This is a genomic window from Streptomyces cacaoi, from assembly GCF_006539165.1.
Lineage (GTDB): Bacteria > Actinomycetota > Actinomycetes > Streptomycetales > Streptomycetaceae > Streptomyces > Streptomyces cacaoi.
The window spans coordinates 1-57,671 of the sequence record NZ_BJMM01000029.1; the positions used below are offsets into that span (position 1 = coordinate 1).

Genomic DNA, 57,671 nt, shown 5'->3' on the forward strand with positions numbered 1-57,671 from the left:
GGCCGGACGGCAGTGCGCGCCGTCCGGCCGCCGCGCCGTGTGCTGTGCCGCCTGCTGTGCCGTGTGCTGGCCCCGGTTGCCCCGCGCCGCCCGCTTCCCGCGCGCAGGCGCCCGGGAAGCGGCGGGCAGGCCACCACGAAGCGGCCCGCCCCCGCGGAGGGGCGCCTACAGAAAGGCCCCGGACGGGATGTACGGCGACGGCGGCCGCATCCCGCGCACACAGACGAACCCCTCGGCACGCAGCGCGAGTCCCGCGTCGAGCCCGACGTCCACGGCCCACTGCTGTGCGGCCGTGACGTCCTGGATCTCGGCGGTGACGCCCTCGTCCAGGCCGAGCAGCGCGGCCGTCAGCACCCGGGTGGCGAGCCGGCGCGAGGTGGCGGCGAGCGTCTCGACGGTGCCGTCCTCGCGGAAGTAGCAGTAGCCGCTGCCGGCCAGGTCGTCCGCGACGACCAGCCGGCAGCGGCGCATCAGGAACGCGTGGTCGGGGCCGTGCGCCCCGCCGCGCAGCCGCCGGTCGACGGAGTCGAGCAGATCGCGGTCGCGCGGCGTCCCCGCGACGACGGGGCCGTCCGGCGCGGGCAGCCGCGCGCGGTCGACGACGCCGCGCATCCGGATCGTCGGGTGCAGCTCGAAGCCCGCCCGCCGGTAGGAGCGCGCGGCGGCCGGGTGCCGCGAGCAGCAGATGAGGCCGCGCAGACAGCCCCGGCCGTACTCCAGCGTCCGCTGGAGCAGCGCGCCGCCCACGCCCTTGCCCTGGGCGCCGGGCAGCACGACGAGCAGCGCCAGCCCCCAGGTGCCCTCGCGGATGTGCGACTGGGCGGCCCCGACGGCGTTGCCCGGCCCGTCCTCGGCGATCCAGCTCCCGGCCGGGTCGGTGCCCGCCAGGTGCCGGAACTTCTCCCGGAACCGGGCCGCGCGCTCGGCGGAGGGCGGGCCCTGCGGCGGCTCGCCCTTGAGCGTGTGCGAGTCGCCGAACGAGGCCGTCGCCAGCGCGTGCACGGTCTCCGCGTCTTCTTCGGTGTCCCTGGCGGGTCGCAGCAGCATCCGCGCAGGCTACGGCAGCGCCAGCATCCGCTCCAGGGCGATTTCGGCGTAGCGGGCGGTCTCCGCGTCGACCTCGATGCGGTTGACGACCTTGCCGTCGACGAGGGACTCCAGGGCCCACACCAGATGCGGCAGATCGATCCGGTTCATGGTCGAGCAGAAGCAGACCGTCCGGTCCAGGAAGACGATCTCCTTGTCCTCGGCGGCGAACCGGTCGGCCAGCCGGCGCACCAGGTTCAGCTCGGTGCCGATCGCCCACTTCGAACCGGCAGGGGCCGCCTCCAGCGCCTTGATGATGTACTCCGTCGAGCCCACCTGGTCGGCCGCCGCGACGACGTCGTACCGGCACTCGGGGTGGACGAGCACGGTGACGCCGGGGATCCGCTCGCGCACCTCCCGCACGGAGTCCAGCGAGAACCGCCCGTGCACGGAGCAGTGCCCGCGCCAAAGGATCATCCGGGCGTCGCGCAGCTGCCCGGCCGTGAGCCCGCCGCCCGGCTTGTGCGGGTTGTAGACGACGCAGTCCTCCCGGCTCAGGCCGAGTTCGCGTACGGCGGTGTTGCGCCCCAGGTGCTGGTCGGGCAGGAACAGCACCTTCTCGCCCTGCTGGAAGGCCCACTCCAGCGCGCGCCGGGCGTTGGAGGAGGTGCAGATGGTGCCGCCGTGCCGGCCGGTGAACGCCTTGATGTCGGCCGAGGAGTTCATGTACGAGACGGGCACCGTCGTCTCCGCGATCCCGGCCTCGGTGAGCACGTCCCAGCACTCGGCGACCTGTTCGGCGGCCGCCATGTCGGCCATGGAGCAGCCGGCGGCCAGATCCGGCAGGACGACCTGCTGGCTGTCGGCGGTGAGGATGTCGGCGGACTCGGCCATGAAGTGCACGCCGCAGAAGACGATGTACTCCGCACCGGGCCGGGCCGCCGCCTCCCGGGCGAGCTTGAAGGAGTCCCCGGTCACGTCGGCGAACTCGATGACCTCGTCGCGCTGGTAGTGGTGCCCCAGCACGAAGACGCGCTCGCCCAGCTTCTCCTTGGCGGCGCGGGCGCGGGCGACGAGGCCGGGGTCGGAGGGAGCGGGCAGATCGCCGGGGCACTCGACTCCGCGTTCGCTCCGGGGGTCGGCCTCGCGGCCGAGCAGAAGCAGCGCGAGCGGGGTCGGCTGCACATCCAGCGGCTGGGCGGTACTCACGGGACCAACCCTTTCTGTAGCGGTAGCGAGGGCGGGTGCGCGGAGATTCCGGGCTCCCTTCTCGTCTAACTGACGCTATGTATCATACCGGCTTCACGTCACCTTGACGATGCCCATTGCGTCGATGTGACGCATTCCCAGCCGCTGAAGCGGTGTGCGAGCATGAAGTAGCCACTCCTGGAATGAATCCGGGAAGCCGTCGGTTGTCGCTGACGGCAAGAGAGCAATCCGTACGAACCCGGGAGAGAAGCAGATGTCCGTTTCGGACGAGACCGCTGTGAGCGAGGGCATCATCCTGTCCGACGCCGCCACCGCGAAGGTCAAGAGCCTGCTGGAGCAGGAGGGCCGCGACGACCTGGCGCTGCGCGTCGCCGTCCAGCCGGGCGGCTGCTCGGGCCTGCGGTACCAGCTCTTCTTCGACGAGCGCTCGCTCGACGGCGATGTGGTCAAGGACTTCGACGGCGTCAAGGTCGTCACCGACCGGATGAGCGCCCCCTACCTCGGCGGCGCCTCCATCGACTTCGTCGACACCATCGAGAAGCAGGGCTTCACGATCGACAACCCGAACGCCACCGGCTCCTGTGCCTGCGGCGACTCCTTCAACTGACCCGGGTGCGCCCGGTCCTGCCGCGTACGGGCGGCGGGAGCGTCAGAGCATGACGAGGGCGGCGGACTCCCCCCCCCCACGGGAGCCCGCCGCCCTCGTCTCGTTCCCGTCCTCCCCGGCCCGCGGCGCGGGCCGGGCGTCTCACTTGCGCGGCAGCCGGTCACCGTCGCGCTGGTCGACGACCTTGCGGCCGCCCAGCGCCTTCTCCAGCTCCACCTTCGCGGTCTGCCGCTTCGCGATCTTCACACAGACCCGGCCGCCGTCCTTGTCCTTCGGCTCGGCCGTGACCCGCACCTTCACCGAGGAGCCGGACTCGTCGGCCTTCGCGTGGTACGTCGAGCACACCCCGCCCCAGAAGTGCAGCGTGAGCGTGCGCCCGTCCGCCGAGTACGCCTCGACCGCCTGCGGCCCGGACTGCCGGCCCCCGGCGCCCACATCGCCCTTCGGCGGCGCACCGGGCGCCGAGTGGCCGGGCGGCTGCGAACCGGGCTGCTCCCCGGGTGCCGTGCCCGAGCCGTCGCCCCGGGGCGCGGCCAGGAACTTCGGCTCCACCGCGGGATGTGTCACCTGGGAGTCCCCACCGCCGCCCGGCCGCTGCACCTGGTAGATCCAGGCCGGCACCAGCACCGGCTTGCCCTTCGAACGCTCCAGCGACAGCCCGAACGTGGCGTCGCTCACCTCCGCCGGGCCGGTGCGGCCGTCGCCGTCGCCGCGGCTCCCGTCACCGCCCTTGCCGTCGCTCCCCGGGTCCGGCTCCGCGGTCGCTTTGTCGACCTTCGCGGCCGTGTCCCCGGCAGCCGGGCCACCGGCCGTCTGCGGTGCCGGGCCGCCGCCCCCGTCCACGCGCATGCCACCGCCCTGCGACCGGCTCGCCGTGTTCAGCCGGTCCAGCGTCGCGCTCGCGCTCAGCACCGGATACGCGGCACCCTTCGCCGTCTCGCTCCAACTGCCCTGCGCCCGCGTGATGTTCCCGTCCGGGCCGACGACGAAGCTGCTGTCCCAGCCGTGCGTGGGCAGCCCCGCCACCTTCGGTGTGACCGTGACCGTGCGGGTGCCGCCGACCGTCGCTCCGGCCTTCAGCCCGGCGTCCTTCATGCCCAGCGTCTCCAGGACGGGACGCACCGCGTCCTTCGCCTTCCCGGCGGAGACCGGCTCGCCGTCCGGCGCCGGATCGCCCCCGTCCCCGGCCGTCAGCGGCACATCCGTACCGTCGACGTACGCCCACGCGCCGCCGGCCGAGCCGCGGTCGGCGGTCAGCCTCGGGCTCTTGTCCGACCCGCCGGAGACCGACCAGCGCCCCTTCTCCTTGCGCACGGCGCCCTCCACCTTCAGGGCCTTCGCCAGCCGCGCCACCTCGTCCTTGCGCACGTCGTGCCCCACCCGGTGCACCGCGGCCCGCTCCGGCCCGTCCGGCAGCGAGCCGGTGGCCCGGTAGCGGCGCGGGCCCTCCGCGTCGCCGGGGGCGCTCGCGCTGCCGTCACCGGCGCGGGCGGCGGCGCCGTCCAGGGTCAGCTTCGGGGGCCGGCTGCCGGAGCCCGCGCCGTCGTCGTCCGACGAGCCCGTCGCGGCCCAGTACGCACCGCCGCCGCCCGCCACCAGGACGGCGGCCGCCACGGCGACGACGGGCAGCTGACGCCGGCCGCGCCGGGGCACGGGCCGGTCCTCGGAATCGGGGGACTGGTCTGTACTCACCGGATACTCCTTCGGCTCCGCGTCCAAGAGGTCCATCCCCCACGGGGGGAACGGCAGTTGGACGGTGCGGGCAAGCGGGCGGTTCCCTTCCGTTCCGCAACAGGGTCCGGGCGCCGCCGCCGGCCCCGGCCCCGCTGCCGTCCGGGGCGCCGGACGACCGGACCGCGGACTCGTGTTCGCTACCGAAAAGCCTGGTTTTTCTTGCGGGAACCCCGTGCGAGCCCCGGCGACCTGCCCCGGAAAGCCCTGGAATGCGACGGTTCCGTCCTGTTCGGGTCCGCGCCCCCAGCGGGTAGCGTTACTGGGGCCTCGCCCGTTCGCAGTTGCGGACGGGCGGTATCCCGTTGTCTCTCAGGAGCAGATTTCGTCGTGCGTATCGCAGTGAGCGGTTCCATCGCAAACGACCACCTGATGACCTTCCCGGGGCGCTTCTCCGACCAGCTGGTCGCCGACCAGCTGCACACGGTCTCGCTCTCCTTCCTCGTCGACACCCTCGACATCCGCCGCGGCGGCGTCGGGGCGAACATCGCGTTCGGCATGGGTCAGCTCGGAGCCCGGCCGATCCTGGTCGGCGCGGCAGGGGAGGACTTCGAGGAGTACCGCGTCTGGCTCGAACGCCACGGCGTGGACACGGAGTCGGTCCGCATCTCCGAACACCTGCACACCGCCCGCTTCACCTGCACAACGGACGCGGACCACAACCAGATCGGCTCCTTCTACACGGGTGCCATGAGCGAGGCGCGGCTCATCGAGATCCAGCACGTCGTCGACCGCGTCGGCCCGCTGGACCTGCTGGTGATCAGCGCCGACGACCCCGAGGGGATGATCCGCCACACCGAGGAGTGCCGCACCCGCGGCATCCCCTTCGCGGCGGACTACTCGCAGCAGATCGCACGCATGGACGGCGAGGGCATCCGCGAGCTGACCGAGGGCGCCACCTACCTGTTCTCGAACGAGTACGAGAAGGAGCTCATCGAGAGCAAGACCGGCTGGAGCGACGAGGAGGTCCTCCAGAAGGTCGGCACCCGCGTCACCACGCTCGGCAAGCGCGGCGCCCGGATCGACCGCGCCGGCCACGACCCCATCCACGTCGACTGCCCGGAGGAGCGCACCAAGGCCGAACCGACCGGCGTCGGCGACGCCTTCCGCGCCGGCTTCCTCTCCGGCCTCAGCTGGGGCGTCGGCCTGGAGCGCGCCGCGCAGACCGGCTGCATGCTGGCGACCCTCGTCATCGAGACCGTCGGCACCCAGGAGTACGAGCTGGCCCGGGTTCATTTCCTGGAGCGCTTCACCAAGGCGTACGGCCACGACGCCGCCGCCGAGATCCGCCCCCACCTGCCCTGACCCGCGGCGAGCGTTCCGGTGCCGGGCGGACGAGGCTCCGCCCGGCACCCGGCCCCTCAGGCCCCGGCCACCCGGCGCACCCGGTAGGACTCCCCGTCCCTGCCCTCGAACGTGTTTCCGGTCATCTCGCACCAGGCGGGAATGTCCAGCGCGGCGGCCTCGTCGTCCGCCAGCACCGTGACGACACCGCCCTCCGGCAGCCGCCCGACCACCTTCGCCAGCTCGATCACCGGCACCGGGCACCGCTTGCCCCGCGCGTCCACGGTCACCTCGCCCCCGGCCGCGCCGCCCGTGCCGCCCCCGCCGCCGAGGGTCATCCCGCCGCCCGCTGCGCCCCCGGCGTCCGCCCGCACCCCGGGCACCCGGCCGCGCACCGAGGCGACCGCCTCCGGCAGCCGCTGGAGGAACCGCTCGACGTCCGCCTCCTCGGTCCCCGGCGGCAGCGACACCCGCACATTGCCCTCGGACAGGACACCCATCGCACGCAGCACATGGCTCGGCGTCAGCGTGCTGGACGTGCACGACGACCCGGACGAGACGGAGAACCCGGCCGCGTCCAGCGCGTGCAGCAGCGCCTCCCCGTCGACATAGAGACAGGAGAAGGTCACCAGATGCGGCAGCCGCCGCTCCGGATCACCCACCACCTCGGCGTCCGGCACCAGCTCCGGCACCCGCGCCCGGATCAGCGCCGTCAGCTCCCGCAGCCGCGCCGTCTCGGCGTCGGCCTCGGCCCGTACGGCCCGCAGCGAGGCGGCGGCCGCCACGATGCCCGGAATGTTCTCGAAGCCCGGAGCCCGGCCCGACTCCCGCTCGTCCACCGGCCCCTGCGGCGCGAACCGTGTCCCCTTCCGGACCACGAGCAGCCCCACGCCACCCGGCCCGCCCCATTTGTGCGCACTCCCGGCCAGCAGCGACCAGCTGCCCGGCACCGGCCCCCACGGCAGCGACTGCGCCGCGTCCACCAGCAGCGGAACCCCGGCCTCCGCACACGCGTCCGCCACCTCCTCGACGGGCTGGACGGTGCCCACCTCGTGATTGGCCGACTGCAAACAGGCCAGCCCGGCCGCACCACCTGCGGCGGCCCCGGCGCCCTCGGCGCCCCCGGTGGCCCCGGCGCCCCCGGCACCCGTGCTCCCCGCCCCCACCGCCTCGGCGAACTCCCGCGGATCGACCCGCCCGGCCCGGTCCACGCCCACCTGCCGGACGGACCCGCCGATCCGCTCGTGCGCCTCCGCCGCGTGCAGCACGGCCGAGTGTTCGACGGCCGCGACGACCAGCCGGCGGCCCACCCGGCGCCGCCCCGCCAGCGCCCCCGCCACCCCGGAGTGCAGCGCATGGGTACCCGAAGGAGTGAAGTGCAGCTCGTCGGGCCGGCAGCCCACCGCCTCGGCGGCGCTCTCCCGCGCGGCGTCCAGCAGCATCCGCGCGCGGCGCCCCTCCCGGTGCGGCCGGCCCGGATCGGCCCACCCCTCGTCCAGCGCGGCCAGCAACGCCTGCCGTGCGACGGGATGGAGAGGCAGAGAAGAAGCGGCATCGAAGTAGGACACGCCGGAACGCTACCCGCGCGGCCCCCCGGGAGCGCCCCGACGGGCCACCCGAAGCGCCCCGCGGAGGCATCCGCCGGGGCGTCAGATGCGCGATGCCGAGGCGCACTCCACCCCAATGGGGTGCGACGCGGCGCGTTACGCCCCCTCCCCGCGCGACCCCAAATGGCGTCGGCTAGGGTTTGGTCCGCATAAACATCCAAACCCCTGCCCGCGCCAGGGCCGGCGCCCGACCACGTAAGAGGGCCGCGCCCGAACCGACGCGGGCGAGACTCTCGGGAAGGCGCTACGTGAGTCCCAACGGCTCCGACCGCTCGTCGCGGCGCCCGATGCGGCGGAAGCTGCAGCAGGCGCTGGCCGCGGGCCTGGTCCTGGCGACCGCGACCGGTTGCACATCAAAGGACTTCCCCCGCCTCGGAATGCCCACCCCGGTAACGGACGAGGCGCCGCGGATCCTCTCCCTGTGGCAGGGCTCCTGGGTGGCCGCCCTCGCCGTGGGCGTGTTGGTCTGGGGCCTGATCATCTGGAGCGTCATCTTCCACCGGCGCTCCAGGACCAAGATCGAGGTCCCGCGGCAGACCCGGTACAACATGCCCATCGAGGCGCTCTACACGGTCGTCCCCATCATCATCATCGCGGTGCTGTTCTACTTCACCGCGCGGGACGAGACCAAGCTCATGGCGACCTCGAAGAAGCCCACCCATGTCGTCAACGTCGTCGGTTACCAGTGGAGCTGGGGCTTCAACTACATCGAGGACGTCGACGGCGACCCCAAGACCGACGCCAAGTCCACCGGCACCCAGGGCAATCTCTCGGCCATCCCCGACCGGATGGCGAAGGGCTTCCCCGAGGGCGCCGAGGGCGTGCACGAGGTCGGTACCCCCGGTGAGCGGAATCCGCAGAACAACAACCCGGGCCCGACCCTGTGGCTGCCGAAGGGCGAGAAGGTCCAGTTCATCCTGACCTCTCGTGACGTCATCCACTCGTTCTGGGTTCTGCCGTTCCTGATGAAGCAGGACGTCATCCCGGGCCATGTCAACCGCTTCGAGGTGACCCCCAACAAGGAGGGCACCTTCAGGGGCAAGTGTGCCGAGCTGTGCGGCGTCGACCACTCCCGGATGCTCTTCAACGTGAAGGTCGTCTCCCCGGAGCGCTACCAGAAGCACCTGGAGGACCTGGCGAAGAAGGACCAGACCGGCTACATCCCGGCGGGTACCGCCTCTACGGGCGGCGCCAAGAATGCGGAGACGAATAACCCGTGAGCATCCTCAACGAACCCCAGGGTGCCGCCGCCACGGCCGAGGCAGCAGCACCGCCTGAACGCCGAAAGCAACCAGGCAACGTCGTGGTCAAGTGGCTGACGACCACCGACCACAAGACGATCGGCACCCTCTACCTGGTCACGTCGTTCGTGTTCTTCTGCATCGGCGGCGTCATGGCGCTCTTCATGCGCGCCGAACTGGCCCGTCCCGGCACGCAGATCATGTCGAACGAGCAGTTCAACCAGGCGTTCACCATGCACGGCACGATCATGCTGCTGATGTTCGCCACCCCGCTCTTCAGCGGGTTCGCGAACTGGATCATGCCGCTCCAGATCGGCGCCCCCGACGTGGCGTTCCCCCGGCTGAACATGCTGGCGTACTGGCTGTACCTCTTCGGCTCGGTCATCGCCGTCGGAGGCTTCCTCACCCCGCAGGGCGCCGCCGACTTCGGCTGGTTCGCCTACTCGCCGCTGTCGGACGCCGTCCGCTCGCCGGGCGTCGGCGCCGACCTGTGGATCATGGGTCTGGCCCTCTCGGGCTTCGGTACCATCCTCGGCTCGGTCAACTTCATCACCACCATCATCTGCATGCGCGCCCCCGGCATGACGATGTTCCGGATGCCGATCTTCACCTGGAACGTGCTGCTGACCGGTGTGCTGGTCCTGCTGGCCTTCCCGGTGCTCGCCGCCGCGCTGTTCGCCCTGGAGGCGGACCGTAAATTCGGGGCGCATGTATTCGACGCGGCCAATGGCGGCGCGTTGCTCTGGCAGCATTTGTTCTGGTTCTTCGGGCATCCAGAGGTCTACATCATCGCGTTGCCGTTCTTCGGCATCGTTTCCGAGGTCATCCCGGTCTTCAGCCGCAAGCCGATGTTCGGTTACATCGGTCTGATCGGCGCCACGATTTCCATCGCGGGTCTGTCGGTGACGGTCTGGGCGCACCACATGTACGTCACAGGCGGCGTGTTGTTGCCCTTCTTCTCCTTCATGACATTCCTGATCGCGGTGCCGACAGGTGTGAAGTTCTTCAACTGGATCGGCACGATGTGGAAGGGCTCGTTGTCGTTCGAGACACCGATGCTCTGGACGGTCGGGTTCCTGATCACCTTCCTCTTCGGTGGTCTCACCGGCGTCATCCTGGCCTCGCCGCCGATGGACTTCCACGTCTCCGATTCGTACTTCGTCGTGGCGCACTTCCACTACGTGGTCTTCGGCACCGTCGTGTTCGCGATGTTCGCCGGATTCCATTTCTGGTGGCCCAAGTTCACCGGCAAGATGCTCGACGAGCGCCTCGGCAAGATCACCTTCTGGACGCTGTTCGTCGGCTTCCACGGCACGTTCCTCGTCCAGCACTGGCTGGGTGCCGAGGGCATGCCGCGCCGGTACGCCGACTACCTGGCGGCCGACGGGTTCACCGCGCTGAACACCATCTCGACGATCAGCTCGTTCCTGCTGGGTCTGTCTCTCCTGCCGTTCTTCTACAACGTCTGGAAGACCCACAAGTACGGCAAGAAGATCGAGGTGGACGACCCGTGGGGCTACGGCCGTTCGCTGGAGTGGGCGACGTCCTGCCCGCCGCCGCGGCACAACTTCCTCACCCTGCCGCGGATCCGTTCCGAATCCCCGGCGTTCGACCTGCACCACCCGGAGATCTCCGCGCTGGACGAGCTGGAGAACGTCGACCACGGTGACAAGGCGCTGGCCGGCAGCAAGGAGGCCGGGAAGTGAAGATCCAGGGCAAGATGTTCCTGTGGCTGTCGCTGTTCCTGCTGGCAGTCGCCATCACCTACGGCCTCTGGTCCAAGGAGCCCGTCGGCACCACCGGCCTCTTCCTCGCCTTCGGCCTGTCGATCATGATCGGCTACTACCTGGCGTTCACCGCGCGCCGGGTGGACACCGGGGCGCAGGACAACAAGGAGGCCGACGTCGCGGACGACGCCGGTGAGCTGGGCTTCTTCAGCCCGCACAGCTGGCAGCCCCTCGCGCTGGGGCTCGGCGGGGCCTTCGCCTTCATGGGCGTCGCGCTCGGCTGGTGGCTCGTGTACGTCTCCGCTCCGCTGCTGATCATCGGCCTCTGCGGATGGGTGTTCGAGTACTACCACGGCGAGAACCGCACACAGTGACGCGTCGGTCCGCATAACCCGCGACCAGCGCAAAAGCAAGGGTCGGCCCCCGGGACACACCGGGGGCCGACCCGTTTGTACGCGCCCGGCGGGCCCGAATTGACGATTATTCATATTTTGGGGCCATGAGTGACAGGCCGGACACTTTCCCCGCAGGGGGCTGCTCTGCCCCTGCTTCAGACCCCGTTTCCGCTTCCCTCCCCAGACCCCCAGCCGGAAGCCGCAAGCGGCGCTACGTCGTCACCTGCGCCTCGCTGCTCGCGCCCCTCACCGTCGGGCTCAGCGCGTGCAGCGGCAGCAGCGGCTCGGACCCCCTCGCCTCGGCGCCCTACGACGCCTCCGAGGCGGTGTCCGTGAACGCGCCGGCGGACAGCACCGACGTCGACCCCGAGAAGCCGCTGGAGGTCACGGCGGCCAGCGGCGAGGACACCCTCACGGACGTCTACGCGACGGACGCCGCCGGGCGGGTGCTCGCCGGTGAGCTGTCGGCGGACAGCAAGCGCTGGCACAGCACGAGCCCGCTGGCCGCCGGTGTGCGCTACACCGTCCAGGTCAGCACGGAGAACGACGACGGCGCCCCGGGCCGCCGCACGGTCCGCTTCGAGACCAAGCCCCAGGGCAAGAAGCTCAAGGTCGATCTCGGCCCGGACAACGGCACCTACGGCGTCGGACAACCGCTGACGGCCGAGCTGAGCCACCGCGTCAAGGGCAAGCGCCAGCGCGAACTGGTCGAGCGCGCCCTGAAGGTCGAGTCCCACCCCCGGGTGGAGGGCTCCTGGCACTGGGTGGACAGCAAGGAGCTGCACTTCCGCCCCAAGAGCTACTGGCCCGCCCACGCGTCGATCACCCTGCGCTCCAAGCTCAAGGGCCTGAAGATCCGTGACGGGCTCTACGGCGGCGACTCCCCGGCGGTCCGGATGAAGACCGGCGACCGGATCGTGGCCACGGCCGATGCCTCGTCGCACCAGATGAAGGTCGAACGCAACGGCAAGGTCGTCCGCACGGTGCCCATCACCACCGGCAAGTCGGGCTACGAGACCCGCAACGGCATCAAGGTCATCCTCACCAAGGAACCCTTCGTACGGATGACGAGCGCCAGCATCGGCGCCTCCGACTTCTACGATCTGCCGGTCCACTGGGCCACCCGGCTGACCAACAGCGGTGAGTACGTGCACGGCGCGCCCTGGTCGGTCGGCTCCCAGGGCGTCTCCAACACCAGCCACGGCTGTACGGGCATGAGCAGCGCGAACGCCCGCTGGTTCTTCGACAACGTCCGGCAGGGCGACATCGTCCAGCACGTCAACACCACGGGCGAGAAGATGGCGCCCTTCGGCAACGGCTTCGGCGACTGGAACATGCCCTGGAAGGAGTGGCGCAAGGGGAGCGCCGTGCACCAGGGCGAGCACGGCGGCTCGGGCCCCGCCGAGAGCGCACGGCTGCGCCCGCAGGTGTGAACGCGCGGGCGGAGGCTTGACGGGGGCCGCCGGGGCGGGGCCGGGGACGGCGCCGCACAGCCGAACGGGCCCGGGACGGCGATCCGTCCCGGGCCCGTCGAAGGCGTCCCGGACCATGTGGCGGGCCAGGCGCCGGGCCGGTGTGCGGACCGGTCGGCCGAGGCGCTGTGCGCCCGTGTGCGCCCGTGGTGCGGCCCGTGCCGAGGGGAGGGCGGCGGAGGGGCCGCCGGGCGCCCCGGGGGCGCGGCCGGCGGTCCGCCGGGGTGTCTCAGGCCCGCGCGAGGTCTCCGCGGGCCCCGGCCCGGAGGCGCAGGACGTCCGCGAGGGCCTCCGCCAGGGCCACCGGGTCGACGGGGTGCGCCACCGCGGCCTCGGCCCGGCTCCAGGTGGCCAGCCAGGCGTCCTGCGGGCGGCCGATGAGCAGCACGACGGGCGGGCACTCGTAGATCTCGTCCTTGATCTGGCGGCAGACGCCCATGCCGCCGGCCGGGGCGGTCTCCCCGTCGAGCACGCAGGCGTCCACGTGGCGCTCCTCCAGCGTCTTCAGCAGGACGGGGAGGGTGGCGCACTCCAGGTATTCCACGGCGGGGACGTCGGCGGCGGGCCGGCGGCCCCCGGCGAGCCGCACCTGCTCGCGTGTGGCGGCGTTGTCGCTGTAGACCAGCACGGTGGCGGTCGGCTGCATCGTTCCTCCGCTTGTCTTCGGGTGAACCGCTGTGGTCGGGGTCGAGTGCTGTCGTGCCGTGGCCCGGCCACGGGCGTGCCGCTCGGGATGCTACTCCCTCCGACGCACCGTCAACACCGGGCGGCGGCGCCGGATACGGGCCCGTGCGGGCTCCGTATGAGCAGGGCACACGCTGCTGACACACCGAACGGGACCCCCCGAAGTGAGGCCGGGATAAGCGACCGACATAATGTCGGTCGTGGCGACAGCAACAGCAGTAGAAACCGGGCACGCGCACCCGTCGGTCAACCGGCCGAACCTCACCAGCGTCGGAACCATCATTTGGCTGAGTTCCGAGCTGATGTTCTTCGCGGCCCTCTTCGCGATGTACTTCACCCTGCGGTCGGTGACAGGAGCCGAGTACTGGAAGGAGCACGCCGATGCGCTGAACCTTCCCTTCTCGGCGACGAACACCACGATCCTGGTGCTCTCTTCCCTCACTTGTCAGCTCGGCGTGTTCGCTGCCGAGCGCGGTGACGTGAAGAAGCTCCGGGCCTGGTTCATCGTCACCTTCGTGATGGGTGCCATCTTTATCGGCGGCCAGGTCTTCGAGTACACGGAGCTGGTCAAGGAGGGCACGTCGTTGTCCTCCAGCCCGTACGGGTCGGTGTTCTATCTGACCACCGGCTTCCACGGGCTCCATGTGACGGGCGGACTGATCGCATTCCTGTTCGTCCTGGGACGGACATATGCGGCCAAGCGGTTCACCCACCACCAGGCCACCGCAGCCATCGTCGTGTCCTACTACTGGCACTTCGTCGATGTCGTCTGGATCGGCCTCTTCGCCACGATCTACCTGATCAAGTAACGCGGTCAGGGCGCGGGCGGCTCCCGTCGTCCCGCGCGGCAGACGGAACACGTACAGCATCGACGCAGAAGATCCTGACACCGGGGTAATCCGTGAAAAAGCTCTCCGCACGACGGCGCCATCCGCTGGCGGCGCTCGTCGTTCTACTCTTCGCGCTGGCGGCCACCGGGGGGCTGTACACCGCGTTCGCTCCTGCCGAGAAGGCCAAGGCCGAGCAGGAGTCGAGTCAGTCCCTTGCCATCCAGGAGGGCAAGAAGCTCTACCAGGTCGGCTGCTCCAGCTGCCATGGGACCGGCGGCCAGGGGACCAGTGACGGTCCGAGCCTGGTCGGTGTCGGAGCCGCGGCGGTGGACTTCCAGGTAGGCACCGGCCGGATGCCCGCGCAGCAGCCGGGCGCCCAGGTGCCCCGGAAGAAGAAGATCTACAGCCAGGACGAGATCAACCAGCTCGCGGCGTACGTCGCCTCGCTGGGCAGCGGCCCGAGCCAGCCCACCAAGAAGCAGTACGACCCGAGCGGCTCCGACGTGGCCCGCGGTGGTGAGCTTTTCCGTACGAACTGCGCCCAGTGCCACAACTTCACCGGTGAAGGCGGCGCGCTCACGCACGGGAAGTTCGCTCCCGACCTCGGCGACGTCGACCCGAAGCACATCTACGAGGCCATGCAGACCGGCCCCCAGAACATGCCGTCCTTCACCGACGGGGCGCTGCCCGAGAAGGACAAGAAGGACATCGTCGCCTACGTGAAGCAGGTGAACAGCGACAAGTCCGAGAGCCCCGGTGGGTTCAAGCTCGGCGGCTTCGGCCCCGTCAGCGAGGGCATGTTCGCCTGGATCTTCGGCCTCGGCGCGATGATCGGCGTCGCTGTCTGGGTCGCCGCTCGGACCGCAAAGGCCAAGAAGTCATGAGTAGCGAGACTGGACCAGACGAGAACGTGTCAGACGAGAACCTGCCCAGTGAGCAGGAGAAGGCACATGGCGAGGTGACGGGGCAGGACAACCCGTTCGCCGACCCCGGGGTGCCCCCCCATGAGCACCGCATCCAGGACATCGACGAGCGGGCCGCCAAGCGCAGCGAGCGCACCGTGGCGTTCCTGTTCACGCTGTCCATGCTGGCCACGGTGGGCTTCATCGCCTCCTACGTGGCCTTCCCGGTCGACAAGATCATCTATGTCTGGCCGCTCGGGCACGTCAGCGCGCTGAACCTGTCGCTCGGCCTCACGCTGGGCGTCGCCCTGTTCTGCATCGGCGCCGGCGCCGTCCACTGGGCGCGCACGCTGATGTCGGACGAGGAGATGGTCGACGAGCGGCACCCGGTCGCCGCCGAGCCGGCGGTCCGCGAGAAGGTCATCTCGGACTTCAAGCAGGGTGCCAAGGAGTCGGCCCTCGGCCGCCGCAAGCTGATCCGCAACACGATGTTCGGAGCCGTGGCCCTGGTGCCGCTCTCCGGCGTCGTCCTGCTGCGCGACCTCGGTCCGCTGCCGGAGGACAAGCTACGGCACACGGCCTGGTCCAAGGGCAAGCTGCTGGTCAACGAGAACACCAACCAGCCGCTGCGTCCCGAGGACATCGCCGTCGGGTCCCTGGCCTTCGCCCGGCCCGAGGGGCTGGACCACGAGGACGAGGACTTCAACAACGAGATCGCCAAGGCTGCCCTGATGCTCGTCCGGCTGGAGCCGAAGGACATCAAGGACAAGCGCGAGCTGGACTGGTCGCACGAGGGCATCGTCGCGTTCTCGAAGATCTGCACCCACGTCGGCTGCCCCGTCAGCCTCTACGAGCAGCAGACGCATCACGTGCTGTGCCCGTGCCACCAGTCGACGTTCGACCTGTCGGACGGTGCGCGCGTGCTCTTCGGCCCCGCCGGCCACCCGCTGCCGCAGCTCAACATCAGCGTCAACAAGGACGGTTACCTCGAAGCGCTGGGCGACTTCGAGGAGCCCGTCGGTCCGGCCTTCTGGGAGCGCGGATGAGTACTGCAACCGAGACCCCGGGCAGCGCGGCTGCCGCGGGCAAGAAGAAGGCGCCCGCCGGGGAGCGGGTCGCCGACTGGGCCGACGGACGGCTGGGGATCTACAGCCTCGCCAAGGCCAACATGCGCAAGATCTTCCCGGACCACTGGTCCTTCATGCTGGGTGAGGTCGCGCTCTACAGCTTCATCATCATCATCCTGACCGGTGTCTATCTGACGCTGTTCTTCCACCCCTCGATGGGGGAGATCGAGTACCACGGCGCCTACACGCCGATGCACGGTGTGCGGATGTCCGAGGCGTACGCCTCGACGCTGGACATCAGCTTCGACGTGCGCGGTGGTCTGCTCGTGCGGCAGATCCACCACTGGGCGGCGCTGATCTTCCTCGCGGCGATGTTCGTGCACATGATGCGCGTCTTCTTCACCGGCGCGTTCCGCAAGCCGCGCGAGGTCAACTGGGTCTTCGGCTTCCTGCTGTTCGTCCTGGGCATGTTCACCGGCTTCACCGGTTACTCGCTGCCGGACGACCTGCTGTCGGGTACCGGTATCCGGTTCATGGAGGGCGCGATCCTGTCGGTGCCGATCGTCGGCACCTACATCTCGATGTTCCTGTTCGGTGGGGAGTTCCCCGGCCACGACTTCATCGGCCGGTTCTACTCCGCGCACATCCTGCTGCTGCCGGGCATCATGCTCGGCCTGCTGGTGGCCCACCTGATCCTGGTCTTCTACCACAAGCACACGCAGTTCGCGGGGCCCGGACGGACCAACAAGAACGTCGTCGGCATGCCGCTGCTGCCGGTCTACATGGCGAAGGCGGGAGGCTTCTTCTTCCTGGTCTTCGGTGTGATCGCGGCCGTCTCCGCGATGTTCACGATCAACCCGATCTGGAACATCGGCCCGTACCGGCCCGACCAGGTGTCGACCAACGCGCAGCCCGACTGGTACATGGGCTTCTCCGAGGGCCTGATCCGGGTGATGCCCGGCTGGGAGATCAACCTGTGGGGGCACACGCTGGTGCTCGGCGTGGCCATCCCGCTGATCGTCATCTTCCCGCTGGTGCTGGTCTCGATCGCGATGTACCCGTTCATCGAGTCGTGGGTGACGGGCGACAAGCGCGAGCACCACATCGCGGACCGGCCGCGCAACGCGCCCACCAGGACCGGTGTCGGCGCCGCCTGGATCGCCTGGTACTTCGTGCTCCTCGTGGGCGGCGGCAACGACCTGTGGGCCACGCACTTCCATCTGTCGATCAACGCGATCACGTGGTTCGTGCGCATCGCCTTCTTCGTCGTACCGGTGATCGTCTTCATCATCACCAAGCGGATCTGCCTCGGCCTCCAGCGCCGGGACCGCGACAAGGTGCTGCACGGCCGGGAGACCGGCACCATCAAGCGGCTGCCGCACGGTGAGTTCGTCGAGATCCACGAGCCGCTCTCCCAGGAGCAGCTGCACACGCTCACGGCGCACGAGCAGTACAAGCCGGTGGAGCTGGGCGAGGAGACCGACGAGAACGGTGTCCAGCGCAAGATCACGCGCTCGCAGAAGATGCGGGCCAAGCTCTCGAAGGGCTACTTCAGCGAGAACGGGCAGATCCCCAAGCCCACCGCCGAGGAGTACCGCGAGATCGAGAGCGGCCACGGCCACCACTGACCGGAGGTATCGCAGCTGGACAGCTGAATCGCCACGCAACGAAGGGCCCGCGGAACAGTCCGCGGGCCCTTCCGCGTGCTGCGGGGCGATGGGCCGGACGGCCGGGCCGTCGCGCTCGATAGGGTGGGGCGATCGATTCGGACGACTGCCAGGAAGTGGTTCCCATGAGCGCTGCGACCCCCGCCGGAGGCGACACCGTGGCGGCGCGTTCCTGGCCGGACGTGCTGAGCGCGCTGCTCGCCGGACAGGACCTCTCCGCCGACGCCACCGCCTGGGCGATGGACCGGATCATGCGGGGGGAGGCCAGCGACGCGCAGATCGCGGGCTTCGCCGTCGCGCTGCGGGCCAAGGGCGAGACGGTGCAGGAGATCACCGGGCTCGTGGCGGCGATGTACGAGCACGCGCACGTCATCGACGTGCCCGGGCCGGCCGTCGACATCGTCGGGACCGGCGGGGACCGGGCCAAGACGGTCAACATCTCCACGATGTCCTCGATCGTCGTCGCCGGGGCGGGGCTGAAGGTCGTCAAGCACGGCAACCGGGCCTCGTCCAGCGCGAGCGGGGCCTCGGACGTGCTCGGAAAGCTCGGTGTGGACCTGGAGTTGACGCCGCGGCGGGTCGTGGAGGTCGCGTCGGAGGCCGGTATCACGTTCTGCTTCGCGGTGCGGTTCCACCCGGCGCTGCGGCATGTGGCCGGCGCGCGGCGGGAGTTGGGCATCCCGACGTCGTTCAACTTCCTCGGCCCGCTGACCAACCCCGCCCGGGTGCGGGCGCAGGCGACCGGGGTGGCGGATGCGCGGATGGCGCCGATCATCGCCGGGGTGCTGGCGGCGCGGGGCTCGTCGGCGCTGGTGTTCCGCGGGGACGACGGGCTGGACGAGCTGACGACGACGGCGACGTCGACGGTGTGGGTCGTCCGGGACGGGAGCGTGCGCGAGGAGAGCTTCGACCCGCGGGACGTGGGCGTCGAGCTGGTGCCCGTGGAGGCGCTGCGGGGGGCCGACGCGGCCTACAACGCCGATGTGGCCCGGCGGTTGCTGGACGGTGAGCGGGGGCCCGTGCGGGACGCGGTGCTGCTGAACGCGGCCGCGGCGTTCGTGGCGGCGGCCCCCAGTGATGAGCCGCTGGCCGAGCAGATCGGTGCGGGGATGCGGCGGGCGGCCGAGTCCATCGACTCGGGGGCGGCGCGGGCCGCACTGGAGCGGTGGGTGGAGGCGAGCAACCGGCGGTGAGCCGGGCGGTGCGGCCGGGGCGCGGATGCCGTGCTCCGGCCGCACCGGGCCTTCGGGGCTGTGCTCCGGCCGGGTCCGACTCCCGGGTTGTGCTCCCGCCGGGGCGGGGCCGAACTGTGCTCCGTCTGATGCGGCGGGCGGGGCGGGTCGGGGACGCCGGGGTGGTCAGGGAGCGGGGTCAGCCCCTGTGGGCGGATTCCAGGGTGGCGATGTCGATCTTTTTCATGCCGAGCATGGCCCGCATGACGCGGGCGGACGCCGCCGGGTCCGGGTCGGCCAGCAGTTCGGTCAGCCGGCGCGGGGTGATCTGCCAGGACAGCCCGTACTTGTCCTTGAGCCAGCCGCACTGGACCTCCTGGCCGCCGTCGGCGGTCAGCTTCTCCCACAGGGTGTCGACCTCTCGCTGCGAGTCGCAGTTGACGATCAGCGAGACGGCCTCGGTGAACGGGAAGTCCGTCCCGCCGTTGAGCGCGAGGAACTCCTGGCCGGCCAGCTCGAAGGCGATCGTCACCACCGTTCCCGGTTCGCCGGGGCCCGCCTCGCCGTAGCGCTGGACGTCGGTGACGCGGGAGTCGTCGAAGAGCGGCAGATAGAAGTCGACCGCCTCCTCCGCCTCGTCCTTGAACCACAGGCAGGTGGTGATCTTCTGCCATTGCGGCATGGTGGTCTCCTCGGTGGGCGTGGTGCGTCGTCGAACGGACCGCTCGCGAGGGCGGGACTCATCGGCGGTTTCCAGCCTCGGTCCTCGGCGCCGGCCGCGAATCAGGAGGCGGCACGAGGGGGCGCGGCCGGTCAGTGGGGCGGTGCGTGGGTCCGGCGCGGGCGGTACGGACGACGGTCGGAGGGGGAGCGGGGTGGCGGGACCACAGGTGGGGGAGGCGCCGCGGTGGTGTGCCGGGTGCGGCTGGTACGCGTACGGCGGAGCGCCGGGCTGCGCGGCCTGTGCCCGGCTCGTCGACGCGCTGTCGGCGGACGCCTGGGCGGAGTGTGTCCGGCGGTGGGGTGCGGAGGGTGACGAGGCCGGGCTCGCCGGGATGATCGCCGACGAGCCCGACCGGCACGACTGGCGCGTCGTGGACGCGGCCCTGGACCGGCTGGGCTGTCCCGGCTGCGGTGGCCCCCTCGGCCGGGGCCCGGTCGGCTGTGCGCCCTGTGACCGTGCGCACGGCTACCGGTACGCCGCCGTCGAGACGGACCGGCCCGGTGTGCCGCCGGGCAACGAGCACGCGGTGCGCGTCAATGTCTCCGTCGTCCGCCGCCCGGGGACGGTCTCGGCCGGTGAACTCCTCGTGCGGCGGCTGACGTTGCCGTTCCTGCTGGTGGGGCTGTTGCCGTCGACCGGGCAGGCGCAGCGGCTGGGCGCGCTGGTGCGCGGTGCCCCGTCCGCTCGCCGGGAGGAGACGGCCCGGCGGGCGGTCGAGGAGCTGTTCGGCCGCGGGTGAGCGGCGACTCGGCGGGGGCGGGGGGCGTGTGTGCCGGCGTCGGCGGTCCGGGGCCCGCGCCCGGGCCTCGGTGAGGGCGTCGGCGACGGAGTCCTGGCCCGGCGGCGGGTCGGTTCCAACGGGGCGGTGACGGGCGGTACTTCGCCGGTCGGGTGCGCTCCGGGGCGGGCGCCGCGCGGTTCCGCCCGCTGGTACGGTCCGGCCCCGTGGACGCCGATACGACGGCCGGACCGCCGGACCCCCGCCCGCTGGTCCGTGCGCAGGTCGAGACGTTGTGGGGAACGGACGCGCGGGGCAGGCTCGGTCATCCCGCCCACCACGCGGTGCTGGCCGTCCCGGGCGGCGGTGCGCAGCTGTGGGCGGGCGGCCACATACCGGACGGGCTCGCCGCGCGGCTGGCGGCGGTGCCGCTGCCGGACGGGGCGGAGCCGGGGGAGGAGCCGCCGGACGCGGTGCTGCGCTGCCGGGAGCTGCTGGAGCGGGAGCTGGGGGCGGTCGAACTCTCCTGTGTGCCGAGCCATCTGGTGCCCGCCGGGGTGCGTGCGGCCGGGGCGCCGGCTCCCGGCGGGGAGGCGGGACAGGTGGTGCGGTACGACGACCCGGGCGCGGGCCGGCTGCCGCTCGTCCGGCCGGAGGTCTGGGAGCCGGACGAGTGGCGGGCGCTGCTCGCCGGGGAGCTGGGCCCGTGGGCGCTGGCGCACCACGGGGGCCGGGTGCTGGCCCTGTGCTTCACCCCGGTCGCCTCGCCGTACGGGGCCGAGGCGGGGGTGTGGACGCATCCGGACGCGCGCCGCCGGGGGTGGGCGTCGGCGGTCACGGCCGCGTGGGCGTCGGCGTTCCCCGACGACAGGCCGCTGTTCTACAGCACGACGCGGGACAACCGCTCCTCCCGGCACGTCGCCGCCCGGCTGGGTCTGCCCCTGCTGGCCCGGCTGTGGAAGCTCTCCCGCCCGGGGCGTTCGGGCGAGCACAGGGAGCGGCCGTGGCAGGCGTGACGCCGGACGTGCCGGATGTGCCGCACGCGCCGGACGTGCCGGGTACACCGAACGCGCCGGACGTGCGGAATGTGCCGGGCACATCGAACGCGCCTTACAGAGCGAACGCGCCTTGCACAGCGAACGCGCCGGACGTGCCGGACCGGCCGTCGGGAGGCCCCGGCAGCCCCGGCAGCCATGGCAGCCACGGAGGCCACTGAGGCTCTCGGCGTTCCCGGAGCAGGGCGTTCCCGGAGCGGGGCGTTCCCCGGCAGTCCGTTCCGAGCCGCTCGCGGGCGGACGGTCACAGAAGCGGAACGGCTTCATTGCGTTTCGCTCGGACCCGCCGGCCGGGCCGGGGCACACGCGTCCCCGTGGGCACGGGCGGGAACCGGCCTGCGGCAGACGGGAGGAGAGGCGTGGGCACACGAAGGACGCCAAGGATGCCAAGGACGCGAAGGACACGAAAGAGGGGCCTCTGCGGGCTGTTGCGGCGTCTCGTCGTCGGAGTGGGTGCCGGAGTAGCTGCCGGAGCGGGCGCGGGCGTGCTCGCCGTGTGCGGGGCGTCGGCCGTCGCGCCTCCCGCGGCGGCGGCCGCACCGGCCGGGCCGGACGGCGGGGTGCGGCTGTCGGTGGAGGCGCCGGAGGAGGGCGGCCTGTACGCGGCGTCCGAGGGCGCCGAGGGGCAGCAGGACGACTTCGAGTTCTTCGTCCGGCCGCGGCACGGTGTCGCGCGGAACGTCGAGGTCACCGTCGACGCACGGGCGTTGCGCGCGGCGGGCAGTCTGCGGCCCGGGCACCGTTGCACGGGCGAGGACGGCGTCTTCCACTGCCGGTTCGACCCGCGTTCCCTGGAGTACGGGGCCCACGTCAAACCGTTCCGGCTGCGCGGCAGGGACGGGGTCCGGCCCGGGGACGGCGGCACCGTGCGGATCACCGCGCGCGCGGACAACGCGCCGTCCGCGCAGGCGCGTACCCGGCTCGTGGTGCGGCCCCCGGATCTGATCGGGAACCGGCCCGAGCGGGTGCCCGGCCGGGTGGAGCCCGGCCGACGGGCGCAGTTGCGGCCCTCGTTCGCCAACCCCGGCCGCTGGACGGTGCGTTCGTACGGGCTGAAGTTCAGCACCTACGGCGACCACCTGACGCTGGATCGGCGGTTCAGCAACTGCTGGTACGCGTCGGAGGACGCCACCCGGCAGGACGACACCACGGCCTGGTGCGAGTTCGACACACCGCTGCCGCCGCACAGCGCCTGGCGGGTGGCCCGGCCGCTCACCGGGCGTCTGGACCCGGAGATCCCCGCGGAGAGCGTCCGTTACGAGCCCGTCCACGAGAAGCGCGACAAGAAGGTGTTCTCGCGGCGCGGCGAGGGCCCCGAGCTGACGTTGGAGCGGATACCGGCGGAGAAGGTCCGCGAGGACAGCCGGCTCTCGGCGCTGGTGGTGCACGGCACGGCGCAGGTCGACTACGCGCCCGTCGTCCGGGGCACCGTGCGCGGCCGGGTCGGGCAGACGGTGAGCGTGCGCATCGGGGTCCGCAACGTCAACGGCGGCCGGCTGCCCGGCGTCAACCCCGACCACGTCGAGATCGTCCCGCCGCGGGGCACCACCGTGGTCGGCACCCCGTACGAGGTGGACGGCGATCCGATGGACGGCGCGTGCCGTGCCGTCCGCAACCGGCCGGGTGTGCGGACGTGCCCGCTGAACAGCGACGCGTTCGAGTCGGTGGACGGCCGGAAGGGCGCCGCGTCGACGGTGACGGTGCGCTTCCGTATCGACCGGAACGTGCCCGGCGCGCGCGGGGCGGTGCGTGCCGTCGGGAAGTACGACCGCACCCCCGGCAACGACACCGCCGCGCTGCCGGCCGACATCACGGGCACCACCGCCCTCGGCACCTCCGACGGCCCGGACGCCCCGGCCCTCGTCCTCACCGCGTTCGGCGGCGCCGCCACCGTGGCGGGCTGGGCCGTGCTGCTCCGCCGTCGTCTGCGACGGTCGGCGGGGGATGGGTGACCGGGCGGCCACCGGGGTGAGTTGACGGGGCGCCGGGTCAGCCGCGGGGGCCGTCGGGGGTGGTGTCGCGGGGCTCCATGTAGGACTCCGGGTCGGCCAGGGCGGCCTCGGTGGCGCTCTGGGCGGCGCCGCGGGCCGCCGCCTCCCGGCCGAGGGCGCCGCGTACCACCCGGACCGGGGACCAGCGCGCGGTCAGCACCCGGACCCGCAACTCCTCCTCCAGGGGCGGCCGCAGCCAGCTCTCCAGCGGGGCGTAGTTGCCGCCGAGGACGACGGCGGGGAAGCCCATCGCGTTGACCATCGAGGCCAGGGCCGTGCCCAGCCGCCGCCCCGCCTGGGTGACGGCGCCGACGGCCCGCGCGTCGCCCGTTGCCAGCCGTTCCAGCAGCGCGGCGAACCGGTCGCCGGCCTCCTCGCCGGGTGCCGCGCCGCCGAGGCCCGCCGCACCGAGGACGGCGTCCTGGCCGGCCACGGTCTCCAGGCAGCCGAGGGCGCCGCACCGGCAGCGCGCTCCGTCCGGGTCGACGCACATGTGGCCGATCTCGCCGGTGAACCCGTCGGCGCCGGCGAAGAGTTCACCGTCGAAGACGAAGCCGGCGCCGATGCCGATCTCGCCGGAGACGTACACGAAGTCGCGCAGCCCGCCGTGCGCCCCGCTCCACAGTTCCGCGCAGGCCGCCAGGTCCGCCTCGTTGGCGACGGTGACCGGCAGCCCGCCCGGCCACGCGGGGCCTCCTCCGCCGGGCGCCGTGCTGTCGGCTGCGGCTGAGGTGCCCGCGGGGGCGGCGGCCGGGGCGTCCTCCAGCAGCCGGGTGCGCAGCGCGGTGCGCAGATCGACGTCGTGCCAGCCGAGGTTGGGGGCGAGGCGGAGCGCGCCGGTGGCGGTCTCGACCAGGCCCGGCACGGCCAGGCCGACGCCGCAGACGGGGACGCCGCGTGCGGCGGCGCCGGCCAGGTCGGTGCGGGCCATCCGGGCGGCGCGGGCGAGGACCTGGGCGGGGGAGCGGTCCCGGTTGTCGCCGGCGCGCACCCGGTGGTCGCGTACCCGGCCGGTGAGGTCCACGAGGCAGGTGGCGAGGTGGTCGACGCCGATCTCCACGCCGAGGCCGTGCGGCCCGGCCTCGGCGTCCAGCCGCAGTCCGGTGGCCGGCCGGCCGCGGCCGGGCCGCTGCTGGCGGCCCGTCGCGGTCACCAGCCGGGCCGCGGTGAGCCGTTCGACCTGCTGGGACACCGTCGTCTTGGCGAGGCCGGTGCGTTCGGCGATGCCCGCGCGGGAGATGCCGGGGGAGTCCCGGATGACGCCGAGGACGAGCGCGGCGTTGTACCGCCGCATGGCGCTCTGGCTCGCCGGCACCTCGCCCCGGCCCCCGGCGCCCGGCGACAGCGCGGCGGGGGCGTGCGGCGGCGGCTGGGGTGCGGAGGTGTTCACCGGCGGGTCTCCTTCGGGGCGCCCGCGGGTCCGTCCGTGCGGTGCGGCGGGCGGTGCGGTGTCGGCGGGCGGCGGGTGCGGTGGTGATCGGCGGGCGGTGCGGTGTCCGTGGGCGGGCTGTGCTCGGGGGCGGGCGGTGCGGGGCTCCATCATGCCGCCCGGCATCCATTGACGTGCACCGAGGGTCGGTGTTTTAGTCCAGTCATCGCACTAAAAGTCGACGGAGCCAATGGAGGCACCCATGTCGAGCGGAGACGCCGCATCCGTCCCGTCCCTCACCCCCACCCCCGAGGACAGGTTCAGCTTCGGCCTGTGGACCGTCGGCTGGCGTGCCGCCGACCCGTTCGGTGACCCCACCCGGCCCGTGCTCGACCCCGTCGAGGCCGTGCACCGGCTGGCCGCGCTGGGCGCCTGGGGCGTCACCTTCCACGACGACGACCTCATCCCGTTCGGCACCGACGAGGCCGGCCGCGAGAAGGTGATCGCCCGCTTCAAGGCGGCGCTGGAGGAGACCGGGCTCGTGGTGCCCATGGCCACCACCAACCTGTTCGGCCACCCGGTCTTCAAGGGCGGGGCGCTCACCAACAACGACCGCGACATCCGCCGGTACGCGCTGCGCAAGGTCATGCGGAACATGGACCTGGCGGCCGAACTCGGCGCCTCCACCTATGTGCTGTGGGGCGGCCGCGAGGGCTCCGAGACCGACGCGGGCATCGATGTGCGCGCCGCGCTCGACCGGTACGCCGAGGGCATCGACACCCTCGCCCAGTACTCCGTCGACCAGGGCTACGGCCTCAAGCTGGCCCTGGAGCCCAAGCCCAACGAGCCGCGCGGCGACATCCTGCTGCCCACCATCGGGCACGCGCTCGCCTTCATCTCCCGGCTGGACCACCACGAGATGGTCGGCGTCAACCCGGAGGTCGGGCACGAGCAGATGGCCGGGCTCAACTACGTGCACGGCATCGGCCAGGCGCTGTGGTCCGGCAAGCTCTTCCACCTGGACCTCAACGGGCAGCGCGGCCCGCGCTACGACCAGGACCTGATCTTCGGTCACGGCGATGTGCTCTCCGCCTTCTTCACCGTCGACCTGCTGGAGCACGGCGGCTACGACGGGCCCCGGCACTTCGACTACAAGCCCCTGCGCACCGAGGACGCGGACGGGGTGTGGGCCTCCGCCGAGGCCAACATGCGCAGCTACCTCGCGCTGCGCGAGCGCGCCCGCGCCTTCCGCGCCGACCCGGAGGTGCAGGAGGCGCTGCGCGCCGCCCGCGTCGACGAGCTGGCCCGGCCCACCCTGGAGCCGGGGGAGACCCCTGCCGCGCTGCGTGCCGACCGCTCCGCCTTCGAGGAGTTCGACGTCGAGGCGGCCGCCGCGCGCGGTGGCGCCTTCGTACGGCTCTCGCAGCTCGCGCTGGAGCACCTGACCGGGTTCCGGGCCGCCGGGGGCACGGGCCTGTGAGCACGCTCGTCGCGGGCGTCGACTCCTCGACCCAGGCGTGCAAGGTCGTCGTCCGCGACGCCGCCGACGGCACCCTGGTGCGCTCGGGGCGCGCCCCGCACCCGGAGGGCACCGAGGTCGCGCCGGCGGCGTGGCGGGACGCGCTGCGCACCGCCGTGGCGGACGCGGGCGGCCTCGACGACGTCGCCGCCGTCTCGGTCGCCGGGCAGCAGCACGGAATGGTGTGCCTGGACGAGGACGGCGGCGTCGTACGGCCCGCGCTGCTGTGGAACGACAACCGCTCGGCGGACGCGGCCCGTTCGCTGGGGGAGGAGCTGGGCGCGGACGCGTGGGCGCGGGCCGTCGGCACACTGCCGGTGGCCTCGCTCACCGTCGCCAAGCTGCGCTGGCTCGCCGGGCACGAACCGGAGGCCGCCCGCCGCACCGCGGCCGTCGCCCTCCCGCACGACTGGCTGACCTGGCAGCTGGCGGGCCACGCGCCCGACGGCGGCACGGCGGACGTGACGGCGCTGGTCACCGACCGCAGCGACGCCTCCGGCACCGGCTACTGGTCACCGGCCGAGGGCGCCTACCGCCGCGATCTGCTGCACCGGGCGCTCGGCCGGGACGCGGTGCTGCCCCGGGTGGCCGGGCCCTGGGAGCGTGCCGGGCGGATCCCCGGCACGGGCACCGTGCTGGGGCCCGGTGCCGGGGACAACGCGGCGGCGGCCCTGGGCGTCGGCGCCGCACAGGGCGACGTCGTCGTCTCCCTCGGCACGTCCGGCACCGTCTTCGCCGTCACCGGGCGGCCCACCGCCGACCCGACCGGCACCGTCGCCGGCTTCGCCGACGCCGCCGGCGGCTTCCTGCCGCTGGTGTGCACGCTGAACGCCGCCCGGGTGCTCCAGGCCACGGCCCGGATGCTCGGCGTCGGCCTCGACGAGCTGTCCCGGCTCGCCCTCTCGGCGCCCGCGGGGGCGGACGGGCTGGTGCTCGTGCCCTACCTGGAGGGCGAGCGCACCCCCGCCCGCCCGGACGCCACCGGCGCCCTGCACGGGCTGACCCTGGCGACCTCCGACCCGGCGCACCTGGCCAGGGCCGCCGTCGAGGGCCTGCTGTGCGGGCTGGCCGACGGGCTCGACGCCGTCCGCGCGCAGGGCGTGGAGTGCCGACGGGCGGTGCTGGTCGGCGGCGGGGCGCGCAGCGAGGCCGTGCGGCGGATCGCGCCGGCCGTGCTGGGACTGCCGGTGTCCGTCCCGCCGCCCGGCGAGTACGTGGCCGACGGCGCGGCGCTCCAGGCAGCCCGGGTGCTGCGCGACGGCACCGACCCCGGCTGGCCCCCGGCCGAGGAGACCGCCCGGTACGAGGCCGACCCCGTGCCGCGGGTACGGGAGCGGTACGCGCAGGCCCGGGAGCTGGTCGTCCGGCAGACCTCGGGGTGACGCCCGTCATCCCGCGGACGGCGTGCCCCGGCATACCGTCCGGGAAGAGGCGGCGGGCCGGTGTCACGGCCGGCCCGCGCCACCGCCGCACCGGGCGCGGCAGCACCGCTCCATGAGCTCGCCTGCCCTGCCGGGGCGGGCACCGCACCACCGGGGCAGGGAGGGCGTTCGGCGCCGGCCCCGCAGAAAGAGGAAGAAGTGAACGAGTTCGACAACGTCGTCGAGCGCTTCGGCACCGACTCGGCGAAGTGGGACACCCTGCGCCGCTCGCACGGCGACCGGGCCCTCGCACTGTCCGTCGCCGACATGGACTTCCCCGCACCGGCCGCCGTCGTCGACGCCGTCACCGAGCGGGCCCGGCAGGGCGTGTACGGGTACACGGACCTGCCCGAGGACCACGCGCCGGCGTTCGCCGGCTGGCTGGAGCGGCGGCACGGCTGGCGGATCGACCCGGCGCACCTGATCGCCTGCCACCGGGTGGTGCAGGCCGTGGCCGTGATGGTCCGCATCTGGACCGAGCCGGGCGACGCGGTGCTGGTGCACTCGCCCGGCTACGCGCCGACCGCCGACACCGTGGTCCGCAACGGCCGCCGGCTGATACGCAGCCCCCTGGTACGCACCGGTGAGGGCCCCGGCGCCCGCTGGGAGATGGACTTCGACGGCATGGAGCGGGCACTGCGCGAGGAGCGGGTGCGCGCCGTCCTGCTGTACTCGCCGCACAACCCGACCGGACGGGTGTGGACGCCCGAGGAGCTGCGCAGGCTGGGCGAGCTGTGTGTCCGCCACGGCGCGCTGCTGATCAGCGACGACGTGCACGCCGACTTCTCCGGCACCGGCTATCTGGCCGCCGGCCGGCCGCACACCTTCGCGGCCTCGCTGTCCCCGGAGATCGCCCGGGCCACGGTGACCTTCGTCTCGCCGATGAAGACCTTCAACCTGGCCGGCCTGGAGATCACCGGCGTCGTCGTGCCCGACGACCGGCTGCGCACCGAGCTGGCCGAGGGGCTGCGGGCCGCGGGGGAGCACAACCCCTCGTTCTTCGCCGCCGTCGCGCTCAAGGCGGCCTACACCCACGGCGCCGACTGGCTCGACGGGCTGCTGGCCCACCTCACGGACAACCTCGCCCTCACCCGCTCCGTGCTGGAGGAGCGGCTGCCCGCACTGCGGCTGACCGAGCCCGAGGGGACCTACCTCGCCTGGATCGACTGCCGTGCCTGGAGCACGGACGAGGACCGGCTGCGCCGGTGGATCACCGACGAGCAGGGCGTCGCCGTCTCCTGGGGCAGCTCCTTCGGTCCCGGACACGAGGGCTTCCTCCGGCTCAACCTGGCCACGCCCCGGCCGCTGCTCACCGAGGCGCTGGAGCGGCTCGCGACCGCGTACGCGCTCCATCCGCCGGGCGCCGAGGGGCCGGAAGCCGAGGGTCCGGAAGCCGACGGGCCGGGCGCGGCACCGGCGACCGGCACGGCGCCCGCGACCGGCACGGCACCCGCGACCGGCACGGCGCACGGGGAGCAGCCGTGAGCCCCCGGCGCGTCCGCGCGGACGCCGCACCGGAGAAGGCGCAGAAGGCGCAGCAGGGGAAGCAGCCGGGGCAGGGGAAGCAGGCCGGGGGCGCCGCGGGGCCGCGTCGTCCGTCGCCCGCGGTGGCGCTGCTGCCGGTCGTCACGATGTTCGTCCTGCTGGGCGTGGGCAACATCGCGCTCGATCTGCCGTCCGAGCCGATGATCCTGGCCTCGGCGGTCGTGGCCGGGCTGGTGGCCGTGCGGCTGGGCCACTCCTACGAGGCGATCACCAACGCCATCGCGCAGAAGTTCGCGAAGGTCACCCCGGCCGTCCTCATCCTCATCTGCGTCGGCCTGATGATGGGCACCTGGACGGCGGGCGGCACGATCCCGATGCTCACCTTCTACGGGCTGAAGATCGTCTCGCCGCAGATGCTGCCGCTGACGGCGCTGATCGTCTCGGCGGTCGTCTCGCTGTGCACCGGCACCTCCTGGGGCTCGGTCGGCACGATCGGCGTGGCCTTCATGGGCGTGGCCGCCGGGCTGGACGCGAACCTCGGCATGGTGGCGGGCGCGGTCGTCGCCGGCGCGTACTTCGGGGACAAGCTCTCGCCGCTGTCGGACACCACCAACCTGGCCGCCATGGCCACCGGCGTGAACCTCTACACCCACATCGGCCATGTGCTGTACACGACAGTGCCCTCGTTCCTGGCCACCGGCGGCGTGATGACGGTCGCGGGGCTGAGCACCGACGTCTCCCCGGACGCGAGCCCGCAGCGGCTGCGCGAACTGACCGACGCGCTCGGCGGCGCCTACGACTTCAACCCGCTTCTGCTGCTGCCGGTGGCGATCGTCCTGGCGGGCTCGCTGCTGCGCCGGCCCAGCATCCCCGTGATGCTGCTGTCCTCGCTGGTGGCGATGGTCAACGCGCTGGTGTTCCAGGGGATTTCGCTCGCCGACACCATCACCTCGGCGGTGAGCGGCTTCAAGACGACGATGCTCACGGCACCGGGCTTCGACGCCGATTCCGTACCGGACAGCATCGTCTCGCTGCTCGACCGGGGCGGTATGCAGTCGATGATGAACACCCTGCTCATCGCGTTCTGCGCGATCGCCTTCGCCGGGATCATGTCGCTGACCGGCTCGCTGGACGTGCTGGTGGAGCGGATGCTGCGGCTCGCGCGGACCACCGGCCGGCTGATCCTCACCACGATCGCGACCGGGCTGCTGACCATCGGCGTCACCAGCAACGGACAGATCTCCATCCTGATGCCGGGCGAGACCCTCCGCGGCGTCTACGTCAAACGCGGGCTGCACCCGAAGAACCTCGGCCGCACGATCGAGGACTCGGCGTCCGTCGTCGAGCCGATCCTGCCGTGGACGGCGGCCGGCGCCTATATGGCCGGCACCCTCGGCGTCGCCACGCTCGACTATCTGCCGTGGGCGGTGCTGTGCTGGTCGGGCATGGTCTTCGCGGTGCTGTGGGGCTTCACCGGCTTCGGTATCGCCCGGCTCGGTCCGGAGGAACAGCGCGCGATGGAGGCGGAGGAGGGTGTCGGCGGCGCCGGGCCCGGCTCTTCCGGCACCGAAGCTTCCGGCGGCCCTGAGGTTTCCGGCGGTCCTGGGGCTTCCGGCGGTCCTGCCGGGAACGGCCCCGCGGGCGCGGAGACTTCCCGGGACGGCGCCTCCGACGGCGACGAGGCGGCCCGCGAGCGGGCCTCCGCCGGAGCCGCCCCCGCGGCCTCCGCGGCTTCCTCGGCTTCCCCGGCCTCTCCGGCCTCTTCGTCCCCCTCGGCACCGTCGGCGCCCACTGCCGACTGACGGCTTCCGACGGCTTGTTGCGGTCCCGCCGCGGCGTCTCTCCGCCGTACCGGACCGGCACGCTCCACCGCACCGGCCGGGCGCTCCCGTGGCGCCCGGCCGGTGCGGTTGTCCGGCATGCGGACGCACGGGTGTGCGAGCCGGGAGGGGTGTGCCATACTCCTGCGCAGGTCACGAGCGACAGCGATCAAGGCCCCGGCCCGCTGTCCGGCAACCCTCCGTCCGTGGCGGGGTGCCCCGGGTGATGACCAGGCCGCACGACAGCAGGGTCTGCGGCAAGCGCGGATCCCTCACCGCCAGGGGTCCTGGTCCGAGAGGGAGTTCCCCTGTGAGTCAGCGAATGCGCTAGGGGTGCCGTCGAAGCAGCGGCGTCCGCACCGCAGCGCGCGGACGAGGCTTCGACGCCACCCCGGGGCCAACCGCCGCCCGGCCACCGGGCGTTCCGGCCGTTCCCGGTGTTCCCGGATTCCGGGCCTTCCAGCCTCCCGGGGCCTCCGAGGTCCGCACCCGCCGGACGCCACGGCCCCGCCGCGCAGGGCGTACACGGTGGACGCAGAGGTCCGCCGCCGTCGGCCGCGCGCGGGGCTCCGGTCGCCGGAGCCGGTCGGGCCCTCCTCCGTTTCCCCCGTTCCGTCAGCCACTTGAGCTGGTCCGCCGTCCGTCACCCCTGCCTGCCCACGGGAGACCGCCATGCCGTTCAACGCCTCTTTTGCCCCGATCGATCCGCTTTCCACCGTCACGGATTCCGCCGCGACCTCCGTCGACGCCTCGGACGACACCACCGCCTCCACCGGCTCCGCCGACTGCGCCGACTCCACCGGCGAGGGAGCCTGTCGCCCCGGCGCCGCCCGGACCGGGACGCCGGCGCCCCTTCCGCTGCCCGTGCTCGGCCGCGACGTCCGTGTGCCGCTCGTCACCGGCGGCGAGGTCCCGTACGCCGCGCTCGACCAGGCCGCCAGCGCCCCCGCGCTCCAGCGGGTCTGGGACGACGTGGCCGCCTACGCCCCGTACTACGGCAGCGTCCACCGCGGTGCCGGACACCTCTCGCAGCTGTCCACGGAGCTGTACGAGCAGAGCCGGCGTACCGTCGCGGAGTTCCTCGGCTGCCGGGCGGACGACGAGGTGGTCTTCACCCGGGCCACCACCGACTCCCTCAACCTGCTGGCCTCCGTCCTGCCCGCCGGCACCCGGGTGTTCGTCTTCGAGACGGAGCACCATGCCTCGCTGCTGCCCTGGCGGGCCCACGACGTGACGGTCCTGGACGCGCCCCGCTCGCCCGAACAGGCCGTCGCCGCGCTGGAGGAGGCGCTGCACGGTGCCCCGCGGGGACCGAAGCTGGTGTGTGTGACCGGTGCCTCCAACGTGACCGGCGAGGTGTGGCCGGTACGCGAACTCGCCCGCGCGGCGCACCGGCACGGCGCGCGCCTCGTGCTGGACGCCGCGCAGCTCGCCCCGCACCGGCCCGTCGATCTGGCCGAGCTGGAGGCCGACTGGGTCGCGCTGTCCGGCCACAAGCTGTACGCGCCGTTCGGCGCCGGGGTGCTCGCCGGACGGGCCGACTGGCTGCGCGCCGCCGGGCCCTATCTGGCCGGTGGCGGTGCCAGCCGCACCGTGACCCGGGGCGCCGACGGCGGCGTGGACGTCGCCTGGCACACCGGTCCGGCCCGGCACGAGGCCGGTTCGCCCAATGTGATCGGCGCCTATGCGCTCGCCTCGGCCTGCCGGGCCCTGCGCGAGGCCGGGTTCGACCGGCTCGTCGCGCGCGAGGAGGAGCTGCTGGGCCGGCTGCGCCGCGGCCTCGCGGAGATTCCGCAGGTGCGCGAACTCTCGCTGTTCGGCCCGGAGGCGGACCGGGTCGGGGTGCTCTCCTTCGTCGTCGACGGCTGGAACAGCTCCCACTTCGCCGCCGCGCTCTCGGCCGAGCACGGCATCGGTGTCCGCGACGGCCTCTTCTGCGCCCATCCGCTGCTGCGCACGCTGCTGGGCCGCGAGCAGGACGCGCCGGGGGAGTGCGGCGCCCCCGACGCCGGGGCCGGCGAGCAGGCGCTGAACGCGATCCGCGTCAGCTTCGGCGCCGGTACGCCCGACGAGCACGTCGACCGGTTCCTCGCCGCGACGCGCGCGCTGGTACGGGACGGCGCCCGCTGGGGCTACCGCACCGAGGACGGGCGGTGCGTCCCCGACCGGGGGCCGGCGACGGACTGACCTCGCTTCCGGATCGCCAACTCGTCCTCGTACGGCGGGTGTTGGGCGGGCCGCTCCACCCCGGGAAACGCCCCGGGGTGGAGTGGCCCGCGTGCTACGCTCCCGCGCAACCGAAAGCCAGTGCGAGGTAAGCGAGGTAGCGACATGGAGCGATCCGTCCGCAATGCCGCAGTCGTCGCAGCCGCCGTCGCGGCTCTGTCCGCTGCTGCCACGACCGGGGCCATGGCCCAGCCGTCCTCTGCCGAGGGGGCCGGGACCGCCGGGACCGCTGAGAACGCCGGGACCGCCGGGACCGCCGGGACCGCCGACAATGCTGTGGCCGTGCCCGACCACATGGAGATGGCCGTTCCCGGTCACATCATGATCGCCGCGCCGGACGAGACGCTGGCCGTCCCCGGGCACATCCGGAACGCCGCCCCGGACGAGACGCTGGCCGTTCCCGGCCACATCGTGAAGTGAGCCGGTAGTCGGGAAGCCGGGACAGGAGGGCGTCCGTGGTGCTGCTGGAGGTCCCGTGAGCGCCGCCCCTCCCGCGGCGTCCCGGCGGCTGGCCGCACTGGCGCAGGAGCTGATGGCCTTCTGGGACGAGCACGAGTACGTCGTGTTCCCCGGATGGCCGCTGCCCTTCCGCCCGTTGGAGGAGCTGCTCCCGCAGCGGGACGTCGACTTCGCGCTGCGGAACCCGCAGATGGTTCCGCTGCTGTGGTACCCGGCCATCCGCCCTCCGACGGCGCCCGAGGGCGTCGTCGAGGTGCTGGACCACCTTCCCGGGTGGGCCGCTCCCGCGCCCTCGATGCTCCGGCGCCAGTACCTGTCCCGGATCTACAGCTGGGCGCTCGCCTCGCGCACGGCGGTCGACTGGGCCGTGCGCAGCCTGGACGGCCGGAAGCTGGTCGAGGTGGGAGCGGGCACCGGCTACTGGGCCTCCCTGCTGGCCGACCGCGGCCTGGACGTCCTGGCCACCGACCAGCACGTCCACCGCAACGGCTACGCCGACATGTTCCGCTTCGCCGCGGTGCAGCCGCTCGACGCCCCCACGGCGGCCGCCCGCCATCCCGACCGCGTCCTCGGACTGTGGTGGCCCCCGCGCGACGACCCCATGGCCGTCGACACGCTCCGCGCCTACCGCGGTGAGCACCTGCTCTACGTCGGTGACGCCCGCGGAGGCCAGTGCGCGGACGCCGCCTTCTTCGACGAGCTGGAGTCCGGCTGGCACCCCGTCTCCTCCTGTCCGCTGACCCTGCGCTGGCTCGGCAACAGCGACAGCGCGACCCTCTACCGGCGCGGTCGGGGCCTCGGCGCCGGCGCGGTATGCGCCGGTCCGGCGCGGCCGACCGGACGCTGAGCCGCGGTCCGCCGCACCTACCGCCCCACGGCGGGCCGTACTCGGGAGGCGCCCCGCGCCGGGCGCGCCGCCAGGTGTCCGGCGGTGCGCAGCCGGGTGCCGAGCAGCACCATGCGCACGGCGTGCTCCGTCGCCTCGGCCAGATGCGTACCGGTGTGCAGCAGGGCCTCCGGCAGGGACAGCGGTGCCGGCAGGATGGAGCGGTAGGCGTCGATGCCCGAGGCGCGGGCCTCGCGGGCGCCGTCCTCGAGGGTTCCGGCCAGTGCCAGTACGGGTTTGCCGAGCGCCTTGGCCCGGCGTCCGACCTCGGCGGGCACCTTGCCGTGCGGGGTCTGCCGGTCCAGGGCGCCCTCGGCGGTCAGGACGAGGTCGGCGCGGGCGAACCGCGCCTCCAGGCCGAGGCCGTCGAGCAGCACCTCGAACCGGGGGAGCAACTGCCCGCCGAGCGCGGCCAGTCCGGCGCCGAGCCCGCCGGAGGCACCCGTTCCGGGGGCGCTGCGCAGGTTCGTGCCGCCCCGGTGCACATCCCGGGCCAGCACCGTCGCCCAGCGTTCCAGGGCGGCGGAGAGGATCTCCGTCTGCGCGGGCGTCGCACCCTTCTGCGGGCCGAACACCCGGGCGACGCCGTGCGGGCCGCACAGCACATTGAACGGATTGCAGGCGACCAGGAGTTCGACCTCGCCCAGCCGCGGATCGAGGCCCGAGGGGTCGATCCGGTCCAGCGCGACCAGGGCGTGGCCCCCGCGCGGCAGCCGGGCGCCGTCCGCGTCGAGCAGCCGGGCGCCCAGCGCCTGGAGGGCGCCGGCGCCGCCGTCCGAGGTCCCCGAGTCGCCGCAGCCGACGAGCACCCGGCGTGCTCCGGAGTCCAGCGCGGCGCGCAGGAGTTCGCCCACGCCGTATGTCGTCGTCAGGCCCGGGTCGCGGCGGTCCGGCGGTACGAGGGAGAGCCCGGCGACGGCGGCCATCTCCACCACCGCGGTCGCGTCGGCGTCCCCCAGCAGCGCGAAGTGGGTACGGACGGGCTCGCCCAGCGGCCCGGTCGCGATCCGCCGGACCAGCCGTCCGCCGGTGGCCAGTGCGAGCGCCTCCGCTGTGCCCTCACCGCCGTCGACCAGCGGCATCAGATCGAGCGCCGCATCGGGCACGGCGCGGCGCACCCCCTCGGCCATGGCCTCGGCGGCCTGCCGCGCGGAGAGCGACTCCTTGAACCCGCCGGGCGCGAGCACGAAACGGTACGGCATATCCAACTCCTCGGTGCGGTGCGGAACATGGCGGTGGTCATGGGCCGGGCGTGCGCGGCTCGCGGGGTCCGCCCGGTGACGACAAGGCGACAAAGGGATGAGGGGGCGAAGGGGCCGGCGCAGGGGCAGGCGCGGGGCGGCGGGACCCCGCCGGGGCGGTTCAGCTCACCGGCACCCCCAGCAGCGGCCACACCGCCAGCGCGAACGCCAGCACGAGCAGGGCCGTCAGCGGGGCCAGGACGGCGGAGAGCCGCAGCAGGTCGCGCGGTGTGTAGGTCGGGGTGTCCGGGACGTCGGCGAAGAGCGCGACCGGCTTGGCGGAGGCGGGCAGCGTGTGACAGAAGCCGGCAGCCGCGGTGGAGGCCAGCGCGGCGGACACCGGATTGACGCCCGCCCCGGCCGCGGCGGCGACGACGAGCGGCACCAGCACGCTGGAGCGCGCCGAGCGCGACTGGAGCAGCAGATGGGCCCCGGTGCTCACCGCCACGACGACGGCCAGGAACAGCCACGCCGGTACCCGCGTCCCCCCGGGCACCCCGCTGACCAGCCACGAAGCGGCCCCCGACGCGGACAGCGCGACGCCCATCGCCATCGTCGCCGCCATGAACAGCAGCAGGGACCAGGGCACCGTGCGCAGCGCGTCCTTCAGGCCGACGGTGCCCAGCGCGGGGGAGGCCGCCACCACGGCACCGATCAGCGCCACGAGCGCGGGCGGCACCCCGTGCAGCGGCTCGCTGCACCACAGCGCGACGACGGTGACCAGCAGCAGCGCGGCCCGGGCCTCCGGCGGGGTCAGCGGCCCGGCGACCGCCGTCGGGGAGTGCCGCTGGATGTCGTCGACGGTGATGCGCACCGGCCCCCGCCGGTCCGCGCGGCGCGTCGTCGTCACCAGCACGGCCTCGGCGGCCAGATGGGAGCAGACGACCGCGAGCGGCAGCCCCAGCAGCAGCCACCGGGTGAAGCCGACGTGCTCACCGGCGGACTCCCACAGCACCCCGACGGTGATCAGATGCGCGCCGGCACCGATCAGCGTGGCCACGGCGGACAGCAGGATCACCGTCGGAAAGAGCAGGGCCAGCATCACCACCAGCCGCCGGCGCTCCCGCAGCACGGCAGCCAGCGCCAGGAAGACCGGCAGGGCGAGCGCGGCCCGGCCCGAGGTGGCCGGTACGGCGAAGGCGCTCACCACGAGCGCCGCGGTCGTCAGATGTGCCAGCTGCCGCACCGAGCGGGCCCCGCTGACCAGGAAGGCCGCGGCCCGCGCCGCCAGCCCGGTACGCGAGACGGCGGCGGCCAGCACGAAGGCGCAGATCAGCAGCCACACGGTGGGATCGCCGAGGGTGCCGAACAGGGTGTCGGTGCTGATCACCCCGGTGACGGCGAGCGCGAGGCCGGCGCCGAGCGCGATGTAGGTGTCGTCGATGGGCGTCCCGACCCAGGCGCAGGTGGCCAGCGCGAAGACGACCAGCGTGATCCGCGCCTCGCCGCTCAGCCCGGGGAAGTTCCCCGGCACGGCGAGCAGCGCGCACACGCTGAGCGCGAGGACGAGCGGGACGGTTCGGCGCGGGCTCCAGACCATGCGCACGAGTCTTCGAGCCCGCGGTGAGACGCCGGTGAGCCCGCCATGAAAGGAAGTTCATCCACGGGCGGTCCCGGCCCGCCCGTCAGGGCAGCCGGTACCCCATGCCGCGCACGGTCTCCACCTGCCCGGCGCCCAGTTTCTTGCGCAGCGCCCGCACATAGACGTCGACGATGTTCGAGCCGGGGTCGAAGTCGTAGCCCCACACATGGGACAGGATCTGCTCGCGCGTCAGCACCTGGCCGGGATGGCGCAGGAACAGCTCCAGCAGCACGAACTCCCGGGCCGTCAGATCGACCACCCGGCCGCCGGCCCGGGCTCGCCGGGTGCGCAGGTCCAGCGAGAGTGCGCCGCTGCGCAGCACGGTGACCTCCGGCACCCGGGCCGCGGTGCGCAGCCGCAGCCGGACCCGGGCCAGCAGCTCCTCGAAGCGGAACGGCTTGGTCATCCAGTCGTCGGCCCCGCCCTCCAGACCGGCCACGGTGTCCCGTACCGAGTCCCGTGCCGTCAGCACGATCACCGGCACCGTCACCCGCGCCTCGCGCAGCTCCCGCAGCACGGTGAAGCCGTCCTTGCCCGGCAGCCCGATGTCCAGGACGACGAGGTCGAAGCCGCCCGTGCGGAGGTAGTCGTAGGCGGTGTCGCCGTCGGCGGCCACCGTCGTGGCGAACCCGCTGGCGCGCAGCCCCTTCTCCACGAACGCGGCGATCCGCTCCTCGTCCTCGACGATGAGTACCCGTGTCACCCCTGCCTCCCCACGTGGCCGCCCCTCCGGGGCCGTGTGTTCTCCCGCTCCGCCGCCGGGTGCTCCGTCCCGCCGTGCTGCCGCTGCCGGACCACCCCGGGCGCCTGCGGCAGCACGAGGACGAAGGTCGCGCCGCCGCCCTCGGTGGGCCGCAGCTCGACCCGGCCGCCGGGGTGCCCCTCGGCGATGGCCCGGACGATCGCCAGCCCGAGCCCGGCCCCGCTGCCGCGTGCGCCGCGCCGTGCCGTGCCCCGCCGGAACCGCTCGAAGATCAGCTGTGCGTCCGCCGGATCGACGCCGGGACCACGGTCGGCCACATACAGCTCCACCGCGGGCCACCGGCCACCGTCCGCCCAACCGCCCGTACCGCCTGCGTCCTTGGCACCCCTGGCACCCTTGGCACCTTTGACGTCCTTGGTGTCTCTGACGTCTCTGATGTCTCTGATGTCTTCGGCGTCCGGCGCGTTCCCGGCGTCCCCCGCGCTCCCCGCCGGCACCCAGCGCGAGCCCAGCGCGATGGTCGCGCCGGGCGGTGTGTGCTGCACCGCGTTCTGCGCCAGCTGCACCATCGCCTGGGTCACCCGCTGCGGATCGACCAGCACCCTGCCGTCACCGGCCTCGCTCGGCTCCCCGGGATCACCGGCCTCGCCGGGCCCGGCCGTTTCCGCCACCTGTTCGAGCCGCCAGTCGCGCTCTCCCAGCGTCCGCGCCTTCACGAAGACATCCGCGGTCAGCTCGGCGGGCTCCACCGGCTCCGGCGAGACGAAGTCCGGCCGTTCGGCCTTCGCCAGCAGCAGCAGATCCTCGACGATGCGGCTCATCCGGTCCAGCTCGTCGGTGACGACCCGCACCGTCTCGGCCCGGTCCTGCGGATCGTCGCCCATCAGCTCCAGATGGCCGCGCACGATCGTGATGGGCGTGCGCAGCTCGTGCCCGGCGTCGTCCACGAACTGCCGCTGCGCGGCGAACGCCCGCTCCAGCCGGTCCAGCATGGCGTTGAACGTCCCGGCGAGCGCGGCGATGTCGTCCCGGCCGCGCACGGGGATGCGCCGGGTGAGGTCCTGCTCGGTCAGCTGTGCCGCCGTGCTGCGCACCAGCCGCACCGGCGCCAGGATCCGCCCGGCGACGACCCAGCCGATACCGCAGGTCAGCAGCAGTGCCACCCCGGATATCGCGAGCAGCACCCGGAACACGTCCTGCGGGCCGGCCTGTTCGCGGTCGACGTGCAGCGCGACGACGAAGGTGCCGGACGGGGTGTCGCCGCCCGGCTCGATCGTCACCCGCGCCCAGCGCACCTCGCCCTGCGGCCGGTGCAGCGTGCCCGAGCGCTCCGTGCCCGCGGTGATCCGCCGCAGCGAGGCGCGGTCCCGGTACAGCGGCAGCGCCGAGGGGATGTCGCGGCTCTGCCGGATGACCTTGCCGCGCACCAGCCCGAGCAGCTCCTCGTCCGGGTCGGAGTACTGCCGCTCCAGGAACACCTGGAGGAGCCGGCGGGCGGTGGTGAACGGCCGTCCCGTCGCCGGATCCCGGCCCCGGTGCACGAAGTTGGCGAACTCGCCGGTCTCCTGCTCCAGCAGCCGGGTCACCCGGTGCTCGACGTCCCGCAGCAGGATCGAGCGGGTGGTGGTGGCGACGGCGGCGAGCGCCACCGCCATGACCGCCAGCAGCCACAGCAGGATGCGGACCCGTGCCGATATCCGGTGCCGCCGCGGCCCGGTGGCGGCCTGCTCAGCCGTCGTCACCGGTCCCGTCGGTCCGGCCGTCGTCCCCGTCGTCGCTGCTGCCACCGCCCCCGCCCCGGCTGCCGTCGTCGTCCCGGTCGTCGCCGTCCCTGCCGTCCCGCCCGTCGTCCTTGCCGTCGCCCCGCCCGTCGTCCCCGTCGTCCGCCGGGGCCCCGGGCCCGTCGTCGGCGCCGTCGCCCGTCGCGGGGGGCCGGGGCACCGTCTCCTCGCCACCGGAGGACGGCGAGGGCGTGCCGGACGGTTCGCCACCGGGGCCGGAGGAACCGGGCGAGGGACTGCGGTCGTCCAACTCGACCTTCGCGGGCGGCTGTGCGGGGTCCGGGCTGTCGGTGAGCGCGTAGCTCGTGACGGCGATACCGAGCGGGATCGCCACCACGGCCGCGAGCGTCGCGATCCGGTGTGAGAACGCCATACCGGTCACGCTGCCCGGCGTACCCGTGCGCCGGATGAAGCCCGGATGAGGAGATCTTCATCCGGCGGCCGGGAGGCGGGCCGGTGCTCGGCCGTGCCTTCCGCGCCGGGTCGCCGTGTGCCGGGTCGCCGTGTGCCGGGCTCAGGCGTCCAGGCCGATGGCGAACGCGGTCTCCAGATCGTGCTGCGAGTAGGTGCGGAACGCGATGTGCGTCTCGGTCGACTCGACGCCGGGCACCTTGCTGATCCGGCCCGGGATGACATCGGCCAGATCGTCGTGCCGGGCGACCCGCACCATCGCGATCAGGTCGTGCGCGCCCGTCACGGAGTACACCTCGCTCACACCCTCCAGCGCGGCGATCTGCTCGGCGATCTCCGGGATGCGGTCGGTGCTGGTGTTGATGAGCACGATCGAAGTGATCACGACGGTGTCTCTCCCTCGGGCGCGGGCGCTGGCCCGGTCACTCTAGCCCGGCGGTCCTGCCGCCAGGCGGCCAGGAACCCCAGGGTGAAGCCCGCCACATGCGCCAGGTAGGCGACCCCCGGACCGTCCGCGTCGCGCCGTACCGCCAGCCACTGGAGCGTCAGCCAGAACAGCAGCACGGCCCAGGCGGGGAAGCGCAGCGGGAGGAAGAGGAGAAAGGGGAAGACGCTGGTGACCCGGGCGCGCGGGAACAGCCGCAGAAAGGCGCCGAGCACGGCCGAGACCGCGCCCGAGGCGCCCACCAGCGTCTCGCCGGAGCCGGGGTGCGAGGCGGCGTAGCAGAGCATCGCGGCGTAGCCGGTGGCCAGATAGAAGACGGCGAATCTGAGCCGCCCCATGCGCCGTTCGACCATGTCCCCGAAGACGAACAGGAACAGCAGGTTCCCGGCCAGATGCAGCCAGGTGCTGTGCAGGAACAGCGCCGTCAGCGGGGTGACCAGCGCGCGCGGCCCGCCGCCGAACAGCTCCCGCGGCACCACGCCCCACCGCCCGAACCAGGCGTCCTGCGCCGCGCGCAGCGCAGCGCCGGAGCCGCCCGTGGCGAGGCCGGAGGCGGGCCCCACCGCGAACAGCAGGAAGCAGGAACCGATGAGCGCGTAGGTCACCACGGGCCGGGTGCGGTCGGTGCCGTCCATGCGGGGATCATGGCGGCTCGGTGACGGTGCCCACTCCCCGACACACGTGGTCGTCTTCAGGCCGTAGGGTTGGCGGAAAGTACCCCTGTGCACGAGCCGTATCCGCGGCCCCACCCCCGGGCCGGAGCGCGCGGCCGTGTGTGCAGCCGCTTCGAACCGGACAGTCGTACGGGAAGGACCTCGCTACGAGGCCCGCGCCCGTCGCGCCCGCCCCCGTGGGCGGCGGGCGCAGCTGTACGGAGCACCACGGCATGCCGCACGGCATCGGAGTACGCGGAGCACGGCGCGCGGCAACCGCCGCGCACGGCACGGCAGCCCGCACGGGAACGCCGCGTCGCCGCATCACGACGGAGGCCGACGGACGCCGACGGAAGACGACCGACGGAACACCGACGAGAAGAGGACGAGACGATGACGGTTCCCGCCCCCACGGACGGCACCCGCTGGCGCTGCACCCTGTGCGGCAATCTGACCCGCTTCGACGTGACCCGTTCCAGCAAGGTGGTGGAGTACGTCCATCTGGACCTGGGCGGTGCCCCGACGGTGGAGGAGTGCGACGTGCTCAGTGAGAGCATCGAGTCCGTGCGCTGCCGCTGGTGCGATGCCGTGGACGAGGTCGAGCTGGTGGACCGGCCGGGCGCACAGGTGTGAGCGGACGAACGGCAGGTGTGACCGGTGGAGGAACGGACGGGCGGCGACGAGGGCGAGCGGCCCGGTGCGGCCGGCCCCGCGGAAGCGGCCCCCGGCCGGGACCCCGCGCCGGCAGGCGAGGACCGGCACACCCAGGACGAGCACATCGGTGACCGGCACGGCGCTGACGGGGACGGCGCCGGCCGGGACACCGGGGCGGGCGCCGCGGCCGAGGGCCGCGGCGCCGCCGCCGGGCAGGACGCCGGGCCGGGGGACGAGGGCCTGGACCGTCCGCTGCCCGAGAAGGTGCGCCGCCGCGTCGTCGCCCTCACCTCGGACGCGCTCGGCGGCCTGACGATCGCGGAACTGCCCGCGCCCGTCCGCCAGTACGCCCGGTTCACCCCGGCACGGCGGGCCAAGTTCGGCGGCAACGCCATGGCCGCCGGGCTGGAGAACGACCCCGTCTTCCGCAGCCGGATCGCCCTGCGGCTGCGCGAACAGCTCCCCGACCTGTGCGGTGCCGTCGAGGAGGGCGCGCCGCCCCCGGCGGCCGACCCGGTCGACGTGGCGGCCGTCGCCTATGTGCTGCGCCCGGCCGGCTGGGCGAAGCTCGTCGCCGCCGCCGGCGAGGAGGCCCAGCGGGCGCAGGCCGAACGCGCCGGCGAGGAGGCCCAGCGCGAGCTGGCCCGGCTGCGCGAGGAGTTGGCCCAGGCCCGGCAGGCGGCCCGTGACGAGGCCGAGCGGGCCCGGCAGGAGACCGCCTCGCTGCGCAAGGAGCTGGAGGGCACACACCGCAAGCTGCGCAGCGCGCAGGCCGATGTGCGGCGCGGCGAGGCCGCCGTCCGCAAGCTCCAGGCCGAACTGGACTCCGTGCGGAGCGCGGCGAGCGCGGACAAGGCGGCCGCCGACGGCGAGGCCCGGCGGCTGAAGTCCCGGCTGGCGGAGGCCGAATCGGCGCTGGAGTCCGCCCGCCGCTCGGCCCGCGAGGGGCGCAGCGTGGAGGACATGCGCGTCCGGCTGCTGCTGGACACGGTGCTGGACGCCGCGCAGGGGCTGCGCCGTGAGCTGGCGCTGCCGCCCGCGCAGTCGCGTCCGGCGGACACGGTGGAGGCCGTCGAGCCCGGCCGGATGTCGCCGAAGGACGTGGCGGCGCGCGCCCTGTCGGAGACGGACCCGGCGCTGCTGGACCAGTTGCTGGCGCTGCCGCAGGCCCATCTGGTCGTCGACGGCTACAACGTCACCAAGACCGGCTATCCCGCGCTGCCGCTGGAGAAGCAGCGGCTGCGGCTGCTGGGCGGGCTGGCCGTGCTGGCCGCCCAGTCGGGCGCCGAGGTCACCTGCGTCTTCGACGGCGCCGAGCTGGCCGCGCCGGTGCTGCTGGCCCCGCCGCGCGGGGTGCGGGTGCTCTTCTCCCAACCGGGCCAGACCGCGGACGAGTTGATCCGCCGACTGGTGCGTGCCGAACCGCCGGGCCGGCCGGTGGTGGTGGTCTCCTCCGACCGCGAGGTCGCCGACGGCTGTGCCGCGGCGGGCGCCCGGCCGGTGGCCTCCGCGCTGCTGCTCAGGCGGCTCTCCCGCACCTGACCCCGGCCCTGTGCACGCGGCGGGGCCCGGAGCCGCTCCCGCGGCCGGGACCGGGAGGGCCGACCGGCCCGCGTTCGGGGACCGCTGGGCCCGCCGGGTAAAGAATGCGCTTGTGGTGCAGGCTTTTTGGCCGAGGGATTTGATCCGATCAGTGACGCATGGCTAATGTCTGGCCCGAACCTTCGCTCGGTTGATCACCTATCCGGGGTGACAGCGGAGGACCGCCTAGTGCCGCTCGCCGGGATCGCCCATGCCCGGTGAACGGAGCCGGAGTTGACCGCCCGGCAGGCGGCTGAGGAAGAAGGAGCTCGCCCCAGTGGCGTCCCACCGTCGTCCCAAGCAGCCGAGCCGCGCACGTGTCAGCGTCTTCACCATGACCGCCGCGGCTGCCGTGGCCCTCACCTCGCAGGCGGCGCACGCCGACCCGCAGCCCTCCAAGAAGGACGTCAAGGAGAAGGTCGACAAGCTCTACGAGGACGCGGAGTCGGCCACCGAGAAGTACAACGGCGTCAAGGAGAAGCACGGCAAGCTGCAAAAGCAGGTCGAGAACCTGCAGGACAGCGTCGCGCGCGGTCAGGAAGACCTCAACAAGATGCGCGACAACCTCGGTTCGATGGCCACCGCGCAGTACCGCTCCGGCGGCATCGACCCCTCCGTCCAGCTCTTCCTCTCCTCGGACCCGGACAACTACCTGGACCGGGCCTCGGCCATGGACCAGCTCAGCAGCAAGCAGGCCGAGGCGCTCAAGAAGATCCAGAGCAAGCAGCGCGCCCTCGCCCAGCAGCGCAAGGAAGCCAGCGGCAAGCTCAAGGACCTCTCCAGCACCCGCAAGGAGCTGGCCGAGAAGAAGAGCAAGATCCAGGGCAAGCTGTCCGAGGCCCAGTCGCTGCTCAACTCCATCGGCGCCAAGGAGCGCCAGAAGATGGAGGCCAAGCAGAAGCGCGCCGACCGCAACTCCAGCGAGCGCGTGGACCTGGGCAACGACGCCTCCTCCTCGCAGCGGGCCGCCGCCGCCCTCGCCGCGGCCAAGGGCAAGATCGGCAGCCCCTACGTCTGGGGCGCCACCGGCCCCAGCTCCTTCGACTGCTCCGGCCTGACCTCCTGGGCCTACCAGCAGGCCGGCGTCTCGCTGCCGCGTACCTCCCAGGCCCAGGCCAACGCCGGTACGCGCATCTCCAGCCAGAGCCAACTCAAGCCCGGCGACCTGGTGTTCTTCTACAGCGACCTGCACCACGTGGGCTTCTACGCCGGCAACGGCCAGGTGCTGCACGCGCCGAAGCCCGGCGCGGGCGTGCGCTTCGAGTCGATGGGCAACATGCCCTTCCAGTTCGGGGCGCGCGTCGGCTGACCGTCGGCCCGATCACCAGGCAGTGCGATGAACGGTAAACATCCATCGTCCGAGTGAAACCGGCGCGGGCCAGGTGACCCCCACGCCCGCCCGGTGACCTGCGCCGCAGGGGAATCCACCGACCACGGTGGCCGATTTCCCTGCGGCGTACGGTTCTTGGAGCGCTGTGTGGGCGCGGCTACATTCTGCGGGCGCAGTCCGCCCAGCAGAAGGAGCACGTCCTCCCGTGGCATCGCACAGGTCTCACCGACGGCCCTCGCCGTCGTCGCATCCCTGGCCGACCAGGGTCACCGTGCTGTCGGCCGCAGCGGCCGGAGCCGCGGCAGCGCTCACCCCGGCGATGCCCGCGGGTGCCGAGCCCGCCGACGAGAAGCCGACCGCCGCCTCCGTCAATTCCCGTATCGACGGCCTCTACGAGCAGGCCGAGCGCGCCACGGAGAAGTACAACGGCGTCGCCGAGCGGGCCGGCGCCCTGCGCCGCCAGGTCGAGCACGCCCAGGAGCGCGTCGCCCGCGGCCAGTCCCGGGTCAACCGGCTGCGGGACGCGCTCGGCGGCGTCGCCGGCGCGCAGTACCGCGCCGGCGCGATCGACCCCTCCGTCGCCCTGATCCTCACCGAGGACCCGGACAGCTATCTGGAGAAGGCCGCGGCGCTGGACCGCATCGGCAGCCGCCAGGCCCTCCGGCTCGGCCAGTTGCGCGCGGCCCAGCGCGGCCTGGCCCAGGAGCGGAGCGAGGCGGCGGGTAAGCTCGCCCGGCTCGACTCCCTCCAGCACACCCTGCGGGAGCACAAGAAGGACGTCCGCAAGAAGCTCGCCGCGGCCCGTCGGCTGCTCAACTCCCTCACGGCCGACGAGCGCCGCGAGCGCGCCTCCCGCGACGGCGACCGGGGCCACGGCAAGAAGGCGAAGTCGCCCGTGCCGAGCGGTGCTTCCGCCTCGTCCGGCCGCGCCGCGGCAGCCGTCGCCGCCGCCAAGTCGGCCGTCGGCTCCCCCTATGTGTGGGGCGCGTCGGGCCCCAGCTCCTTCGACTGCTCCGGGCTCACCCAGTGGGCCTACGGCAAGGCGGGCACCGCCATTCCGCGCACCTCGCAGGCGCAGCGTTCGGCGGGCCGCCAGGTCCCGCTCTCCGAAGCCCGTCCGGGCGATCTCGTCATCTACCGGGACGACGCCAGCCATGTCGGGATGTACGTGGGCGGCGGCCAGGTCGTGCACGCGCCGCACCCCGGCGCCTCGGTGCGCTACGACCCGGTCGGCATGATGCCCGTCTCCGCCGTCACCCGGCCCTGACCCCGCGGGGCGCGGGCCGGGACGCCACCGGGCGGCGGGAGGCGCCGCGTCCGGCCCGGCCCGGCGCCGTTACGATCACCGGTGTGCGCGTGCTGAACCGGCGAGCGCGGAGCGACGGATCCTCGCGTGCCCGCCCCACCCCGGCGACCGGGCGGGCGCTGTGCGCGGCGCTCGCCCTCGTCTGCTGCGCGGGCGGCTGCACGGGACGGAACGCCGAACGGGCCGCTGTCCAGAAGGTCCTCGACCGGCAGGCGGCGGCCGTGCGCGACGGCGACGAGCACGCCTACCTCGCCACCTTCGACACCCGGGACGCCGGGGCGCGCGGCGAGCGGCGGCAGGTCTTCCGCAATCTGCGGCGTCTCCCGCTGGCGGAGTGGTCCTACCGCACGACGGCGGTGCGGCGGGCCCGGAGCGGCGACCGCGCCACCGTCGAGGCCACGCTGCGCTACCGCCTCGCCGGCTACGACCGCACCACGACCGAGGACCGCGAACGCTTCCGCTTCGTGCGCAGGGGCGGCGCCTGGCGGCTGGCCGGGGAGGCGTCCGGCAGCGCACAGCAGCTGTGGGAGCAGGGCGCGATGTCCGTCCGGCGCGGTCGCCACAGCCTGGTCCTCGGCGTGGGCCGGGACGAGGCGGGGATGCGGGCGCTGGCCCGGGTGGCCGACCGCGCCGTGCCCGCCGTCGGCCGCACCTGGCCCGGCTCCTGGTCCCGCCGGCTGGTGCTGGAGGCGCCCTCCTCGGTCGGGGACATGGCGCGGATGCTGAGCGCGCCCGCCGGCAGCTACGAGGGCATCGCGGCCGTCACCACCGGCGAGGAGGGCACCGGAGAGGGCGCCGACGGGGACGGGCCGGCCGACCGGATCCTGATCAACCCGCAGGCGTACGCGGAACTCAGCGAGGAGGGCCGCCAGGTGGTGGTCACCCACGAGGCCACCCATGTCGCCACCCGTGAGGAGACGACGCCGGCCACGCCGATGTGGCTGTCCGAGGGCTTCGCCGACCTGGCGGGCAACCGGACCTCGCAGCAGCGCCCCCGGGAGCTGGCGCCCGAACTCGCCGCCGCCGTCGACGAGAAGGGCGACCGCCATCCGGCTCTGCGCTCCCTGCCGACGGACCGCGACTTCCGCTTCGGCAACGACGCACGGCAGCTCGCCTACGCCTACGAGGGAGGCTGGCTGGCCTGCCGGCTGATCGCCCGGGACTGGGGCGCCGAGAAGCTGACCGCGTTCTACGAGGCGGCCGGCCGCCACCGCGGGGACGACGACTCCGGGGACGACGGCTCCGCCGGGGCCGGTGCCGACGCCGACGACGGCTCGGCCACCGCCGCCGCGCTGCGCTCGGTGCTCGGTGTGAGCACGGGCGAGTTCACCGCGCGCTGGCGTGCCTACGTCGTCGAGGAACTGCGGGCCTGAGCGGGGCGGGACCGCCCGGGGCGGCGCTCACCAGGTGAGCAGCTCGTCCCCGGAGCCCGTCGGCCGGGCCCGCCCGTCCGCCACGGCCCCGCCGCCGTCCCCGCTCCCGGTCCCGTCCCCGCCTCCGTCTTCGCTCCCGGCACCGTCCGCGTGCTCGTCCCCGCCGCCGTGCCGCAGGCGGCTTCCGCGGGGCACCGTCGAGCGCCACAGGCGTGCGCAGCACAGGAAGGTGGCGGCCACCAGCAGTCCGTTGCGGGCGAGCAGCAGCGTGACGCCGGTGAGGTCGCTGCCGACGACATGGGAGAAGCCGACGGGGAACTCCAGCAGCGTCAGGCCCGTCGCCACGAGCACCAGCCCCGCCGGGAGCGCCTGCCCGGCGGCCCGCACCGCGAGGCAGACGGCCGCGAGCCCCACCAGCCACACCAGGTACTGCGGGCTGAGCACCCGGCTCGTGGTGGTGAAGACCAGCACGGCGGCGAACGCGGCGTGTGCGAGGGTGCCCGGCGTCCAGGTGCGGGCGCGCAGCCGCCACAGCAGCAGCCAGCCGAAGCCCAGCACGGTCAGCGCCAGCGCGGCGTCGCTCACCAGCCACACACCGGGACCGATGAACTCCATGGAGCCGTACCGGAGTTCGACCGTGCCCTCCCATCCGGCCAGCAGCCGGGCGAGGTGCAGCGCCAGCGCGGGCACGGACTCGACCTCGGTGCCCCGGCCGCCCTGCGCGGTGAGGAAGTCGAGCGCGTGCGGCATCGTCAGCGCGAAACCGGCGGTGAGGGCGGCGGCCGTGACCAGCGCGGCCGTCCACACGGTGCGTCCGGTCCGGCTGCGCGGGGTGCCGAGCAGCAGCAGCGCCGGCCACACCTTGACCATCGCGCCGAGCCCCGCCAGCGCCCCGGCCGTACGCGGATGCCGGGCAGCGGCCAGCAGCGCGGCCACGGCCAGTGCCGTGACCATGAGGTCGTAGCGGGCGTAGACCGTCGGGCCCAGCAGCGGGACGCCCGCGATCCACAGCCAGGCACCGGCCCGGGAGCGCCGCCGCCCCGCCGTACCGTTTCCGCTGCCGTCCGCTGCGGACCCGGCGGCATCGGCGGCCCGCGCGGCTCCGTCCGTTCCGTCCGCGCCGACCGTTCCCCGCGGTGCGTCCCGGCGGGCCTCCTCCGGGGTGTCCGCCCGCCGGGGTGTCCGCCGGTGCGTGCCCGTCCGCGCGGTGCTGCCCGCCCGGCTCGCGTACAGCAGCAGGACCAGGACGAGGGCGTCGGCCGCGCACGCCAGCACGGAGAAAGCGGGCGCGTAGTCGAGCAGTCCGGTCACGGTCAGCAGCGCGGGGGAGAGGATCGCGAGCGCGGCGGCGGGCGGGTACTGCCAGGTGACGTCGTCGGCGGGGAAGACGCCCTCGGCCAGGGTGCGGAACCAGCCCTGGTAGATCACCGAGACGTCGGTGGTGACGTCCAGCCCGCCGGGCAGCGTGAACACCTTGAAGACGTACAGCAGCACCAGGGTGCGGCTCGCCGCCCAGGTCAGCAGGGGGCCCGCCCCACCGGTCGTCCTCGCCCTGCCTCGCACACCTGCCCCTTCGTCGTCTGCTGCCGTGCCGTCGTGCTGTCGTGCCGTCGTGCTGCTGTGCCGTCGTGCTGCCGTGCTGCCGTGCTGCCGTCGTGCTGCTGTGCTTCCGCCGTGCTTCTGCTGTGCTTCCGCCGTGGTGCCGGTGGGGTCTCCGCCCGGTGCCCGCCGGCGTCCACCCCGCAGCCTGCCACGGGAGCCCCGGGCCGCCCCGAATCCGTCCGGGGTACTGTCGGCGGCGATGGACAAGACCCTGATCGTCACCAACGACTTCCCGCCGCGGCCCGGCGGCATCCAGGCGTTCCTGCACAGCATGGCGCTGCGCCTGGACCCGTCCCGGGTCGTCGTCTACGCCTCCACCTGGAAGCGCGGCCGGGAAGGCGCCGAGGCCACCGCGGCCTTCGACGCCGAGCAGCCCTTCACCGTCGTCCGCGACCGTACGACGATGCTGCTGCCCACCGCGCGCGTGACCAGGCGTGCCGTGGGCCTGCTGCGGGAACACGGCTGCCGCGCCGTGTGGTTCGGCGCCGCCGCGCCGCTGGGGCTGATGGCTCCGGCGCTGCGCAGGGCCGGAGCCGAGCGGCTGGTGGCGACCACGCACGGGCACGAGGCCGGCTGGGCCCAGCTCCCGGCCGCGCGGCAGCTGCTGCGCAGGATCGGCGAGGGCACCGACACGCTCACCTACCTCGGCGAGTACACCCGCTCCCGGATCGCCGGGGCGCTGACGCCGCAGGCGGCGGCCCGCATGGTGCAACTCCCGCCCGGCGTCGACGAGAAGACGTTCCATCCGGGCTCCGGGGGCGCGGCCGTCCGCGCGCGGCTGGGGCTGACGGACCGGCCGGTGATCGTGTGCGTCTCCCGGCTGGTGCGCCGCAAGGGCCAGGACACGCTCATCGAGGCGATGCCCCGGGTGCTGCGTGCGGTGCCGGACGCGGTGCTGCTGATCGTCGGCGGCGGGCCCTACCGCGCCGATCTGGAGAAGCTCGCCGCCTCCCGGGGGCTGACGGACTCCGTCCGCTTCACCGGGCCGGTGGAATGGGAGGAGCTGCCCGCGCACTTCGGCGCCGGTGACGTGTTCGCCATGCCGTGCCGGACGCGGCGCGGCGGGCTCGATGTCGAGGGTCTGGGCATCGTCTATCTGGAGGCCTCGGCCACCGGGCTGCCCGTCGTCGCGGGCGACTCCGGCGGGGCGCCCGACGCGGTGCTCGACGGTGAGACGGGCTGGGTGGTGCCCGGCGGCCGTCCGGCCGAGACCGCCGACCGCCTCGTGGAGCTGCTGCGCGATCCGGCGCTGCGTGAGCGCATGGGCGCGCGGGGCCGCGGCTGGGTCGAGGAGCAGTGGCGCTGGGATCTGCTGGCCGGAAAGCTCCGCGAACTGCTGGCCCCCGCGGGCTGAGCGCCGGCGCGCACCGCGGTTCCGGCCCGTCCCCGGCGGCGGTTCAGGGGGCGGGGCCGACGGCATATCCCGGTGCGCCGCGCCCTGTCGTGCGGCACGCTGCTGTGAGCCATGTCCCGTGACCCACAGGAGCCGCAGCATGCGCGCAGGCATCACGATCCTCCCCGAGTACCCGTGGAGCGAGGCCGAGGGCCGATGGCGACGGGCGGAGGAGTACGGCTTCGCCCACGCCTGGACGTTCGACCATCTCGGCTGGCGGGAGCTGGTCGACGGGCCGTGGTTCGGCTCCGTCCCGACGGTGACCGCGGCCGCCCTGGCGACGTCCCGCATCGAACTGGGCCTCCTCGTGGCCACCCCCGCCTTCCGTCATCCCGTGCCGTTCGCCCGGGAGTTGACCGCGCTGGACGACATCTCGCGGGGCAGGTTCACCCTCGGCCTCGGCGCGGGCGGCGGCCCGGGCCGCTACGACCACGATGTTTTCGGAGGCTCCGGCGGCTCCGGCGGCTCCGGCGGCTCGGGAGGCTCCGGCGGCTCCGGTGATCCCGGCCGGATCGCGCCCGTCGGCCCGGACGGCTCCCGCGCGGCGCGCTTCGCGGAGTTCACCGGGCTGCTCGACACGCTCCTCACCACCGACGGCGCCGACTGGCACGGCACTTACTACACCGCCGAGGGCGCACGGAACGGGCCGGGCTGTGTCCGCGCGCCCCGGCTGCCGTTCGTGGTCGCCGCCAACGGGCCCAAGGCGATGGATGTCGCGGCCCGGTACGGCGAGGGCTGGATCACGACGGGGACGAACCGGGACGATCTGGAGTCCTGGTGGGCCTCCCTCGCCGAGCTGTCCGAGCGCTTCGACGCGGCGCTGGAGCGCCGGGGCCGCCCGCGTGCGCAGGTCCGCCGCTTCCTCCAGACCGACGGGGCACCCGTCTTCTCGCTGGGGTCCGCCTCCCTGTACGCGGAATTCCTCGGACGGGCGGGGGAGTTGGGGTTCACCGACGTCGTCGCACCGTGGCCGCGTGCCGAAGGCGTCTTCGCGGGCAGCGAGGACGTGCTCGACACCGTGGCCGCCGACGTCCTGCCGGGGCTGGAGCGCTGACGTACCCGGCGGGTGCCCGGCCGCGCGCCGCCGCCGGGGCCGGGCGCCCGCGCCGGGTCAGGCCGAGTAGATCGCCTCGATCTCGTCGGCGAAGTCCTTGGCGACGACGGCCCGCTTCAGTTTCAGCGAGGGGGTGATGTGCCCGGACTCCTCGGTGAACTGGTGGTCGAGTACGCGGAACTTGCGCACCGACTCGGCGCGGGAGACAAGGGTGTTGCCGTCGTCCACGGCCCGCTGGAGCGCGGCGTGCAGCTCGTCGTCCGCCAGCAGCTCCGCGTGGCTGAGCCCCGTCTTGCCGTGCTCGGCGGCCCAGCGCGGCAGGAACTCCTCGTCGACGGTGAGCAGCGCGCCGATGAACGGGCGGCCGTCGCCGACGACCATGCACTCGGCCACCAGCGCGTGCGAGCGGATCCGGTCCTCGATGACCGCGGGCGCGACGTTCTTGCCCGCGGCCGTCACCAGGATCTCCTTCTTGCGCCCGGTGATCGACAGATAGCCGTCGACGTCCAGGGAGCCGAGGTCGCCGGTGTGGAACCAGCCGTCGGACAGGGCGTCGTCGGTGGCCTGCTGGTTGTTCCAGTAGCCGGTGAACAGGTGCTCCCCGTGCAGCAGTACCTCGCCGTCGTCGTCGATCCGGATGACGGAGCCGGGCAGCGGCTGTCCGACGGTGCCGATCTTCGGCCGGTCGTAGGGGTTGAAGGCGGTGGCCGCGCAGGACTCGGTCAGCCCGTAGCCCTCCAGGACGGTGAAGCCGATGCCGCGGAAGAAGTGGCCCAGGTGCGCGCCGAGCGGGGCGCCGCCGGAGATGGCGTGGGTGGCCCGGCCGCCGAGGACGGCGCGCAGCTTGCTGTAGACGAGCTTGTCGAAGACCTTGTGTTTGAGCCGCAGCCCGAGCGACGGCCCGGCGGAGGTGTCCAGGGCGCGGCTGTACGCGCCGGCGACGGCGGCGGCCTTGTCGAAGATGCCGCCCTTGCCGCCCGCCACGGCCTGGGCGCGGGCCGCGTTGAAGACCTTCTCGAAGACGCGCGGCACGCCCAGCACCATCGTGGGCCGGAACGCGCCGAGTTCGTCGGTGAGCGTCTTGAGGTCGCTGACGTGCCCGAGCTTGATGGGCGCCATGACGGCGGCGACCTGCACCAGCCGCCCGAAGACGTGCGCGACGGGCAGGAACAGCAGCACGGAGCCCTCGCCGGGCCGGAACATCGGCCGCAGCCGCTCGACGACGTTGCCGCACTCGGCGAAGAAGCTGCGGTGGGTGAGCACACAGCCCTTGGGGCGGCCGGTGGTGCCGGAGGTGTAGACGATGGTGGCGGGGGAGTCGGCGTCGGCCACCGAGCTGCGGTCCTCGACCGTTGTGTCGCTGATCGAGGCGCCCTGCTCGGTGAGTCGGGCCACCGCGCCCTGTCCGCTCCCCTCCTGCTGCCCGTCGCCCGGCTCGTCCTCGTCGATCTGCCAGACGTGCGCCAGGCTGGGCAGCCGGTCGCGCACGGAGTCGACGGCGGCGGCGTGCGCGGCGGTCTCCACGAGGCAGGCGGTGGCGCCGGAGTCGCCGAGGATCCAGGAGATCTGCTCGGGCGAACTCGTCTCGTACACGGGGACGGTGACAGCGCCGGCGCTCCAGATGGCGAAGTCCAGCAGCGTCCACTCGTAGCGGGTGCGCGACATCAGGCCCACCCGGTCGCCCGGCTCGATCCCGGCGGCGATCAGCCCCTTGGCCGCGGCCCGTACCTCGGCGAGGAACTCGGCAGCGGTCAGGTCCTCCCACCGGCCGTTCCGCTTGCGGCCCACGACGGGCAGATCCGGGTGCTGCGCCGCGTTGCGGCGGATCAGGTCCGTCAGGTTTCCGTCGGCGGGAACTTCGTAGAGGGCCGGAAGGCTGAACTCGCGCAAGACTGCTGCTCCTCGTCGGCACCAAGGACGGGGGCCGTCGAGGCGGCCTCCCTTGGCTCGCTTGCCTCGGTCGGGGCCGCTGCGGGGCCCCGGAATGACGGCCCGGACGTTACCCACGGGTATGGGCCGCGGGGTAGAGGGGAACGCCGAGATGTCTTGTGCGTCACACGGCGGAACTCTCGCAAAGAGGGCTCAATCGCAGCGTAGTCCAGCCGTTCGGGAACAAGGAATCGCGCGCGGGGATCCCGGCCGCCCGGCCGGTGCCCGCACGAACGTTCCCGATCGTCCCCGGACGGCCGCACCACGACCTAGGCTGGGCCCATGCGTGTGCATGTGGTGAGCGACGTCCACGGCAACAGCCGGGATCTCGCGAAGGCGGGGGAGGGCGCGGACGCGCTGGTCTGCCTCGGCGATCTGGTCCTCTTCCTCGACTACGCCGACCACTCCCGCGGCATCTTCCCCGAGCTGTTCGGCGTCGAGAACGCCGACCGGATCGTCGAACTGCGCACCGCACGCCGCTTCACCGAGGCCCGCGCGCTCTCCCGCCGGCTGTGGGCGGGCGTGGACCGCGACTCCGTGACCGAGGAGGCCGTGCGCCGCCAGTACGCCGAACTGTTCGCCGCCTTCCCCACCCCCACCTACGCCACCTACGGCAACGTCGATGTGCCGTCGCTGTGGCCCGAGTACGCCGGACCCGGTACGACCGTCCTGGACGGCGAGGCCGTGGACATCGGCGGGCTGCGCTTCGGCTTCGTCGGCGGCGGCCTGCGCACCCCGATGCGCACCCCCTACGAGATCGACGACGAGACCTACGCCGAGAAGATCGCCGCGCTCGGCCCGGTCGACGTCCTGTGCACCCACATCCCGCCCGAGGTGCCGGACCTGTGCTACGACGTCGTCGCCCGCCGCTTCGAGCGCGGCAGCACCGCACTGCTGGACGCCGTCCACGAACTGCGCCCGCGCTACCACTTCTTCGGCCACGTCCATCAGCCGCTGGCGCGCCGGATGCGGATCGGGCCGACCGAGTGCGTCAACGTCGGCCACTTCAACGCCACGGGCACGCCCTGGGTCCTGGAGTGGTGACGGGCCCGGGCCCCGCGCGCCCGGCGGGTGCGCCCGCCGACCGCGCCGGACGCGCCCGCACAGGCGCGGGGTAGCCTTCCTGCGGCGGGCCGCGGCGGTCCGCCGGGCCCCTCGGAAGCTCACCGCCGCCACCGGGCCGAGGGGGAAGCCGGGACAGCGTCCCGGGCGGGCGACCGCCGGCGGCGGCACACGGAAAACGGGCACATCGGAGGGCCACTCGATGGCGGAACACACCAGCTCCACGATCACCGTCGACGCAGCACCCGGCGCTGTGATGAAGGTGATCTCCGACTTCCCGCGCTACCCCGAGTGGGCAGGCGAGGTGAAGGAGGCCGAGGTCCTCGAAGAGGACGAGCGGGGCCGCGCCGCCCAGGTGCGCCTGCTGCTGGACGCCGGCGCGATCAAGGACGAGCACACCCTCGCCTACGAGTGGCCGGACGAGCACGAGGTGCGCTGGTCCCTGGTGAAGTCCCAGATGCTGCGCTCGCTCGACGGCGTGTACCGCCTCACACCGGTCGACGGCGGGGCGCGCACCGAGGTCATGTACCAGCTGACCGTCGACGTCAAGATCCCGATGCTCGGCATGATCAAGCGCAAGGCCGAGAAGGTCATCATCGACCGTGCGCTGGACGGCCTCCGCAAGCGCGTCGAGGAAGGCGGCGGCGAGACCGCCGAGGGCCGGGGAGAGGCCAACTGACCGGCCGGAGCGCCCCGGAGGAGCCCGCGGGCCCGCGCCCGCACGACGAACGAGCCCCCCAGCGGGGTCAGGAGCGGGAGCAGATGCCGGCCGACACCGCCGACAACGCCGACAAGACCGAGGGCGCCGGCAGCGCGGCGGAGGCCGACACCGGCGACGGCACCGTGGACGGCCCGCACACCGTGCTGGTCACCGGCGCAGGCGGCAGCGGGCGCACCACCGTGGCCGCCGCCACCGCCTGCGCCGCGGCCGGACTCGGCCACCGCGTCCTGCTGGTCAGCCCCGAGCCCGCCGCCCGGCTGGCCGGCCTCCTCGGCCACGAGGCCCCCGAGCGGGCCGGCTCGGCGGACGAGCCCGGCGTCCCCCGCGCCGTGCCGGGCATACCCGGCCTGTGGCTGCTGCGTGTCGACGCCGGGCAGGAGTTCCGCACCCGCGCCGTCCAGCTCCAGGAGCGGGGCAAGGCCGCACTGGACCTCCTCGGCGCCGTCCCCCTGGACGAGGACGAGCTGACCCAGCTCCCCGGCACGGCGGGCCCCGCACTGCTGCACGCCCTGCGCACCGCGCACCGAGGCGGCACCGGGTACGCGGACGGCGCGGGGAGCGCACACGGCGCGGAGGCCCCGGACGGCTTCGACGGCGTCGATATCGTCGTCGCGGATCTGCCGCCGCTGCCGGACGGGCTCAATCTGCTCGTCCTGCCCGAGCAGACGCGCCGCTGGCTGACCCGCCTCGTGCCGCCGGAACGGCAGACCGCCCGCTCGCTGCGCCCCGTGCTCGCCCAGCTCGCCGGCGCGCCCATGCCGGCCCAGTGGCTGTACGAGACGACGACCCGCTGGAGCGGCGAACTCGCCGGGACCGAGCGCGTTCTGGGCGCCCCGCGCACCGTCGTCCGGCTGGTGACCGAGCCCGGCCCGCTCGCCGCCGACGAACTGCGCACCGCTCTCGCCGGGGCCAGGCTGCACGGGCTGCGCCTGGAATCCGTGATCGTCAACCGGCTGGTACCGGTCGGGTCGGCCGACAGCTGGCTGTCCGGGCTCTCCGGCCGCCAGCAGGAGACCCTCGCCCGGCTGCGCGAGGAGTGCGCCGCGCTGGACGTCCCGCTGTGCGAACTGCCGCACCTGGGGCGCGACCCGCGGGGCGCCGACGACCTCACGGCGCTGGCCCGCGCCGCCCGCAGCGCCGCCGCGCACGGGGTCGAGCCCGGGCCCCCGCCGCGCACCGGACGGGTCTACGCGGCGGCCGACGACGTGCCGCAGGGCTGGGTGGAGGACCGGCTCGCCGAGGACGGCCTGCTGGTGTGGCATCTGCCGCTGCCGGGCGCCGTCCGCGAGGAGCTGCAACTCGTCCGCCGTGGCGAGGTGTTGACCGTCGGTGTCGGCCCCTACCGGCGGGTGCTGCCGCTGCCGGCCGCGCTGCGCCGCTGCCGGGTGTCCGGCGCGGGCCTGACGGACGGCACCCTGCGGGTCCGCTTCACCCCGGACCCCCAGCTGTGGCCGCGCACGGACGGTACGGGTTCCTGATCCGGCCGCCGCACGCCTCCGCGCGGTTCGCCCGTTCGGGTAACGTCGGGGGAGACCGGAGAGACCGGACGGTCCGCCGTGCCGGGCCCCGGCCCCGAACCCCGGAGCGACCGCAGCGCACCGCTCCCCGCCGCCCGTAGGAGCCCGCCATGCCCGCCATGAGCGACGATCCCGAGAACCCCGAGCGCCGCCAGGACGCGCGCACGCCGGGCGGAGCCGACGCGTCCGGCCCCGACCCGGACGCCTGGGCCGCGGCCTGCGAGGAGGACCTGGAGGCGGAGAAGGCCCGGCGCCGCGCGGCGTACGGGCCCGAGCCGGTCAGCGCGGCCGAGGAGCTGCGCCGGCTGGCCGACGCCGTCACCGAGAAGTTCGCCGAGCTGGGCGGCCCGTTCGCCAGGACGGTGGGGTCGGCGGCGGCGCAGGGCGTGGTCCAGCAGCTGTTCTCCCAGGCGCGCTCCGCGATCGAGCCGGTGATCGCCCGCAATCCGCAGGTCTTCGACCACCTCGCGGCGGCGGGCGGCGAACTGCTGGCCGCCTACCGCGCCGCCGTCCAGGAGTCCGAGACCCGCTGGACCCGCGGCCCCGACGGCCGGGCGGCCCCCGAGCGGGTCGACCTCGACGAGCGCGCCGACGCCGATGCCGCCGCCGCCGACGACGAGGACGACGAGGGCACCGCTCCCGGCAAGAGCGCCGAGGACAGCAGGGCCGCCGAGCACGCCGATCTCGGCAAGGGCGCCGACGACGAGGACGCCGGTCCCGGCAGGGGCGCCGCCCCCGAACCGCCCCGGCGGCCGGCCGAACACATCGACCTCGACGCCGACGGCCCCGCCGGACCGGCCCCCGGCACCGACGACTCCGGCGCCGACGGCCCTGAGGGCCCCGACACCGACGGCCCCGGCGACAGGCGCTGACCCGGCCCCGGCCCGCGCGTTCCCGCCCTCCCTCGCTCTTCACCCCCCTCACCGCCCTTCACCGCCCTTCACTGCGTTCCACCGCCCTCCACCGTCCGTCGCCGTCCCGCTCGGGAGGCGACGGCTGCTCCGGTACGGTGGGCGGCGGCGGGGATCACAGCAGGAGA

48 protein-coding genes and 1 riboswitch are annotated in these 57,671 nt (G+C 73.7%); of the genes, 32 read left to right on the top strand and 16 right to left on the bottom strand.

Going from position 1 to position 57,671, the window contains the following annotated elements:
* Positions 1-165: 165 nt before the first annotated feature.
* Entirely contained in the window at positions 166-1,047 is an 882-nt protein-coding gene (locus tag SCA03_RS23525; RefSeq protein ID WP_086815474.1) for a GNAT family N-acetyltransferase, read from the bottom strand.
* 9 nt (positions 1,048-1,056) lie between these two features.
* Positions 1,057-2,235: a quinolinate synthase NadA gene (gene nadA / locus SCA03_RS23530; protein WP_086815475.1), complete on the bottom strand. Its 1,179-nt coding sequence runs from the start codon at positions 2,233-2,235 to the stop codon at positions 1,057-1,059.
* A gap of 253 nt (positions 2,236-2,488) precedes the next feature.
* On the opposite strand from nadA, the gene SCA03_RS23535 reads away from it, so the two are divergent.
* Positions 2,489-2,842 carry a HesB/IscA family protein gene (locus SCA03_RS23535; protein WP_030881636.1) on the top strand — a complete coding sequence of 118 codons (354 nt, stop codon included), beginning with the start codon at positions 2,489-2,491 and terminating at the stop codon, positions 2,840-2,842.
* Between the two features lie 141 nt (positions 2,843-2,983).
* Here the strand turns inward: SCA03_RS23535 and SCA03_RS23540 are convergent, their stop codons facing one another.
* On the bottom strand, positions 2,984-4,534 hold the full coding sequence (locus SCA03_RS23540) for a hypothetical protein (RefSeq protein WP_230988871.1): 1,551 nt from the start codon (positions 4,532-4,534) through the stop codon (positions 2,984-2,986).
* Positions 4,535-4,903: 369 nt separating this feature from the next.
* On the opposite strand from SCA03_RS23540, the gene SCA03_RS23545 reads away from it, so the two are divergent.
* A complete protein-coding gene (locus tag SCA03_RS23545) occupies positions 4,904-5,878 on the top strand; it encodes a carbohydrate kinase family protein (protein ID WP_030881640.1) in 975 nt (324 codons plus the stop codon).
* A 56-nt stretch (positions 5,879-5,934) separates the two neighbouring features.
* On the opposite strand, the gene SCA03_RS23550 is transcribed toward SCA03_RS23545, so the two are convergent.
* Entirely contained in the window at positions 5,935-7,425 is a 1,491-nt protein-coding gene (locus tag SCA03_RS23550) for a cysteine desulfurase/sulfurtransferase TusA family protein (RefSeq protein WP_141275636.1), read from the bottom strand.
* A 287-nt stretch (positions 7,426-7,712) separates the two neighbouring features.
* Between SCA03_RS23550 and ctaC the strand changes: the two genes are divergently transcribed.
* The 4 genes from ctaC to SCA03_RS23570 all read left to right on the top strand — a co-directional run bounded on the left by ctaC (position 7,713) and on the right by SCA03_RS23570 (position 12,260).
* Entirely contained in the window at positions 7,713-8,684 is a 972-nt protein-coding gene (ctaC, locus tag SCA03_RS23555) for an aa3-type cytochrome oxidase subunit II (RefSeq protein WP_030881649.1), read from the top strand.
* The gene (gene ctaD / locus SCA03_RS23560) at positions 8,681-10,411 is read left to right on the top strand and encodes an aa3-type cytochrome oxidase subunit I (protein ID WP_030881652.1); all 1,731 of its coding nucleotides are present in this window, start codon (positions 8,681-8,683) and stop codon (positions 10,409-10,411) included. Before ctaC ends, ctaD begins: the two co-directional genes overlap by 4 nt.
* Entirely contained in the window at positions 10,408-10,806 is a 399-nt protein-coding gene (locus SCA03_RS23565) for a cytochrome c oxidase subunit 4 (RefSeq protein WP_030881656.1), read from the top strand. The genes ctaD and SCA03_RS23565 overlap by 4 nt, the downstream gene beginning before the upstream one ends.
* 125 nt (positions 10,807-10,931) lie before the next feature.
* Positions 10,932-12,260 (top strand): L,D-transpeptidase, encoded by a 1,329-nt coding sequence (locus tag SCA03_RS23570; RefSeq protein WP_078873196.1) that lies wholly within the window; start codon positions 10,932-10,934, stop codon positions 12,258-12,260.
* A gap of 268 nt (positions 12,261-12,528) precedes the next feature.
* Here the strand turns inward: SCA03_RS23570 and SCA03_RS23575 are convergent, their stop codons facing one another.
* Positions 12,529-12,945 (bottom strand): hypothetical protein, encoded by a 417-nt coding sequence (locus tag SCA03_RS23575; RefSeq protein ID WP_030881661.1) that lies wholly within the window; start codon positions 12,943-12,945, stop codon positions 12,529-12,531.
* A gap of 229 nt (positions 12,946-13,174) precedes the next feature.
* Here SCA03_RS23575 and ctaE point away from each other — a divergent pair, with 229 nt between their 5' ends.
* The 5 genes from ctaE (at position 13,175) to trpD (ending at position 18,642) form a co-directional block, all read left to right on the top strand.
* Complete coding sequence (gene ctaE, locus SCA03_RS23580) at positions 13,175-13,792, top strand: aa3-type cytochrome oxidase subunit III (protein WP_030881664.1); 618 nt, start codon at positions 13,175-13,177, stop codon at positions 13,790-13,792.
* A 92-nt stretch (positions 13,793-13,884) separates the two neighbouring features.
* Positions 13,885-14,697 carry a cytochrome bc1 complex diheme cytochrome c subunit gene (gene qcrC, locus SCA03_RS23585; protein ID WP_030887494.1) on the top strand — a complete coding sequence of 271 codons (813 nt, stop codon included), beginning with the start codon at positions 13,885-13,887 and terminating at the stop codon, positions 14,695-14,697.
* Positions 14,694-15,761, top strand: coding sequence for a cytochrome bc1 complex Rieske iron-sulfur subunit (qcrA, locus tag SCA03_RS23590; protein WP_086817938.1), 1,068 nt, complete (start codon positions 14,694-14,696; stop codon positions 15,759-15,761). The genes qcrC and qcrA overlap by 4 nt, the downstream gene beginning before the upstream one ends.
* Complete coding sequence (gene qcrB / locus SCA03_RS23595; protein WP_086817937.1) at positions 15,758-17,410, top strand: cytochrome bc1 complex cytochrome b subunit; 1,653 nt, start codon at positions 15,758-15,760, stop codon at positions 17,408-17,410. The genes qcrA and qcrB overlap by 4 nt, the downstream gene beginning before the upstream one ends.
* A 164-nt stretch (positions 17,411-17,574) precedes the next feature.
* Complete coding sequence (gene trpD, locus SCA03_RS23600; RefSeq protein WP_030881688.1) at positions 17,575-18,642, top strand: anthranilate phosphoribosyltransferase; 1,068 nt, start codon at positions 17,575-17,577, stop codon at positions 18,640-18,642.
* Between the two features lie 178 nt (positions 18,643-18,820).
* Here trpD and SCA03_RS23605 read toward each other — a convergent pair whose 3' ends face one another.
* Positions 18,821-19,303, bottom strand: coding sequence for a VOC family protein (locus tag SCA03_RS23605; RefSeq protein WP_086818365.1), 483 nt, complete (start codon positions 19,301-19,303; stop codon positions 18,821-18,823).
* A gap of 193 nt (positions 19,304-19,496) precedes the next feature.
* Here SCA03_RS23605 and SCA03_RS23610 point away from each other — a divergent pair, with 193 nt between their 5' ends.
* The 3 genes from SCA03_RS23610 to SCA03_RS23620 all read left to right on the top strand — a co-directional run bounded on the left by SCA03_RS23610 (position 19,497) and on the right by SCA03_RS23620 (position 23,070).
* Complete coding sequence (locus SCA03_RS23610; protein WP_230988872.1) at positions 19,497-20,084, top strand: hypothetical protein; 588 nt, start codon at positions 19,497-19,499, stop codon at positions 20,082-20,084.
* Positions 20,085-20,290: 206 nt separating this feature from the next.
* Positions 20,291-21,079: a GNAT family N-acetyltransferase gene (locus SCA03_RS23615; protein WP_141275637.1), complete on the top strand. Its 789-nt coding sequence runs from the start codon at positions 20,291-20,293 to the stop codon at positions 21,077-21,079.
* Between the two features lie 488 nt (positions 21,080-21,567).
* A complete protein-coding gene (locus SCA03_RS23620; RefSeq protein ID WP_141275638.1) occupies positions 21,568-23,070 on the top strand; it encodes a hypothetical protein in 1,503 nt (500 codons plus the stop codon).
* Between the two features lie 37 nt (positions 23,071-23,107).
* On the opposite strand, the gene SCA03_RS23625 is transcribed toward SCA03_RS23620, so the two are convergent.
* On the bottom strand, positions 23,108-24,499 hold the full coding sequence (locus tag SCA03_RS23625) for an ROK family transcriptional regulator (RefSeq protein ID WP_212767216.1): 1,392 nt from the start codon (positions 24,497-24,499) through the stop codon (positions 23,108-23,110).
* 241 nt (positions 24,500-24,740) lie between these two features.
* Between SCA03_RS23625 and xylA the strand changes: the two genes are divergently transcribed.
* The 7 genes from xylA to SCA03_RS23660 all read left to right on the top strand — a co-directional run bounded on the left by xylA (position 24,741) and on the right by SCA03_RS23660 (position 34,255).
* Entirely contained in the window at positions 24,741-25,958 is a 1,218-nt protein-coding gene (gene xylA, locus SCA03_RS23630) for a xylose isomerase (protein WP_030881706.1), read from the top strand.
* Complete coding sequence (gene xylB / locus SCA03_RS23635) at positions 25,955-27,379, top strand: xylulokinase (protein ID WP_141275639.1); 1,425 nt, start codon at positions 25,955-25,957, stop codon at positions 27,377-27,379. The genes xylA and xylB overlap by 4 nt, the downstream gene beginning before the upstream one ends.
* Positions 27,380-27,577: 198 nt before the next feature.
* Positions 27,578-28,903 (top strand): MalY/PatB family protein, encoded by a 1,326-nt coding sequence (locus SCA03_RS23640; RefSeq protein WP_086815792.1) that lies wholly within the window; start codon positions 27,578-27,580, stop codon positions 28,901-28,903.
* Entirely contained in the window at positions 28,900-30,705 is a 1,806-nt protein-coding gene (nhaC, locus tag SCA03_RS23645; protein WP_211293536.1) for a Na+/H+ antiporter NhaC, read from the top strand. Before SCA03_RS23640 ends, nhaC begins: the two co-directional genes overlap by 4 nt.
* A gap of 169 nt (positions 30,706-30,874) precedes the next feature.
* Positions 30,875-30,993, top strand: a riboswitch (SAM riboswitch).
* 402 nt (positions 30,994-31,395) lie between these two features.
* Entirely contained in the window at positions 31,396-32,910 is a 1,515-nt protein-coding gene (locus tag SCA03_RS23650; protein WP_230988873.1) for an aminotransferase class V-fold PLP-dependent enzyme, read from the top strand.
* A 144-nt stretch (positions 32,911-33,054) separates the two neighbouring features.
* Positions 33,055-33,369 carry a hypothetical protein gene (locus SCA03_RS35255; protein WP_158102306.1) on the top strand — a complete coding sequence of 105 codons (315 nt, stop codon included), beginning with the start codon at positions 33,055-33,057 and terminating at the stop codon, positions 33,367-33,369.
* 55 nt (positions 33,370-33,424) lie between these two features.
* Positions 33,425-34,255, top strand: coding sequence for a class I SAM-dependent methyltransferase (locus SCA03_RS23660; protein ID WP_086815788.1), 831 nt, complete (start codon positions 33,425-33,427; stop codon positions 34,253-34,255).
* Positions 34,256-34,272: 17 nt separating this feature from the next.
* Here SCA03_RS23660 and SCA03_RS23665 read toward each other — a convergent pair whose 3' ends face one another.
* The 7 genes from SCA03_RS23665 to SCA03_RS23695 form a co-directional block, all read right to left on the bottom strand.
* Complete coding sequence (locus SCA03_RS23665) at positions 34,273-35,496, bottom strand: glycerate kinase family protein (RefSeq protein WP_086815786.1); 1,224 nt, start codon at positions 35,494-35,496, stop codon at positions 34,273-34,275.
* A 160-nt stretch (positions 35,497-35,656) separates the two neighbouring features.
* Positions 35,657-37,075: an SLC13 family permease gene (locus SCA03_RS23670; protein ID WP_030881730.1), complete on the bottom strand. Its 1,419-nt coding sequence runs from the start codon at positions 37,073-37,075 to the stop codon at positions 35,657-35,659.
* Positions 37,076-37,160: 85 nt separating this feature from the next.
* Positions 37,161-37,820 carry a response regulator transcription factor gene (locus tag SCA03_RS23675; protein ID WP_030881733.1) on the bottom strand — a complete coding sequence of 220 codons (660 nt, stop codon included), beginning with the start codon at positions 37,818-37,820 and terminating at the stop codon, positions 37,161-37,163.
* The gene (locus tag SCA03_RS23680) at positions 37,817-39,562 is read right to left on the bottom strand and encodes a sensor histidine kinase (RefSeq protein ID WP_443098233.1); all 1,746 of its coding nucleotides are present in this window, start codon (positions 39,560-39,562) and stop codon (positions 37,817-37,819) included. The genes SCA03_RS23675 and SCA03_RS23680 overlap by 4 nt, the downstream gene beginning before the upstream one ends.
* On the bottom strand, positions 39,549-39,974 hold the full coding sequence (locus SCA03_RS23685) for a hypothetical protein (protein WP_086815784.1): 426 nt from the start codon (positions 39,972-39,974) through the stop codon (positions 39,549-39,551). The genes SCA03_RS23680 and SCA03_RS23685 overlap by 14 nt, the downstream gene beginning before the upstream one ends.
* A gap of 141 nt (positions 39,975-40,115) precedes the next feature.
* Entirely contained in the window at positions 40,116-40,397 is a 282-nt protein-coding gene (locus tag SCA03_RS23690) for an Lrp/AsnC family transcriptional regulator (protein ID WP_030881743.1), read from the bottom strand.
* Positions 40,394-41,092: a rhomboid family intramembrane serine protease gene (locus SCA03_RS23695; protein ID WP_030881746.1), complete on the bottom strand. Its 699-nt coding sequence runs from the start codon at positions 41,090-41,092 to the stop codon at positions 40,394-40,396. The genes SCA03_RS23690 and SCA03_RS23695 overlap by 4 nt, the downstream gene beginning before the upstream one ends.
* A gap of 411 nt (positions 41,093-41,503) precedes the next feature.
* On the opposite strand from SCA03_RS23695, the gene SCA03_RS23700 reads away from it, so the two are divergent.
* The 5 genes from SCA03_RS23700 to SCA03_RS23720 all read left to right on the top strand — a co-directional run bounded on the left by SCA03_RS23700 (position 41,504) and on the right by SCA03_RS23720 (position 47,354).
* On the top strand, positions 41,504-41,743 hold the full coding sequence (locus tag SCA03_RS23700; RefSeq protein ID WP_030881749.1) for a hypothetical protein: 240 nt from the start codon (positions 41,504-41,506) through the stop codon (positions 41,741-41,743).
* A 261-nt stretch (positions 41,744-42,004) separates the two neighbouring features.
* Positions 42,005-43,306, top strand: a complete 1,302-nt coding sequence (locus SCA03_RS23705; protein WP_030881750.1) for an NYN domain-containing protein — start codon at positions 42,005-42,007, stop codon at positions 43,304-43,306.
* A gap of 316 nt (positions 43,307-43,622) precedes the next feature.
* Positions 43,623-44,654 carry a C40 family peptidase gene (locus tag SCA03_RS23710; protein WP_030881753.1) on the top strand — a complete coding sequence of 344 codons (1,032 nt, stop codon included), beginning with the start codon at positions 43,623-43,625 and terminating at the stop codon, positions 44,652-44,654.
* Between the two features lie 226 nt (positions 44,655-44,880).
* Positions 44,881-45,942, top strand: a complete 1,062-nt coding sequence (locus tag SCA03_RS23715) for a C40 family peptidase (RefSeq protein ID WP_230988874.1) — start codon at positions 44,881-44,883, stop codon at positions 45,940-45,942.
* Between the two features lie 83 nt (positions 45,943-46,025).
* A complete protein-coding gene (locus SCA03_RS23720; RefSeq protein WP_230988875.1) occupies positions 46,026-47,354 on the top strand; it encodes a Cif family virulence factor in 1,329 nt (442 codons plus the stop codon).
* A gap of 27 nt (positions 47,355-47,381) precedes the next feature.
* Here the strand turns inward: SCA03_RS23720 and SCA03_RS23725 are convergent, their stop codons facing one another.
* Positions 47,382-48,917: a glycosyltransferase 87 family protein gene (locus SCA03_RS23725; protein ID WP_141275640.1), complete on the bottom strand. Its 1,536-nt coding sequence runs from the start codon at positions 48,915-48,917 to the stop codon at positions 47,382-47,384.
* 238 nt (positions 48,918-49,155) lie between these two features.
* Between SCA03_RS23725 and SCA03_RS23735 the strand changes: the two genes are divergently transcribed.
* Both SCA03_RS23735 and SCA03_RS23740 read left to right on the top strand, forming a co-directional pair.
* A complete protein-coding gene (locus SCA03_RS23735) occupies positions 49,156-50,310 on the top strand; it encodes a glycosyltransferase family 4 protein (RefSeq protein WP_030887433.1) in 1,155 nt (384 codons plus the stop codon).
* A 139-nt stretch (positions 50,311-50,449) separates the two neighbouring features.
* Complete coding sequence (locus SCA03_RS23740; protein WP_086818110.1) at positions 50,450-51,403, top strand: LLM class flavin-dependent oxidoreductase; 954 nt, start codon at positions 50,450-50,452, stop codon at positions 51,401-51,403.
* A 57-nt stretch (positions 51,404-51,460) separates the two neighbouring features.
* Here the strand turns inward: SCA03_RS23740 and SCA03_RS23745 are convergent, their stop codons facing one another.
* The gene (locus SCA03_RS23745; RefSeq protein ID WP_086818111.1) at positions 51,461-53,293 is read right to left on the bottom strand and encodes an AMP-dependent synthetase/ligase; all 1,833 of its coding nucleotides are present in this window, start codon (positions 53,291-53,293) and stop codon (positions 51,461-51,463) included.
* Between the two features lie 321 nt (positions 53,294-53,614).
* On the opposite strand from SCA03_RS23745, the gene SCA03_RS23750 reads away from it, so the two are divergent.
* From SCA03_RS23750 to SCA03_RS36855, 4 genes are all read left to right on the top strand, one after another.
* Positions 53,615-54,376: a metallophosphoesterase family protein gene (locus tag SCA03_RS23750; RefSeq protein WP_030881773.1), complete on the top strand. Its 762-nt coding sequence runs from the start codon at positions 53,615-53,617 to the stop codon at positions 54,374-54,376.
* A 220-nt stretch (positions 54,377-54,596) separates the two neighbouring features.
* Entirely contained in the window at positions 54,597-55,073 is a 477-nt protein-coding gene (locus tag SCA03_RS23755) for an SRPBCC family protein (protein ID WP_030881776.1), read from the top strand.
* A gap of 83 nt (positions 55,074-55,156) precedes the next feature.
* A complete protein-coding gene (locus SCA03_RS23760) occupies positions 55,157-56,593 on the top strand; it encodes an ArsA family ATPase (RefSeq protein ID WP_086818112.1) in 1,437 nt (478 codons plus the stop codon).
* 149 nt (positions 56,594-56,742) lie between these two features.
* Positions 56,743-57,504 (top strand): DUF5304 family protein, encoded by a 762-nt coding sequence (locus SCA03_RS36855; protein ID WP_269145206.1) that lies wholly within the window; start codon positions 56,743-56,745, stop codon positions 57,502-57,504.
* The last annotated feature ends 167 nt before the right edge of the window (positions 57,505-57,671 follow it).

Excerpts from the sequence above, each read along its gene's own strand:
- trpD (WP_030881688.1), top strand. The coding sequence starts at position 17,575 with ATGAGCGCTGCGACCCCCGCCGGAGGCGACACCGTGGCGGCGCGTTCC.
- SCA03_RS23670 (WP_030881730.1), bottom strand. The coding sequence starts at position 37,075 with ATGGTCTGGAGCCCGCGCCGAACCGTCCCGCTCGTCCTCGCGCTCAGC.
- SCA03_RS23525 (WP_086815474.1), bottom strand. The coding sequence starts at position 1,047 with ATGCTGCTGCGACCCGCCAGGGACACCGAAGAAGACGCGGAGACCGTG.
- SCA03_RS23760 (WP_086818112.1), top strand. The coding sequence starts at position 55,157 with ATGCCGGCCGACACCGCCGACAACGCCGACAAGACCGAGGGCGCCGGC.
- SCA03_RS23605 (WP_086818365.1), bottom strand. The coding sequence starts at position 19,303 with ATGCCGCAATGGCAGAAGATCACCACCTGCCTGTGGTTCAAGGACGAG.
- SCA03_RS23695 (WP_030881746.1), bottom strand. The coding sequence starts at position 41,092 with ATGGACGGCACCGACCGCACCCGGCCCGTGGTGACCTACGCGCTCATC.
- SCA03_RS23650 (WP_230988873.1), top strand. The coding sequence starts at position 31,396 with ATGCCGTTCAACGCCTCTTTTGCCCCGATCGATCCGCTTTCCACCGTC.
- ctaE (WP_030881664.1), top strand. The coding sequence starts at position 13,175 with ATGTCGGTCGTGGCGACAGCAACAGCAGTAGAAACCGGGCACGCGCAC.
- qcrB (WP_086817937.1), top strand. The coding sequence starts at position 15,758 with ATGAGTACTGCAACCGAGACCCCGGGCAGCGCGGCTGCCGCGGGCAAG.
- SCA03_RS23685 (WP_086815784.1), bottom strand. The coding sequence starts at position 39,974 with ATGGCGTTCTCACACCGGATCGCGACGCTCGCGGCCGTGGTGGCGATC.
- qcrA (WP_086817938.1), top strand. The coding sequence starts at position 14,694 with ATGAGTAGCGAGACTGGACCAGACGAGAACGTGTCAGACGAGAACCTG.
- SCA03_RS23755 (WP_030881776.1), top strand. The coding sequence starts at position 54,597 with ATGGCGGAACACACCAGCTCCACGATCACCGTCGACGCAGCACCCGGC.
- SCA03_RS23535 (WP_030881636.1), top strand. The coding sequence starts at position 2,489 with ATGTCCGTTTCGGACGAGACCGCTGTGAGCGAGGGCATCATCCTGTCC.
- SCA03_RS36855 (WP_269145206.1), top strand. The coding sequence starts at position 56,743 with ATGCCCGCCATGAGCGACGATCCCGAGAACCCCGAGCGCCGCCAGGAC.
- SCA03_RS23665 (WP_086815786.1), bottom strand. The coding sequence starts at position 35,496 with ATGCCGTACCGTTTCGTGCTCGCGCCCGGCGGGTTCAAGGAGTCGCTC.
- xylA (WP_030881706.1), top strand. The coding sequence starts at position 24,741 with ATGTCGAGCGGAGACGCCGCATCCGTCCCGTCCCTCACCCCCACCCCC.
- SCA03_RS23700 (WP_030881749.1), top strand. The coding sequence starts at position 41,504 with ATGACGGTTCCCGCCCCCACGGACGGCACCCGCTGGCGCTGCACCCTG.
- SCA03_RS23575 (WP_030881661.1), bottom strand. The coding sequence starts at position 12,945 with ATGCAGCCGACCGCCACCGTGCTGGTCTACAGCGACAACGCCGCCACA.
- SCA03_RS23740 (WP_086818110.1), top strand. The coding sequence starts at position 50,450 with ATGCGCGCAGGCATCACGATCCTCCCCGAGTACCCGTGGAGCGAGGCC.
- SCA03_RS23570 (WP_078873196.1), top strand. The coding sequence starts at position 10,932 with ATGAGTGACAGGCCGGACACTTTCCCCGCAGGGGGCTGCTCTGCCCCT.
- SCA03_RS35255 (WP_158102306.1), top strand. The coding sequence starts at position 33,055 with ATGGAGCGATCCGTCCGCAATGCCGCAGTCGTCGCAGCCGCCGTCGCG.
- SCA03_RS23750 (WP_030881773.1), top strand. The coding sequence starts at position 53,615 with ATGCGTGTGCATGTGGTGAGCGACGTCCACGGCAACAGCCGGGATCTC.
- SCA03_RS23735 (WP_030887433.1), top strand. The coding sequence starts at position 49,156 with ATGGACAAGACCCTGATCGTCACCAACGACTTCCCGCCGCGGCCCGGC.